At 30.5% G+C, this 57,173-nt stretch carries 57 protein-coding genes; 56 read left to right on the top strand and 1 reads right to left on the bottom strand.

The annotated features are described in order from the left end of the window. The 43 genes from ACYU7A_RS03095 to ACYU7A_RS02885 form a co-directional block, all read left to right on the top strand. Positions 1-2,005: T9SS sorting signal type C domain-containing protein (locus ACYU7A_RS03095; RefSeq protein ID WP_460574149.1), on the top strand; the 2,005-nt coding region annotated here is incomplete at its 5' end. Positions 2,006-2,205: 200 nt separating this feature from the next. Next, on the top strand, positions 2,206-2,724 hold the full coding sequence (locus ACYU7A_RS03090; RefSeq protein ID WP_460574148.1) for an ArsR family transcriptional regulator: 519 nt from the start codon (positions 2,206-2,208) through the stop codon (positions 2,722-2,724). Between the two features lie 98 nt (positions 2,725-2,822). Then, positions 2,823-3,572, top strand: coding sequence for an ABC transporter permease (locus ACYU7A_RS03085; RefSeq protein WP_460574147.1), 750 nt, complete (start codon positions 2,823-2,825; stop codon positions 3,570-3,572). Positions 3,573-3,574: 2 nt separating this feature from the next. Then, positions 3,575-4,759 (top strand): ABC transporter ATP-binding protein, encoded by a 1,185-nt coding sequence (locus ACYU7A_RS03080; RefSeq protein WP_460574146.1) that lies wholly within the window; start codon positions 3,575-3,577, stop codon positions 4,757-4,759. A gap of 9 nt (positions 4,760-4,768) precedes the next feature. After that, on the top strand, positions 4,769-5,848 hold the full coding sequence (locus tag ACYU7A_RS03075; protein WP_460574145.1) for a DegT/DnrJ/EryC1/StrS family aminotransferase: 1,080 nt from the start codon (positions 4,769-4,771) through the stop codon (positions 5,846-5,848). 2 nt (positions 5,849-5,850) lie between these two features. Beyond that, the gene (locus ACYU7A_RS03070; protein WP_460574144.1) at positions 5,851-6,795 is read left to right on the top strand and encodes a DapH/DapD/GlmU-related protein; all 945 of its coding nucleotides are present in this window, start codon (positions 5,851-5,853) and stop codon (positions 6,793-6,795) included. 24 nt (positions 6,796-6,819) lie between these two features. Then, positions 6,820-7,314 carry a DapH/DapD/GlmU-related protein gene (locus tag ACYU7A_RS03065; protein WP_460574143.1) on the top strand — a complete coding sequence of 165 codons (495 nt, stop codon included), beginning with the start codon at positions 6,820-6,822 and terminating at the stop codon, positions 7,312-7,314. A 10-nt stretch (positions 7,315-7,324) separates the two neighbouring features. Further along, positions 7,325-8,440 (top strand): hypothetical protein, encoded by a 1,116-nt coding sequence (locus tag ACYU7A_RS03060; RefSeq protein WP_460574142.1) that lies wholly within the window; start codon positions 7,325-7,327, stop codon positions 8,438-8,440. Continuing rightward, positions 8,437-9,192 (top strand): class I SAM-dependent methyltransferase, encoded by a 756-nt coding sequence (locus ACYU7A_RS03055; protein ID WP_460574141.1) that lies wholly within the window; start codon positions 8,437-8,439, stop codon positions 9,190-9,192. The genes ACYU7A_RS03060 and ACYU7A_RS03055 overlap by 4 nt, the downstream gene beginning before the upstream one ends. Next, on the top strand, positions 9,192-10,106 hold the full coding sequence (locus tag ACYU7A_RS03050; protein ID WP_460574140.1) for a glycosyltransferase family 2 protein: 915 nt from the start codon (positions 9,192-9,194) through the stop codon (positions 10,104-10,106). Before ACYU7A_RS03055 ends, ACYU7A_RS03050 begins: the two co-directional genes overlap by 1 nt. A gap of 25 nt (positions 10,107-10,131) precedes the next feature. Beyond that, positions 10,132-11,148, top strand: coding sequence for a glycosyltransferase family 2 protein (locus ACYU7A_RS03045; RefSeq protein ID WP_460574139.1), 1,017 nt, complete (start codon positions 10,132-10,134; stop codon positions 11,146-11,148). Continuing rightward, positions 11,138-12,067, top strand: coding sequence for a glycosyltransferase family 2 protein (locus tag ACYU7A_RS03040; RefSeq protein ID WP_460574138.1), 930 nt, complete (start codon positions 11,138-11,140; stop codon positions 12,065-12,067). The genes ACYU7A_RS03045 and ACYU7A_RS03040 overlap by 11 nt, the downstream gene beginning before the upstream one ends. Beyond that, positions 12,067-12,948, top strand: a complete 882-nt coding sequence (locus ACYU7A_RS03035) for a glycosyltransferase family 2 protein (RefSeq protein WP_460574137.1) — start codon at positions 12,067-12,069, stop codon at positions 12,946-12,948. Before ACYU7A_RS03040 ends, ACYU7A_RS03035 begins: the two co-directional genes overlap by 1 nt. 15 nt (positions 12,949-12,963) lie before the next feature. After that, positions 12,964-13,581: an acyltransferase gene (locus ACYU7A_RS03030; RefSeq protein WP_460574136.1), complete on the top strand. Its 618-nt coding sequence runs from the start codon at positions 12,964-12,966 to the stop codon at positions 13,579-13,581. Between the two features lie 18 nt (positions 13,582-13,599). Continuing rightward, positions 13,600-14,748 carry a glycosyltransferase WbsX family protein gene (locus ACYU7A_RS03025; protein ID WP_460574135.1) on the top strand — a complete coding sequence of 383 codons (1,149 nt, stop codon included), beginning with the start codon at positions 13,600-13,602 and terminating at the stop codon, positions 14,746-14,748. A gap of 21 nt (positions 14,749-14,769) precedes the next feature. Beyond that, positions 14,770-15,699, top strand: a complete 930-nt coding sequence (locus ACYU7A_RS03020) for a glycosyltransferase (protein ID WP_460574134.1) — start codon at positions 14,770-14,772, stop codon at positions 15,697-15,699. 9 nt (positions 15,700-15,708) lie between these two features. After that, positions 15,709-16,305 carry an acyltransferase family protein gene (locus ACYU7A_RS03015; protein WP_460574133.1) on the top strand — a complete coding sequence of 199 codons (597 nt, stop codon included), beginning with the start codon at positions 15,709-15,711 and terminating at the stop codon, positions 16,303-16,305. Continuing rightward, positions 16,284-16,769 carry an acyltransferase family protein gene (locus ACYU7A_RS03010; RefSeq protein WP_460574132.1) on the top strand — a complete coding sequence of 162 codons (486 nt, stop codon included), beginning with the start codon at positions 16,284-16,286 and terminating at the stop codon, positions 16,767-16,769. Before ACYU7A_RS03015 ends, ACYU7A_RS03010 begins: the two co-directional genes overlap by 22 nt. Continuing rightward, the gene (locus tag ACYU7A_RS03005) at positions 16,766-17,680 is read left to right on the top strand and encodes a GT-D fold domain-containing glycosyltransferase (protein WP_460574131.1); all 915 of its coding nucleotides are present in this window, start codon (positions 16,766-16,768) and stop codon (positions 17,678-17,680) included. Before ACYU7A_RS03010 ends, ACYU7A_RS03005 begins: the two co-directional genes overlap by 4 nt. 7 nt (positions 17,681-17,687) lie before the next feature. After that, entirely contained in the window at positions 17,688-18,668 is a 981-nt protein-coding gene (locus ACYU7A_RS03000; protein ID WP_460574130.1) for a glycosyltransferase family 2 protein, read from the top strand. Between the two features lie 2 nt (positions 18,669-18,670). Beyond that, positions 18,671-19,663, top strand: coding sequence for a glycosyltransferase (locus ACYU7A_RS02995; RefSeq protein WP_460574129.1), 993 nt, complete (start codon positions 18,671-18,673; stop codon positions 19,661-19,663). A 5-nt stretch (positions 19,664-19,668) separates the two neighbouring features. Then, positions 19,669-20,697, top strand: a complete 1,029-nt coding sequence (locus tag ACYU7A_RS02990) for a glycosyltransferase family 2 protein (protein WP_460574128.1) — start codon at positions 19,669-19,671, stop codon at positions 20,695-20,697. 3 nt (positions 20,698-20,700) lie between these two features. Beyond that, entirely contained in the window at positions 20,701-21,858 is a 1,158-nt protein-coding gene (locus tag ACYU7A_RS02985) for a polysaccharide pyruvyl transferase family protein (RefSeq protein WP_460574127.1), read from the top strand. Then, on the top strand, positions 21,858-23,042 hold the full coding sequence (locus ACYU7A_RS02980) for a glycosyltransferase (protein ID WP_460574126.1): 1,185 nt from the start codon (positions 21,858-21,860) through the stop codon (positions 23,040-23,042). Before ACYU7A_RS02985 ends, ACYU7A_RS02980 begins: the two co-directional genes overlap by 1 nt. Then, positions 23,035-24,237, top strand: coding sequence for a glycosyltransferase (locus ACYU7A_RS02975; RefSeq protein WP_460574125.1), 1,203 nt, complete (start codon positions 23,035-23,037; stop codon positions 24,235-24,237). Before ACYU7A_RS02980 ends, ACYU7A_RS02975 begins: the two co-directional genes overlap by 8 nt. Further along, a complete protein-coding gene (locus tag ACYU7A_RS02970; RefSeq protein ID WP_460574124.1) occupies positions 24,230-25,135 on the top strand; it encodes a glycosyltransferase family 2 protein in 906 nt (301 codons plus the stop codon). The genes ACYU7A_RS02975 and ACYU7A_RS02970 overlap by 8 nt, the downstream gene beginning before the upstream one ends. Position 25,136: 1 nt before the next feature. After that, entirely contained in the window at positions 25,137-25,697 is a 561-nt protein-coding gene (locus ACYU7A_RS02965) for an acyltransferase (RefSeq protein WP_460574123.1), read from the top strand. A 5-nt stretch (positions 25,698-25,702) separates the two neighbouring features. After that, on the top strand, positions 25,703-26,866 hold the full coding sequence (locus ACYU7A_RS02960; protein WP_460574122.1) for a glycoside hydrolase family 88 protein: 1,164 nt from the start codon (positions 25,703-25,705) through the stop codon (positions 26,864-26,866). A gap of 3 nt (positions 26,867-26,869) precedes the next feature. Then, the gene (locus ACYU7A_RS02955; RefSeq protein WP_460574121.1) at positions 26,870-27,964 is read left to right on the top strand and encodes a glycosyltransferase family 4 protein; all 1,095 of its coding nucleotides are present in this window, start codon (positions 26,870-26,872) and stop codon (positions 27,962-27,964) included. Next, a complete protein-coding gene (locus tag ACYU7A_RS02950; protein WP_460574120.1) occupies positions 27,961-29,067 on the top strand; it encodes a glycosyltransferase in 1,107 nt (368 codons plus the stop codon). The genes ACYU7A_RS02955 and ACYU7A_RS02950 overlap by 4 nt, the downstream gene beginning before the upstream one ends. After that, positions 29,064-29,627, top strand: a complete 564-nt coding sequence (locus tag ACYU7A_RS02945; RefSeq protein WP_460574119.1) for a serine O-acetyltransferase — start codon at positions 29,064-29,066, stop codon at positions 29,625-29,627. Before ACYU7A_RS02950 ends, ACYU7A_RS02945 begins: the two co-directional genes overlap by 4 nt. 3 nt (positions 29,628-29,630) lie before the next feature. Continuing rightward, on the top strand, positions 29,631-30,728 hold the full coding sequence (locus ACYU7A_RS02940; RefSeq protein ID WP_460574118.1) for an EpsG family protein: 1,098 nt from the start codon (positions 29,631-29,633) through the stop codon (positions 30,726-30,728). Between the two features lie 7 nt (positions 30,729-30,735). After that, positions 30,736-31,767, top strand: a complete 1,032-nt coding sequence (locus ACYU7A_RS02935) for a glycosyltransferase (protein WP_460574117.1) — start codon at positions 30,736-30,738, stop codon at positions 31,765-31,767. A 7-nt stretch (positions 31,768-31,774) separates the two neighbouring features. After that, on the top strand, positions 31,775-32,890 hold the full coding sequence (locus tag ACYU7A_RS02930) for a glycosyltransferase family 1 protein (RefSeq protein ID WP_460574116.1): 1,116 nt from the start codon (positions 31,775-31,777) through the stop codon (positions 32,888-32,890). Continuing rightward, positions 32,887-33,759 (top strand): glycosyltransferase family 2 protein, encoded by an 873-nt coding sequence (locus ACYU7A_RS02925; protein ID WP_460574115.1) that lies wholly within the window; start codon positions 32,887-32,889, stop codon positions 33,757-33,759. The genes ACYU7A_RS02930 and ACYU7A_RS02925 overlap by 4 nt, the downstream gene beginning before the upstream one ends. 5 nt (positions 33,760-33,764) lie before the next feature. Continuing rightward, positions 33,765-34,919: a glycosyltransferase family 4 protein gene (locus ACYU7A_RS02920; RefSeq protein ID WP_460574114.1), complete on the top strand. Its 1,155-nt coding sequence runs from the start codon at positions 33,765-33,767 to the stop codon at positions 34,917-34,919. Positions 34,920-34,945: 26 nt separating this feature from the next. Further along, positions 34,946-36,004, top strand: coding sequence for an acyltransferase family protein (locus tag ACYU7A_RS02915; RefSeq protein ID WP_460574113.1), 1,059 nt, complete (start codon positions 34,946-34,948; stop codon positions 36,002-36,004). 236 nt (positions 36,005-36,240) lie between these two features. Further along, positions 36,241-36,843: a sugar transferase gene (locus ACYU7A_RS02910; protein WP_460574112.1), complete on the top strand. Its 603-nt coding sequence runs from the start codon at positions 36,241-36,243 to the stop codon at positions 36,841-36,843. Positions 36,844-36,861: 18 nt separating this feature from the next. Next, positions 36,862-37,512: an acetyltransferase gene (locus ACYU7A_RS02905; RefSeq protein ID WP_460574111.1), complete on the top strand. Its 651-nt coding sequence runs from the start codon at positions 36,862-36,864 to the stop codon at positions 37,510-37,512. Next, entirely contained in the window at positions 37,505-38,638 is a 1,134-nt protein-coding gene (locus ACYU7A_RS02900) for a DegT/DnrJ/EryC1/StrS family aminotransferase (RefSeq protein ID WP_460574110.1), read from the top strand. The genes ACYU7A_RS02905 and ACYU7A_RS02900 overlap by 8 nt, the downstream gene beginning before the upstream one ends. Positions 38,639-38,694: 56 nt before the next feature. After that, positions 38,695-40,692: a polysaccharide biosynthesis protein gene (locus tag ACYU7A_RS02895; protein ID WP_460574109.1), complete on the top strand. Its 1,998-nt coding sequence runs from the start codon at positions 38,695-38,697 to the stop codon at positions 40,690-40,692. A gap of 57 nt (positions 40,693-40,749) precedes the next feature. After that, entirely contained in the window at positions 40,750-41,457 is a 708-nt protein-coding gene (locus ACYU7A_RS02890) for a polysaccharide biosynthesis/export family protein (RefSeq protein ID WP_460574108.1), read from the top strand. Between the two features lie 5 nt (positions 41,458-41,462). Next, positions 41,463-43,859, top strand: a complete 2,397-nt coding sequence (locus tag ACYU7A_RS02885; protein ID WP_460574107.1) for a GumC family protein — start codon at positions 41,463-41,465, stop codon at positions 43,857-43,859. A 6-nt stretch (positions 43,860-43,865) separates the two neighbouring features. On the opposite strand, the gene ACYU7A_RS02880 is transcribed toward ACYU7A_RS02885, so the two are convergent. After that, positions 43,866-44,603 carry a tyrosine-protein phosphatase gene (locus ACYU7A_RS02880; protein ID WP_460574106.1) on the bottom strand — a complete coding sequence of 246 codons (738 nt, stop codon included), beginning with the start codon at positions 44,601-44,603 and terminating at the stop codon, positions 43,866-43,868. Positions 44,604-44,748: 145 nt separating this feature from the next. Between ACYU7A_RS02880 and ACYU7A_RS02875 the strand changes: the two genes are divergently transcribed. From ACYU7A_RS02875 to ACYU7A_RS02815, 13 genes are all read left to right on the top strand, one after another. Beyond that, positions 44,749-45,618, top strand: coding sequence for an ABC transporter permease (locus tag ACYU7A_RS02875; RefSeq protein WP_460574105.1), 870 nt, complete (start codon positions 44,749-44,751; stop codon positions 45,616-45,618). After that, positions 45,618-46,880: an ABC transporter ATP-binding protein gene (locus ACYU7A_RS02870; RefSeq protein ID WP_460574104.1), complete on the top strand. Its 1,263-nt coding sequence runs from the start codon at positions 45,618-45,620 to the stop codon at positions 46,878-46,880. Before ACYU7A_RS02875 ends, ACYU7A_RS02870 begins: the two co-directional genes overlap by 1 nt. Before the next feature lie 2 nt (positions 46,881-46,882). Next, on the top strand, positions 46,883-47,770 hold the full coding sequence (locus ACYU7A_RS02865) for an FkbM family methyltransferase (RefSeq protein ID WP_460574103.1): 888 nt from the start codon (positions 46,883-46,885) through the stop codon (positions 47,768-47,770). A gap of 1 nt (position 47,771) precedes the next feature. Further along, positions 47,772-48,713, top strand: coding sequence for a glycosyltransferase family 2 protein (locus ACYU7A_RS02860; protein WP_460574102.1), 942 nt, complete (start codon positions 47,772-47,774; stop codon positions 48,711-48,713). Positions 48,714-48,716: 3 nt separating this feature from the next. Continuing rightward, the gene (locus ACYU7A_RS02855) at positions 48,717-49,847 is read left to right on the top strand and encodes a glycosyltransferase (RefSeq protein ID WP_460574101.1); all 1,131 of its coding nucleotides are present in this window, start codon (positions 48,717-48,719) and stop codon (positions 49,845-49,847) included. Positions 49,848-49,876: 29 nt separating this feature from the next. After that, on the top strand, positions 49,877-50,647 hold the full coding sequence (locus ACYU7A_RS02850) for a class I SAM-dependent methyltransferase (RefSeq protein ID WP_460574100.1): 771 nt from the start codon (positions 49,877-49,879) through the stop codon (positions 50,645-50,647). A 10-nt stretch (positions 50,648-50,657) separates the two neighbouring features. Next, complete coding sequence (locus ACYU7A_RS02845; protein WP_460574099.1) at positions 50,658-51,725, top strand: acyltransferase family protein; 1,068 nt, start codon at positions 50,658-50,660, stop codon at positions 51,723-51,725. Between the two features lie 3 nt (positions 51,726-51,728). Next, positions 51,729-52,682 carry a glycosyltransferase family 2 protein gene (locus tag ACYU7A_RS02840; protein ID WP_460574098.1) on the top strand — a complete coding sequence of 318 codons (954 nt, stop codon included), beginning with the start codon at positions 51,729-51,731 and terminating at the stop codon, positions 52,680-52,682. 4 nt (positions 52,683-52,686) lie between these two features. Continuing rightward, complete coding sequence (locus ACYU7A_RS02835; protein WP_460574097.1) at positions 52,687-53,529, top strand: glycosyltransferase family 2 protein; 843 nt, start codon at positions 52,687-52,689, stop codon at positions 53,527-53,529. A 2-nt stretch (positions 53,530-53,531) separates the two neighbouring features. Beyond that, the gene (locus tag ACYU7A_RS02830) at positions 53,532-54,554 is read left to right on the top strand and encodes a glycosyltransferase family 2 protein (RefSeq protein ID WP_460574096.1); all 1,023 of its coding nucleotides are present in this window, start codon (positions 53,532-53,534) and stop codon (positions 54,552-54,554) included. Position 54,555: 1 nt separating this feature from the next. After that, positions 54,556-55,209 (top strand): acylneuraminate cytidylyltransferase family protein, encoded by a 654-nt coding sequence (locus ACYU7A_RS02825; RefSeq protein WP_460574095.1) that lies wholly within the window; start codon positions 54,556-54,558, stop codon positions 55,207-55,209. Then, positions 55,209-56,252 carry an N-acetylneuraminate synthase gene (gene neuB / locus ACYU7A_RS02820; protein ID WP_460574094.1) on the top strand — a complete coding sequence of 348 codons (1,044 nt, stop codon included), beginning with the start codon at positions 55,209-55,211 and terminating at the stop codon, positions 56,250-56,252. The genes ACYU7A_RS02825 and neuB overlap by 1 nt, the downstream gene beginning before the upstream one ends. Before the next feature lie 165 nt (positions 56,253-56,417). Continuing rightward, the coding region (locus tag ACYU7A_RS02815) for an FkbM family methyltransferase (RefSeq protein ID WP_460574093.1) at positions 56,418-57,173 on the top strand (756 nt) is incomplete at its 3' end.

The raw sequence follows: 57,173 nt of genomic DNA, 5'->3' as shown, positions 1-57,173 counted from the left end.
AACAGTTACAATTACAGGAGCTATTTCTAATCAAACCTTGAATTTGGTTTCTATAAACAATCCATCTACTTCATGTAATCAATCATTATCTGGTTCATCTACAGTAACAGTTAACCCATTACCAACTGCAAGTATTTCGGGCAATAATGGTCCGGCAGTTTGTTCAGGAAGTGATATTACTTTTAATTTAACAGGTACATCTGGAGCTGTAGTTACTTATAACTTAAATGGTGGTTCTAATACAACAGTTACTTTAACAGGTGGTTCGGCTACGGTTACAGTTACTGCAGCTACGGCAACTCAAACATTGAATTTAGTTTCTGTAACAGATGGAACTTGTCCAGCTACTTTATCTGGTTCTTCTACTGTAGTTATTGAATCTACAACTTGGGACGGAACTTCATGGAGTAATGGAACTCCAACAAGTACAAAAGCGGTAAGCTTTACAGGAAATTATACAATAGGAGCTGACTTTGATGCTTGTAGTATTTCAGTATCTAACAATGCAGTTGTAAGTGTTACATCAGGATTTAATGTGAATTTAAGCAACACAATTACAGTTGCTTCTGGAAGTTCATTTACATTAAATAACAATGCTAATTTATTCCAATCTAACGCAGCTGCTGTTAATATAGGAAACATTATAGTGAAACGTCAAACCAATCCTTTAATTCGTTTAGATTATACTTTATGGTCTTCACCAGTTACAGGACAAGGATTGTATGCTTTTTCACCTTTTACGTTTGATAATCGTTTTTATGTTTATAATACAACATCAAATTTATACAACAACAGTTCAATAGGATTCACTATTACAGGATTGAATGGAGCCGGAGTAAACGGAACGGATACTGCTAACGTATCATTTGCAACAGGAAAAGGATATTTAATTCGTTTACCTTACAATCACCCAACAGCACCAGTTGTTTTTAATGGTAGCTTTACAGGAGTTCCAAACAATGGAACCAAAACTATTACTTTGGCTAATGTAAGTGCTTCTCAACAGTTCAATGCTGTTGGAAATCCTTATCCATCACCAATTGATATTGATCAGTTTGCAACCGATAATGCTTCTAATATAGAATCAACATTATACTTCTGGAGAAAGACTAACAATACTTTAAGTCCATCATATTGTACATGGAATACAGCATCAGCAACATTTGGAGATAATGGAGAAGCTTACACCAATTCACCAAATGGAGTTATTCAAACAGGTCAAGGTTTCTTGGTTGAAGCAAAAGATGGTGCAACGTCATTAGAATTTAATAATGGTCAACGTATTGCTGATAATGCTAATCAATTCTTTAGAGCCAATACAGCAGCTACGCCAACCAATGAAGCACACCGTGTTTGGTTGAACTTAACAGGAACTGGAGGAGCTTATTCTCAAGCAGTAGTTGGATATTTCACTAATGCTACATCAGGAGCCGATGCTTATGATAGTAAATATTTTAATGATGGAGCTATTGCTTTAAATATGGTAATTGGTTCAACAGAATATGTTATTCAAGGTCGTCCAACACCATTTCAAGCAACTGATGTAGTTCCATTGAACTATAAAGTGATTACAGCAGGAACTTATACTTTTGCAATAGATCACGTTGACGGATTATTCACAGGTGGAGCACAAGCTATTTATATTAAAGACAATCAAGATGGTTCTTACCATAACTTAAGCGCGCCTTACACCTTTACAACGGCAGCTGGAACATTTGCAAATCGTTTTGAATTAGTTTACCAAACCGCTTTAGCAGTAGATAATAATGATTTCACTGCTAACAGCATCAATGTTATCAAACAACAAAATGATGTAGTGGTAAGAACTTCTGGTACAACTATGAAAGAAGTTACGATTTACGATATTAGAGGTAGAGTATTGGTTACAAAAACCAACATCAATGCTTCAGAAACTAAAATCAATGTGGGAACAACGAATCAAGTTTTATTGGTTCAAGTAACTACTGTTGATGGAATAAAAGCTACTAAGAAAGTGGTTAATTAGTGTTCAGTTGTCAGTGCTCAGTGTTCAGTTATTAAGCTAACTTGTCCTTTGGACTCGAAATATATAGAGAAAGCCCTTTCGGAAACGGAAGGGCTTTTTTATGGTAGTATTTTATATAGAAAAATGCCTGTTTACAATTAATTAATTTGGTGGTTTCAAATAAATGAGTACTTTTGTTACTCGTTATTGCATAACTAATTATGTTAGAAACACTTATTACTTCTAAAACACGTATTCGTATCTTGGTAAAGTTTTTTATCAATGCGGCTAATAATGGTCATTTACGTGGCTTGGCAGAAGAGATGAATGAATCTACCAATGCCGTAAGGAAGGAATTAAACAACCTTTCTGAAGCTGGATATCTAGAGAAGAAAGCAGCTCAGAATAGGGTTTCATACAAAGCCAATATCAAACATCCTTTATTTAAAACATTGCAACAAATAGTGTACAAGCATTTGGGTTTGGATGCCATTATTGATATGATTTTGGCTCGAATGGGAAAAGTGTACCAAATTGTAGTATTAGGCGATTATGCTAATGGTATCGATTCTGGTGTTATTGAGGTTTTGATTGTTGGTAAGCAATTGAATGCTGATTATATTGACCAATTGGCTTTGAAAATAGAAGGCGAAATCAAACGTAAAGTACTATTTACTTTGCAAGATTTTCCTTCAGAAAGTGGCTTGATTATATATGAGAATTTTGAAAATAATAACTAAAAAATATTTTGGAAACTAGAGTCTATTCAAATAGTAATAAATATAGTATCAAAGACATACTGTGGTCAAGTATTAAGGGCTACAAGAGTTCTTTTTATTTGGCAAAACAATTAGCTAAAAGAGATGTTAAGGCGCAATACAGACAGTCTGTATTAGGTGTTTTTTGGGCTTTAGTGCCTGTTTTGATGAGTGCCTTTGTTTGGATTTTACTACAAATGTCAGGTGCTATTCAGCTTAGTTCTACCACAATTCCATATCCTTTGTTTGTTCTTGTTGGAACTACGGTTTGGTCTATTTTTGGTGAATGTTTAACGATGTCTATCTCAACAGTTAATGCCAATATAGGCATTATTACCAAGATAAATTTTGAGAAAGAAGCATTAATCACTTTAGGTTTTCTTAAACTTATGTTCAATTTGTTAATCAAGTTTGCCTTGATTATTGTCTTCATGTTGTACTTCCAAGTAGTTCCTACAACTTCTTTATTGTTTTTTATACCGTTACTTTTTATAACTATGTTGTTCTTTATTAGTATCGGAATATTAATAACACCTTTAGGCGTATTGTATGGTGATATCAGCAGATTGATTCCTGTGGGATTACAGCTTTTAATGTATGTAACGCCTGTCTTATATATGATGCCAAAAGATGGTTTTCTAAAAACTATTATGAGTTTAAATCCTTTAACTTATTTTATCATAGATTTAAGAAATAGCTTGACTGGAATGCCAATTGAACATTGGACCTTTTGGTTAGGTACTTTATGTGTCACTTTGCTTTTAAGTATTTTAGCTATGATAGTTTATCGTGTTTCGATGCCAATAATAACAGAAAGAATGAGTTCGTAATTATGGGAGAAGTTTTAATAAAAGCGGAAGGTGTATCTAAGAAATTTGCTAAAGACTTAAAAAAGAGTCTTTACTATGGTGTATTAGATTTAATAAGCGGAATCACAGGAAGAGAACAAGTTCGAGATTTGCGAAATGATGAATTTTGGGCAGTTCGCGATTTGAATTTTGAAGTAAGAAGAGGCGAATGTCTGGGACTAATAGGACATAATGGAGCTGGAAAAAGTACCTTGTTGAAAATGTTAAACGGACTAATTTCACCAGACGAAGGCACCATTACTATGAAAGGGAAAATTGGAGCTTTAATCGAACTTGGTGCTGGTTTTAACCCAATATTAAGTGGTAGAGAAAACATCTATAACAACGCTGCAGTAATTGGTTTTAGTAAAGAAGAAATTGATGCTAATCTAGAAAATATTATTATTTTTTCTGAATTAGAAGAATTTATAGACATGCCAGTTAAGAATTATAGTTCAGGAATGAAAGTACGTTTGGGGTTTGCCATTGCAGCCCAAATGCAACCCGATATTCTATTGATTGATGAGGTTTTGGCTGTTGGTGATTTAGGCTTTGTTTTGAAATGTTTTAAAAAAATTGACCAATTACTTCCTAATACAGCACTAATATTTGTTTCTCATACCATGCCAATGGTAGCCAGAATTTGCAATCAAATAGTCTTGATGGATCATGGTAAAGTAGAGTATCAAGGATTTGATGTTCCTAAAGGTATTGGTTTTTATTACAATAAATTCTCAAACAATGATAACAGTATTTTGTTTGATGACGGTAGTTTAGAATTGACTTTGTATCAATTAAATTTAGATGATAAAAATACTATTAAACGCGGTGAAGATTTGCAAATCGAGTTGCAGTTTAAAGTCAAAAAACCTATAGCATTTACACCAAGAGTCTATTTAGAATTCAGAGATAAAGAACAAAGGTCAATCGCAGGTGCTATTGCAGCTGATGGTGTTGAAAGAGCACTAACTTCTGATACATTGACTTATTACATTACTATTAAAAATATTTTGTTTTCGTTAGGTCTTTATTCTATTGACTTGACGGTTACCGATTTTGAAACGAAAACACCTGTTCTTAGAATCAATAATTTTGTAGCTTTTCAAGTAGAAAGTAAAACACAAATGTGGGTTCCAATTGAACTAGATACAGAATATAAAGTTGAATAATACAAAACCATGATAAACGTAACTAAAACTTTCTTTCCACCTATAGCTGAATATCAACAGCAAGTACAACGCATTTGGGATAACCAATGGCTTACTAATCGTGGTGCGTTGGTTAAAGAATTAGAAGAAAAATTAAAAGAGTATCTTTCTGTTTCTAATATCTTGGTAATGAATAACGGAACTATTCCGATACAAATTGCCTTAAAAATATTAGGCAATGAAGGAGAAATTATAACGACACCTTTTAGTTATGTAGCAACAACTGCGGCAATTGTTTGGGAACATTGTACTCCGGTTTTTGTTGATATTCACCCTGAATATTTAACCATAGATGAAACCAAAATTGAAGCAGCAATAACACCTAAAACAACTTGTATTTTAGCCACTCATGTTTTCGGAAATCCATGCAACCTTGAGGCTATTGAAGCTATTGCAACGAAACACAATCTAAAAGTAATTTACGATGCAGCGCATGCTTTTGGTGTAACATATAATAACAAATCAATTTTTGACTATGGTGATGTAAGTACTTGCAGTTTTCACGCCACCAAATTATTTCACACTGGTGAAGGTGGCGCTTTGTTCTGCGAAGACGAATCGCTACGTCACAAAATGTTTTATAGTCATAATTTTGGTCATAATGGGCCATTAGATTTTCATGGATTAGGTATTAATGGTAAAATATCTGAGTTAAGCGGAGCTATGGGTTTAGCCGTTTTGCCCCATATGGAATCTATATTGAGTGACAGAAAAGAAGTGGTTGGTTATTATCAAGCCCATCTTGATTTTTCGAGATTAAAAACTATAAAGATTAGAGAAAATACGCAATGGAATTATAGCTATTATCCAGTGATATTTGAAACAGAGGCGCAATTGCTAAAAGTACAAGCCGTTTTAAATGAGCACGAAATAGTTCCTAGAAGGTATTTCTATCCTTCGTTGAATACCATTCCTTATGCTAATGGTGATGCAATGCTCATTTCTGAAAGTATAGCAAGTAGAATTTTATGTTTGCCGTTAGCAGCTGCTATGGATTTATCAGCTATTGCTACCATAGTATCATTAATTAACTCAAGTCTAAAATCATAATCATGAGTAAAAACATTACTATTGAACTACTCTTACAACAATTAAAGTCGAATACTATTGACTTTGAGGTCATTCAAAATAGTGAATGGTCAGATGCTTACCAGTTTGCCAGTATTAAAAATGTGGTTTCAGAAGGTATTTATTTCTTCGAAAATGTGTCAATCGTTAAAAATTACCCTATTGAGAATAGTATTATAATTGCTGCTGAACCTTTTGAAACTCATAATAATTTATTTATAGTATCAAATCCTCAACTTGTTCATTATCTTATTAATGCTTCTATTAATACTGTGAAATTGATTGGAATCAGTGATTCTTCTAAAATTGATGCTGATGCTAAAATAGGCGATGGGGTTTATATTGGTGAAAATAGTGTTATTGGAAAATGTATCATTGAGGATAATGTAGTTATCAAGCACAATGTTGTTATTGAAGATAACGTAACCATTAAGAAAAACACTTTTATAGATAGTAATAGTGTTATTGGTGCAGGAGGTTTAGCATGGATTTGGGATCCAAATGGAAAAAGAATTATGCAACCTCAATTAGGAGGAGTTGTTATTGGGGAGGATTGTATTCTTGCAACCGATGTAACTATTGTGAGGGGTTCATTATCTGAAAATACCTCTATAGGCAACGGAACTGTTATTGCTCATGGAACTAAAATAGGTCATGGTGTTATTGTAAAAGAGCACGTTCACATGGCTAATAATGTTAGTCTTGCAGGAAATGCTGTAATAGGAGAACGTACTTTTTTGGGAAGTGCTTGTGTAGTTTCGTCTAATATTAGAGTAGCCGACAATTGTATTATTGGTGCTGGCGCAGTAGTTAATAAAAACGTTGATGAAAGCTTTGTTACCTTAGCAGGAGTTCCTGCCAAAATTATAAAAAGAGCCAATTATGAAGGTAAACCTAATGGTGCTCCCAAACCATTTAAACAAAAATAAACAACCACAAAACAACTATAAATTATGAACACAAGTGTAATCTCAGAAAAAGCTATTATTGGAAAAAATGTTGAAATTGGACATTTTTGTATTATTGAAGACGGTGCTGTTATTGGTGATAATGTTTCTATAGGTAATTATTGCATAATTAAAAAAGGAGCTATTATTGGTAATAATTGCAAGTTTACAGCTTATTGTGAAATAAGAGATAACGTAAAAATTGGAGATGGAACTACTTTTGGTAGTAGATGTACTATTTCTGCTAACGCAGTTATTGGAACAAATGTAACTATTAAATACGGATTTGTATTAACGGATACTCCAGTATTAGAAAATAACAATGAAAAAGTTGTTGGTCTAGTAGGTGATAATACACTTATTGGTGCTAATGTTACTTTAATGCCTGGATTCAATATTGGTAAAAATGCTACCATTGGAGCTAGTTCTCAAGTAAGAGCTAATGTTGGTGATGGCGAGGTTTGGTTTGGAAGTCCTGCAAAATTGTTCAAAACTAAATAATTAAAGAATAGTGAAACCTGTAGTTATCTTTTCCGGAGCTAATGATAGAGCGGTCATCGCTTTTTGTAGATATGCAGAAAGTGTTGGCATAGCTTATGTTATCGTGGCAAACGGCGCTGATGATTTGGTTTTTCTAACAAAATATAAAGATAAAGTAATTTCTACAAGAGAGAAAAACGTGCTCGATTGGGAAACTTTTATTAATAATATTGCCTTAGCAAAAGAAAAATTAGGTACGACGAATTTGTTTGTACTACCTTTAACAGAGTTCATTAATCGGTTTTTATTAGATAATAGAGAGCGTATTGAAAAGGAGCAAGTTTCTTTCGGATTGTGCGATGCTATTTTGTATGCTACGATTTCTGATAAATATGCTTTTGGAATTTTGTGTGAACGCTATGGAATTACAGTTCCTAAGGAATATGACTCAAAGCCTACCACTTATCCTTATGTTATTAAGCCTAAAGCTTATTTTAATGCTACGCATGATGTGAATTTGAAACCAGCACTTTTATACAACCCAGACCATGAGCAACAGTTTATGGCAACGGTTAATGAAGAAGAGGTTTATTATCAAGAATACATAGGTGGAAAAAGTATTTATTTATTATTTTATTTTTTTAAAGACAAAACGTATTCCGTTTATTCGCAAGAAAATTTTGTACAACAACACAATGGAGGTTCGATGTTGTTTTGTAAATCGGCTACTTATCATTTAGACCAAAATTTGGTTTCAAACTATGTTCGTTTGTTTACTGAAAATAATTTTCATGGTTTGGTTATGGTTGAGGTAAAATATTACAATGGAATGTATTATATGATTGAAGCAAATCCAAGACTTTGGGGTCCATCACAATTGATTCTTGATGCCAAAATGTCTTTGTTTGATGATTTTTCATTGGAGAATGAATTGATTTTAAAACGTTCCAAGCAATCGGATGACTATTTGCCTTCTTCAGTTTATTTTTGGTCTGGTGGATTGGTGGCAAGTCAAAAAAAGGGTTGTGAGGTAATGTTGTATGATTATAAAAAAGAAGATTTTATTGGGGATTATCCTTTTCTTGTATCCAATGAAGTTTATTTAAGAGAAGATACCACATTATTATATTTAAAAGAAAACTCATGAATATAGAAAAATTAAAAAACTTGTATCAAAATACAAGTAAACATTCAAATTATCAAATACTTCCTAATTGCTTAAAACCATTTATTGATACTAATGATTTGGTTATTAATTCTCGTTTTGAATCTGAACGACTTGATTTTTTAAAATCTCAAATTGATTTCACAGGAAAAAAAGTAGTTGATATTGGGGGTAATACTGGTTATTTTACCTTTCAGTTTATTGAAGAAGGAGCAAAAGAAGTTGATTATATTGAAGGAAATAAAGAGCATTCGGAGTTTGTAAAATTTGCTGCTGAGGATTTGAATTTAAATATTAATGTTTACAATAATTATTTGAATTTTGATAATCATTCTGAGTTTTCAACAGATACAGATATTGTTTTATTATTCAATGTGATTCATCATTTAGGAGATGATTTTGGTGACCAATCGATATCTATGGAACAAGCAAAAGTTCTTATGGCAAATAGTATCAATTATTTTCATGGAAAAACAGATACTTTAATTTTACAAATGGGTTTCTGTTGGAAAGGTAATAGAAATTTATTGCTTTTTGAAAATGGGACTAAAGAAGAAATGATAGATTTCGTAAAAAAAGCTACCAATGGAAAATGGAATATTCAAGCTATTGGAGTTGCAGAAGTTCAAGATGGAGCAACATTTTTTAATTTACTGAATGACGAAAATGTAAAGCGTAGCGATACACTTGGAGAGTTTAGAAATCGACCAATATTTATATTAAAATCTATATAATGAACGATTTACCTTTAGTTTCTATATCTTGTATTACATTCAATCATGCTCGTTATTTGCGAGAATGTTTTGATGGATTCTTAATGCAACAAACTAATTTTGCTTTTGAAGTTGTAATTCATGACGACGCTTCGACAGACGAAACTAAAGCTATTATTGAAGAATATACTCAAAAGCATCCAACAATTTTCTATCCGATGTATCAGACAGAAAATCAATATTCTAAGGGTGTTAGAGGTATTATGGCAAAGTTCAATTTTCCGAGATGCAGAGGTAAGTATATTACACTTTGCGAAGGCGATGACTATTGGACAGATCCAAACAAGTTACAGAAACAAGTAGATTTTTTAGAGGCTAATGAGGATTATGCCATTTGTTGGACTAAGTATTTGATAAAAAATGAATCAAATGTACCTTCAACATTAAGTGAACCGGAATGGATTGATTATGTTGAGAATGACAAAGATTTGAGTTTTGATTTGAATAATATTTTTAAACCTTATTGCACGTATACTTTAACAACTATGTTCAGAGTTGAAAATTTTGATTTTGATTTGTTTCAAAAACTAAAACATTCAAAAGACAATACACTATATGCTATGTGTTTATCAAAAGGAAAAGGAATTTTACTCAATTTTAACTCGGCGGTTTATAGAGTTCATGATGCTGGTATTTATTCGTTGCAAAAGTCATATATTAACGCAATCAGTAACTATTTGAATTTTGTAGAAATAATTATCACATTCAAAGAAGCAAGAAACAATCATTTTTTGGAATTAATGAAATATTTTAAGTATGATCTTAGATCTAGCCTGAAGCAACACAATAAGGAAGTTTCTTATTACTATTATGTACTAAAAGGATTTAAGATGCTTGTCGCTAATAAATGCTTGAGTTTGTTTAAATATATTTAGTTTTAAATTTAATTTTACTAATCTTATGAATATTTCAATCCTCATTTGTACTTATAACGGTTCTAAGAAATTAAAAGAAACACTAAGCTATATCTCAAATTTAACCATTCCTGATAAAGTAATGTCTGTTGAATTAGTAATTGTAGATAATAATTCAACAGACAATACATCTGCATTTGCAAAAGAAACATGGGAAGGCCTGACTTCTAAAATAAGTATTAGAGTTATTAATGAAAGTAAAGGAGGAAAAGCAAATGCATTAACTACAGGATATAACGCATCTAATGGTGATTTAATAGTGTTGTGTGATGATGATAATTGGCTTGAAAAAAATTACTTAGTGAATGTAATATCGTTATTCGAGACCAATCCTGAAATTGGGATGGCAGGCGGATATGGTAGTTCAGCTATCTTTGAAGAAAACAAGCCTGAATGGTTTGATAAATTTCAATTTTATTTTGTTGTTGGAAAACACCATCCTAACTCTGGTTTTTTAAAAAACAATGACTATTCCATTAATGGAGCAGGATCAGTAATAAGAAAAAAAGTTTGGAACAAAATATACAATGCAGGATTTCGATTCGTAAATAGTACCACTGCAGGTAAAGCTATTACTGAAGATATAGAACTATCAATGGCTGTTTGTTTGGCTGGGTATAAATTATATTTTGACGAACGCCTCACCTATATTCACGATTTGCGCTGGGGACGAATAGATATAGATAGCCTTTTTTTACAAGAAGAAATGAACGGTAAAGGAAATGTAATTTTATATACGTATAGTACAATTTATAATTTACACCAAAACAATAAATTAACACTACTGCGCTTCTCCATTCATTATGCGAAAATGATAGTTATTTTTTCAAATGAGTTAAGAAAAATGAATGCAAATAATAATGAACACGACAACCTTGAATTCAGACTCGCTTTCACAAAGAAAAAAAGTTTTTTAAAACACTTTGTTTTGCATTTTACATCGATACTACTAAAATTCCAAAAAATTAGTGGTTGGATAAAAACAGTTTCGGATGGAAAATAAACTTGTATCTATAATAATGCCAGCCTACAATGTTGAAAAATACATTGGAGCCAGTATTACTAGTGTTATAAATCAAACTTATTCCAATTGGGAACTAATCGTTATTGATGATGGTTCTACTGATGGTACGGCAGCCATTGTTCAATCTTTTATCGAAAAAGACGATAGAATCAAGTATTTACATCAAGAAAACGCACGTCAAGCAAGAGCAAGAAATAATGGAATTTCACATGCAAAAGGAAGTCTTTTAGCTTTTCTTGATTCGGATGATATGTGGTTGCCACAAAAACTCGAAAAATCATTAGCTTCTTTTGATTTAGAACAATACGATTTGATTTTTACTAATACTTATACGACTGATGAGGAAATAATTGATGTTTCTAATACTTCTTATCAAGTAATGAATGTTGTGGCAAGAGAGTATCATGGTAAAGAAGCGCTTCAATCCTTCATGGAATATAATAGAGTTCCCACTTTGACGGTTTTAGTTAAGAAATCTGTTGTAGAGAAGGTGGGTTTATTTGATGAATATTGCGTTCCAGCAGAAGATTTTGATTTATGGATGAGACTTTTAAAGGATGGAGCTAAATTCAAATCAATTGATTTACCATTATCAATATATAGAGTTCAAGAAAGTTCTTCAACAGCATTAGATAGATTTGCAACAGCTTCTGTAGTTAAATCAATAGCTAAAAATTTCTCCTCACAGGAATTAAAGGAGTTGCAAGTTGACCAACATTTAAGAAGATGGATACTAAGATGGATAGAATTTTCTTTAAATAAAACTACTATTTCAAAGTTTAAAGAATATGTTTTCCAATTCAATTTTAGAAACAAACTAATAACATCGTTATTTTTATTTCATAAATTTATTGGTTTTACTCGTTTCAAAAAATTAATAACAAAAGCATTACAATAATGAGTTTCTTAGTTTCCATAATCGTTCCATGCTATAATCAGGCGCAATACTTGCCAGAAACATTGCAGTCGGTGTTGCATCAAACCTACACTAATTGGGAATGTATTATAGTAAATGATGGTTCGCCAGATGATACTGAAGTCGTTGCACAAAAGTGGTGTAAAAAGGATGGCCGCTTCGTTTATTTAAAGAAGGAAAATGGAGGATTAAGTTCGGCAAGAAATGCTGGGTTAAAGATTGCTAAAGGAGATTATATTCAGTTTTTAGATTCGGATGATTATTTACATTCAGAAAAATTAGAACAATCTGTAGCAGTAATCACAACCAATACTGATTTGAAACTTGTAGTAACCGATTTTAAACTATTTTCAGATTCAGTAAATTATACCAAAGAGCCTTATTGTATTTTAAATCAAGAAAGGTTAACTTATGAGAGTATTTTATATGGTTGGGGTGGCGATTTTACCATACCAATTCATTGTGGTTTGTTTCATAAAGATATCCTTTTGTCGTTTGGTTTTGACGAAAGTTATAAAGCTATTGAAGATTGGATTATGTGGTTGAATTTTTTTAAGAACACCAAGAGTGCAGCATACCTTAATCAACCCTTAGCTTATTATAGATTTCATGAACAAGGTATGACCAAAAATAATGTTCTCATGCAAGATTCCTTATTGAAAGCTTATCAAGAGATTAATAATTCTCTTCCTGAAGCCTATTCAAAGGAGTTTTCAAATCTAATTTTCAGTAGGTTAACCGCCAAAATTAAAAGCCAGCAATTTAAAATTATAGATTTGGAAAATCAAAACTCCAAATTTTTAAAATTAATGCTATATAAGAATTTGAAAAGGATTCCTATATTAAAACATATAATTAAATAAGTAAATTCAGATAATTTGAAAAAAGGAATACGCAACATACTAGACTTTTTTTTACTTTTCGTTTTTAAAAGGTTTAAGGTTTATCAGGAAACGATAGAGTTTACCAACAAACAAGCACTATTAAGGAGTTTCAAAAAAATAGGAGCCAATAGTACATTTGGAAAGGATAACATTATAAAAAATCCGCAGTATATTGAAATAGGAGCTAATTTTTCTGCATTAGATCGATTTAGAATAGAAGCTTGGGATAGTTATTTTGGACAAAAATTTGAACCGAAAATAATAATTGGTGCTAATGTCAATTTCAATACTGACATTCATATTGGATGTATAAATTCAATTACTATTGGTGATAATTGTTTGTTTGGAAGTAGAATATACATTACCGACCACAATCATGGCGATACCAGTGATGGGATGATTTCAAGAACGCCATTAGAAAGACCTTTAATTTCAAAAGGTTCAGTTGTTATTGAAAATAATGTATGGGTAGGTGAGGGAGTTGTCATAATGCCAGGTGTCACAATTGGAGCGAATAGCATCATTGGAGCGAATTCGGTTGTTACAAAAGATGTTCCTAAAAATACAGTTGTAGCTGGTGTTCCGGCTAAAATATTAAAACAGTTAGTTTAAAAAATATAAAATTGAAGCATGTCAAAGAATATTAAATTTCTAGCTTATTATTTACCACAGTACCATCCCATTCCAGAGAATGACCAATGGTGGGGAAAAGGATTTACAGAATGGACCAATGTGGTTAAAGCAAAACCTTTGTTTGAAGGTCATTACCAACCACGTCTTGCTGCCGATTTGGGTTATTATGATTTGCGTGTTCCTGAAGTAAGAGAACATCAAGCACAATTAGCAAAAGACTATGGTGTTGATGGATTTTGTTATTATCACTATTGGTTTGGAAATGGCAAAAAAGTTCTAGAACGACCTTTAGAAGAGGTAATCAAATTTAAAACACCCGATTTTCCTTTTTGTGTATGTTGGGCTAACGAAACTTGGAAAGGAATTTGGTTTGGAGGTGATTCAAAGCAAACGCTTTTAGAACAACTCTATCCAGGAAAACAAGATTATATTGATCACTTTAATTATCTTCTACCTGCTTTTAAAGATGAACGTTACATAAAAATAGATGGTAAGTGTTTGTTTAATGTATATGCGCCTTACTTAATTGATGACTTAGATTTGTTTGTAACCACTTTTAGAGCATGTGCGAAAGAAGCAGGAATTGGCGATTTATATCTTATGGCTACAAGATGTCCAGAAAATTGGAATCCAATAGACTATGGTTTTGATGGTGGCGTTGGAGTTTCACAATTTACTAGTTTACGCTATGTAACTGGTCCGTTGTATCAAACTTTTACAAGAATGGAGTTGTTGAAAAAGCGCGTTAAAAAGTTCTTTTTTGGAGAAGAGAAGTTAGATCTAGATTTTGAAAACAGAAAAAAACCTCTACTTGTAGAATACAAAGAAGCTATCAAATATTTGTTACCGCCAGAACAGTATGATTATGATTTTTTTCCTTGTGCAGTAAATGATTGGGATAACACAGCAAGAGCAGGTCACAAAGGCGTGGTATTGAATAACTCAACACCAGAACTTTGGGAACAACACTTAACAGAAGCTTGTAACTATGTTGCCAATAATGATTCAGAACACCAATTGGTTTTCTTAAAGTCTTGGAACGAATGGGCAGAAGGAAATTATTTAGAACCTGATGCAAAATGGGGTCACCAATACCTTGAGGTTATAAAAAGAGTAAAAGAAAAATTTAACGGAGTAAAGCAATAATAGTTGCCTTAGTATAAAGTTATGGCTGAAAAAAAGATTTCTGTAATGATTCCCACCTACAATTGTGCTCATTTGTTGCAAAAAACAATTGAGTCGGTTTTAGACCAAGATTTGGGTGAAGAACTTATGCAGATAGAAGTTATCGACGATTGCTCAACTGATAATCCAGAACAAATAGTTAAGGATTATGGTAGAGGTAGAGTTCGTTTTTTTAGACAAGAAAAGAACGTTAGGCATGTGAAAAATTTTCAAACAGCTATACAACGTGCAGAAGGTGAAATTATTCATTTGTTGCATGGCGATGATTATGTTTTGCCAGGTTTTTATGCAGCAATGTTAAAAATGTATGCCGATCATCCAGAAATTAAAGCATGTTTTAGTCGAAATTATAGTGTAAATGGTGCTGGCGATATTATTCATTCTTCGTCTTTGATGCAAGAAACGAATGGTGTTTTAAAAGATTTTTTCAGTTTAGAAGTCACCGACCAATTTATACAAACGCCCTCAATCACTGTTAAAAAAGAGGTTTATGAAGCCATAGGAACTTTTAATCCAACCTTGTCATGGACAGAAGATTGGGAAATGTGGGCTCGTATTGCAAAACATTATCCAATGGGTTATATTGCAACTCCTCTTGCTTGTTACCGAGTACATGATACTTCTAGTACTTCACAGAAAAAGATCACTGGAGAAAATGTTTTGGATTTGATTCGGTTAAAAAAGATTTTGATGAATCATTGCGATACCAATGAGTTAAGAGAAAAATGCAAGAACTCATTAAACAGAATTATTTTTGAATTTGCTATAAAAAATTATGTTGCCGCTTCTAAAGTAGATAAAGCACTAACAAGAAAGCATTTGGTTATGCTTATAAAATATGCACCTAACTTTAAATCGAAGGTGTATCATGTACTTATTTATATTAGAATGTTTTTATTTTATAAATCATAATGTCACTCTATGCGTATAGAACAACTTACTTTTACTCGATTTGTTGCAGCGTTTGCAATTATTATTTATCATTTTGGTAGTAATGTAATGCCATTTAATATTAGTTTTATTAGTCCATTGGTGTCGCAGTTTAGCGCATCTGTGAGTTACTTTTTTATGTTGTCGGGCTTTATCATGATTGTTTCTTATTGGAATAAAGGAACAATAAATTGGGCTGACTACATGAAAAACCGAATGGCAAGGATTTATCCAGTGTATTTTTTAGCACTATTTATAGCGCTATTCACAGCCATTCTAAAATTAGATGTTAATTTATTTGATGTTTTGTATAATTTATTAATGATTCAAACTTGGATTCCAGAAAGAGCACTTACTGGTAATCCTCCTGGTTGGTCTATTAGTGTTGAGTTTTTCTTTTATTTTATTTTCCCTTTTCTTCTTAATTATATTTATAAACCAAATGTTGCAAAACATTATTTAAAAATAATTTTAGGTATAGTATTTTTAAATGTTGCAACCCAAATTGTTTTTTATATTTATTTAATTCTCCTTATTATACAGGGTTTCCGTCTAAAAGCCACGATATGTTATTCTTTTTACCTTTGATGCACTTAAATTCATTTTTGATAGGGAATTTGGGAGGTATGTATTTTGTGAAATACGGAGCTGGTTTAGTGAAAAATTATGATGTTCCTCTTGTTTTAATGGTACTTATATTGATTACAATTCTTTCTTTTCCTATAGCTGGACTTAACTATTTTAATGGATTTTTATCATTTATAATGATTCCAATCATTTTATTGATGTCTTTAAATAATGGTAAGATTACTTCACTACTCAATAGAAAACCTTTTGTTTTTTTGGGAGAAATTAGTTTTAGCATGTATTTGTTACAGTTTCCGCTTTTTGTTTATTCACGTGATATAGTTATTGTCAATACTTCAATTTCGTTTTTTATTAAGTTTATCATTTTAATAATCGTTTCTTCTTTAGCTTATTTGTATGTTGAGAAACCATTACGTGTACATATTAAAAACTTTAGTTTTTCAAAATTAACTTCCAGACTATGATAGCTTCTTTGTTAAAAAAATTATTGCTTAAAAATAAAAAACTAGAGTTTTACTTTTGGTATTGCAGAACTTTAGACAAAAGAATTTTTCTTCCTAGAATCAAAGTGATGAGTCTAGAGGCTACCATTATAGATTTGGTTACTACCAATAAAAGTATTGCACGTTATGGAGACGCCGAGTTTAATGTGGTAATGAAGAAAGCCAACCCCAATTATCAAGCTCATGACGAATTATTGTCTCAAAGGTTGTTGGAAGTACTTCAATCTGATTTAGATAATTTTATGGTTGCTATTCCTGGACCATTTTATTCAATGAAAGGTGAACGAATGCCAATAAAATATTTTTGGTATACCTATATCAATAAAAATGGCAAAGAATTGTTTGCTTATTTTAATAAAAAGAAAGTTTACGGAAACGCAGGAATTACAAGGTTTTATTTAGGTCAAAGTGACAAAAGGGTTTCTTATAAAATTGCAAAATTATTGAAGCAACTTTGGGATAAGAAAGATTTACTTCTAATTGAAGGTGAATTATCAAGAATGGGTGTTGGAAATGATTTGTTTGATAATGCAAACAGTATCAAGCGATTATTGTGTCCGTCAAAAAATGCATTTAATTCGTATGATGCCATTTTAGAAGCGTCAATTGCTCATGGTAAAGATAAAGTTATCTTGATAGCATTGGGTCCAACGGCTTCTGTATTGAGTTATGATTTGGCCAAATTAGGCTATAAAGCCCTAGACGTAGGACATATTGATGTAGAATATATGTGGATGTTGATGAAAGCAGAACGAGTAATGCCAATTAAAGGAAGATATGTTAGTGAAACCAGAGATGAAGAAGATTATGAAATTCCAGAACCTTACAACACAATTTATCAAGAGAGTATAGTAGGTAAAGTAGGTATATAAAACAAGTATGAAGATTTCTATTATTATTCCGGTTTATAATGTTGCCCAATATTTGAGGCAATGTCTGGATAGTGTATTAAGTCAAAGTTATAATAATATAGAAATCATTTTAGTTAATGATGGTTCTACTGATGATTCGCTTTCTATTTGTGAAGAATATTTACAAAAAGACGAGCGAATTTTATTGCTCAATAAAGCTAATGGTGGATTGAGTGATGCAAGAAATTTTGGATTACCAAAAGCTACTGGAGATTATATTTGGTTTGTAGATAGTGATGACTGGATTGTTTCCAATGCTATAGAAATTCTTGTTGCCAATTTATCAAAATTAGAATGCGAGGTACTTGGCTTTTCATTTATAAATTATTTTGAAGACACCAATAAATTTTCTGAAATAGCTTATTCACAATCAATTGCACTCACAACAGGGAATGACTATATATTAAAGTCAACTTTTTTCTTTCCTAGTGCTTGGTCTCATATTTATAGCAGGGCTTTTTTAGAAAAGCATCAACTTACTTTCAAAGTAAATCAACTGCATGAAGATGATTATTTTAATTTCGGCTGTTTTGGGCGTATAACATCTATTGCTAAAATTAAAGATGGATTATACTATTACAGACGTCGTGAAAATAGTATTACCACCTTAGCTTCAAAAGAAAATTTAATAAAAAGAATGAATTCCTATGTTGCATTGTTGCAACTTTTTGAAACTTTAAAGGATATTGATCAATCCTTTTTATTAAAAAAAGGAAATGCCTACAAGCGTAATTTATATGAATTGTTGAATCAATATGTTTTATTAAAAACAACCACATTTACCGAAAAATATTCACAAGTAAGAGCACTTAAACCTTGGTTAAAAGATTTTCAATCTGAAGGTACGCAGTTTAATCATTCTAAAAAGAATTGGTTAATTAAAAGTTCTTTGCAACTTAATTCTTTTTTATTTTTAATAACTTTATCACTACTAAAACCAAACAAATAATTATGAAACTTAGTATCGTTTTACCTATTTATAACACTGAAAGTTATCTAGTAAGATGTTTGGACAGTGTGTTTCATCAAGATTTATCCGAAGATGATTATGAGTTGATTGCTATCAATGATGGCTCAACTGATTCTTGTTTGTCAATTCTAAGAGATTACGAAAAAAGTCACAAGAATTTAGTGGTAATTGACCAAAAAAATGCTGGAGATTCAGAAGCAAGAAATAGAGGTTTGGAATGCGCTCGTGGAACTTATTTAACGTTTTTAGATTCAGACGATGCCATAGAACACTTTAGTTTGGGAGCTATCATGAAAAAGGCAGAAAGCGAAAACCTAGACATTCTTTACCTAAGAATGACACAATATGATGAAAACGGAAATTTTATAGAAGAATTACCTGCAGTAGGTGAAGACGCTGTCATTTTACCTGGTTTTGAGCATCCAAGAAGAACTTTTCCGGCAACTTTGTACAGAAGATCATTAACTCAAGGATTTATTTTTGATAAAGAAATTCTTCTGGGAACAGAGACCGTTTTTAATGCCTTGTCACAATCAAGAGCTTTGCGTTGTTCTTACATTTCAATTCCTTATTATAAATATACTTACAGGTTGAATTCAATAAGTAAGCAAGGACGCAACGAGCGTTGTTATTTTGGATACATAAAAGGTATAAAAAATATTAAAGCTTTTAAAGATGAGGTTTATCCTAATCCAACAGCATTACAGAAAAAGTATTTTGATGCTGTGATTACCATTTTTATGACACGAATAGTAGATTTGAGTATACTTCCAGAAATGAATGAGAAGAGGTTTGTTGAAATTCAATCGGTAATGAAAAGTTTGGATTTGGGTTATATTATCGATTCACTTTCTGAAAATTACAAATTTTTGAATGGTAGTTTCTTTATGTTTTCAAGTTATCAAACTTATTTAGATTACAAACATAAGGTATATGTGATTGCACATAACATTAAAAAGAAATTTAAAAAATAGACCTAATGGTGAAGGTTTCTGTAATTATCCCGGTTTATAATGCTGCCCAATATTTGGAGCGGTGTATAGATTCGTTGCTAACGCAAACCTTAACTTCATGTGAGTTTATTTTTATAAATGACGGCTCTATCGACTCTAGCTTGTCAATTTTAGAATACTATCTAGAAAAAGATGTTCGAGTAAAATTAGTATCTCAAGAAAATAAGGGTGTCAGTGCGGCAAGAAATGCGGGTTTAAAAATTGCAAATGGCGATTATATGGGCTTTGTTGATGCAGATGATTTTATAGAAAAAGATTATTTTGAAAAATTGTATTCTGCTTCCAAAGGAGATTTGGATGTCGTAGTTTGCCATTATAGTTCGATGCAAGACGGTTACAGCATAACGTCTAAACATCCTTTTCAAACGGATGTAGCACTGGATGAAACTTATATAAAGAAAGAAATTATTCCTTTTTTTATAAGTAATGAAAGTATAAATTCTAGCTGTACAAAATTGTATAAAAGAAAAGTCATTGATGAATTTTCTATTCAATTTCCTGTTGGAGTTGCTCTTGGTGAAGATGGTTTATTTAATAGTAATTTTTTTTCAAAATCGAAAAAAGTTTGCTTTATAAATTATATTGGATATCACTATGTTGAGGCACTTAATAGCGCTACAAGAAAATTCGATTTTACTAAATATTTTGAACGAATTATTCAAGAAAGTAAGCACGATTATTCCAATTTGGAAAATGAATTTTTAAACACTCAAACAATTGAATTTTTAAAAGCAGAAAAGTATATTACTAAAATTATCTCTTTGTGTCATCTATGTCATGCAATAGAGTGTAATTTTACAAAAAATCAGGTTGATGATGCGATTATCAGAATTGTAAATGAACCAGTAACAATAAAAATTATAGATAACTATTATACTACTATATTTACTCAGAAATCTAACTATGAAAAAGTAATTTTATTTGGAATAAAATACAAGTTAGTTTTTTTAATTTCGTGGGTTATACGCTATAGTAATTACAGAAATAAAAAATAAATTATGAAGATATTATTGTTTTTTCATGGAGGAAGTTTGAATAGAGGATGTGAAGCGATACTTAGAACAGCAGTTGATTTAATTAAAGCTAAAAATCCGAATGCTATTGTAAATGTAGCTTCATTTGATGCTGAAACCGATAAAGAAATACCGCTTATTGATACTTTGTATGCTACTCCGCAGAATGAAATTTCAAAGTATTCTATTCCTGGATTCATTTCAGCATTAAAGATTAAATTTCAAAATGATGAGACTTATTACCAAAGGTATAAGTTTAAAAAAATCATTGATTTAATTCCAGAACATGATGTTTTTCTTTCCATTGGTGGCGATAACTATTGCTATGGTGAGCAACCTTGGATTTATGAAGTAGATCGATTGATAAAAAAAGCAGGAAAGAAGTTGGTTCTTTGGGGCGCATCTATAGGAGATGAAGATTTATCAGAACCTAAAATAGCCGATTTAAAATCGATGGATTTAGTATTGGCTAGAGAGAGTTTGACTTACACTATTTTAAAAGATAAAGGCGTAGCAAATGTAAAATTGGTTGCCGATGGAGCTTTTACAATGCAGAAAGAAGAGGTCGATTTACCAGAGGGTTGGCAAGAGGGTAATACTATCGGATTCAATTTTAGTCCTTTAGTGTGGCAGCGTAATGAAGCTTCTAAAAAAGCAGCCTACGAATTGATTCAACATATTCTTGATACTACTTCTATGACTATTGCTTTAACACCTCACGTTATGGTTCCCGGAAATGACGACCATGAAGTATTACAGCAATTTTATAAAGATTTTAAAGCTTCAGGACGTGTTTTATTACTGCCAAATAATTTGAATGCTATTCAGTATAAAGGTTTGATAGCCAAAATGCGTTTCTTTATTGGAGCTAGAACTCATGCTACAATTGCAGCTTACTCTTCTTTAATTCCGACTTTAGTTTTGGGATATAGTGTAAAATCGAAAGGAATAGCTAAAGATATTTTTGGTTCAGAAAAATTAGTTTTAAGTATCAATGAAATTTCTGATAGTAAAAAATTAGTAGCAGCCTTTGATGAAATGATGGCAGAAGAGCAAGAGCTGATTTTAACATTAGCAAATAACATACCTACTATAAAAGAGAACGCTAAGAAAGCGGTAACCTATTTATTTGAATTGCGTTAATGAAGCAACAATTACTTTTTGTACTTCCAAGTCTTGAAGCCGGAGGCGGTGAAAAGAGTTTGGTGACTTTATTGAACTGCATCAACTATGAACAGTATGATGTAGATTTGGTATTGTTTGCGCCAAAAGGAATCTTCTTAAAGCAATTGCCCAAAAATGTTAAACTACTATATCTTAATGATGATTATAAAACATTTACTTCTGGATTGTCTTCAGCTATTGTTGGTTTTTTAAAACAAGGAAAATTAGGTTTGGCTTTTTCAAGACTGCTGTATACTTTTAAATCTAATGTTATCAAAAATAAAGGTAAAGCGGAACAATATTCTTGGAAATATTTGAAGAAATCAATTACTTCACTTCCAAAAGAATATGATGCAGCCATTGGTTTTTTAGAAAAATCCTCTATTTACTTTGTAGTTGATTGTGTAAAAGCAAAAAGAAAGATTGGTTTTATTCACAACGATTATGTGAAATTGGATTTGGATGCTTCTTTTGATTTTCCTTATTTTGAAAAGTTGAACACCATTGCCACGGTATCTGAACAATGTGTGACGGTTTTAAAAGAGGTTTTTCCAACCCAAAAAGACAAAGTAGAATTGTTATACAATATAGTTTCTGCCAAATTAATTCATCAAATGGCAGAAGAACCAATAATCATAGATACTTCAAAACCAAGTTTATTATCAATTGGTAGATTGCACCCACAAAAAGGATTTGACATAGCTGTTGAAGCAGCTGCACTATTGAAAAAGCAAGGTTTAAATTTTGTTTGGTATATCATTGGTGAAGGAGCAGAGCGAACAGCTTTAGAACAAGCTATAACTAAGAATGGTTTAGAAAAGCATGTTGTTTTGTTAGGCATTAAAGAGAATCCATATCCTTATATAAAGCAAACCACAATTTTTGTGCAACCTTCAAGATATGAAGGAAAGTCAATTGCACTTGATGAAGCAAAACTTTTGCATAAACCGATTGTGGTTACCAATTTTACCACAGCAAAAGACCAAATTAACCATTTAAAAAATGGAATTATTTGTGAGATGGATGCCATTAGTTTGGCAGATGCTTTAACAAGTTTATTGCAAAATGAGAGTTTACAAAATGAATTATCTTTATACTTATCTAAAGAATCTTTAGGTTCAGAGGATGAAATAGATAAATTTTATACTTTAGTAAATGGCTGAAAATAAAAAAAATCTCCTTTTTATTATCAATAATTTGAACTGTGGCGGTGCTGAGAAATCACTTGTTTCTCTTTTGCAAACCATAGATTATTCAAAGTATGCAGTAGATTTGTTTGTGTTCAAGCACGAAGGTGTTTTTTTTGAGAACCTTCCCACAGAAGTAGTGGTTCTTGATGAGCAAACCATTGTGCCTTATTTGTATTCAAGCACCAAAAGTGCTGTTTTAAAAGCTGTTAAGAGCTTTAATTTTCGTGCTATTTATTTAAGGATTGTTTTGTTTCTATTGTCTAAAAAATATAAAAGTGGTGTTTTGCAAGAACAGTATTTTTGGAAATACTATGATAAAGGGCTTTCTAAACTTGAGAGAGAATATGATGTTGCCATTGGTTTTCAAGAGAAAAATCCTATCTATTTTTGTATTGATAAAGTAAAAGCTAAAAGCAAAATAGGATGGATTCACACCGATTTAGAAAAACTACAATTGGATTTTGATAATGATAAATACTATTTCGAAAAATTAAATCATATCGTTACTGTTTCTGATGGATTGACGGAACGATTGCAAAGTAAACTTCCAAATTTAAATACAAAAATCATTACTATTGAAAATATTATTTCATCAAAGGTTATCACAGAATTAAGTAAAGAACGTATTGATGTAAATTTTGATTCGACTTATTTTAATCTTATCTATGTTGGTCGAATTGCCAAAGAAAAAGGATTATTCATGGGATTGGAAGCTCTTAAAATTTTAATTGAAAAAGGACACAAAGTGCGTTGGTATCTTATTGGAGATGGAGATCAAAAAGAGGCTCTTTTGAATGAAGCAAAAAACTATGGAGTTTCTGAGTATTTGTTCTTTCTTGGATTGAAGAGTAATCCGTATGCTTACATTAGTAAAGCTTCGGCCTTTATTTTGCCTTCCTTTTTTGAAGGAAAATCCATTTCGTTAGAAGAAGCTAAGTTATTGCATAAAGCTATAGTGGTTACCAATTTTAGTTCGGCCAAAGATCAAATAGATAATGGTGTTACAGGTTTGATAGCCGATATGAATGCTATTTCAATTGCCGAAAAAGTTGAGCAACTTATCAGTAATAGTTCGCTTCAAGCGGATTTAACCAATAATTTGAAAAATACTACCTTTGGCACTGAAAATGAAATAACTAAATTTTACAATTTGATTTCTAATGGATAGTGCTAACTTGATTACCATTTTTACGCCTTGTTACAATAGAGCTCACTTGCTTTCACAATTGTATCTAAGTCTTTTAGAGCAAAATGCTACTAATTTTGAATGGCTAATCGTTGACGATGGTAGTACAGATACTACTAAAGAAGTAGTATCTAATTTCATTTCAGAAAATAAAATCTCAATTTCATATTACAACAAACCCAATGGTGGAAAGCACACAGCAATTAACTATGGTGTTCAAAAAGCTAAAGGTGCTTTGTTTTTTATTGTAGATAGTGATGATTTTTTGTCAAAAGATGCAATACAATTGACAACTGATGCATGGATAAAAATTAAAGATAATGACAAAATAGGTGGTATTATAGGTTTGTCAGAATTTACTAATGGTCAGCTTGTTGGTGATGCTTTTTTGGAAGACGAATGGCAATTGTCATTTTCAGATTATTATTTGAAACATCATTTGAACGGAGACAAATCGGTTGCTTTCAAAACTAGTGTGATGAAAGAATATCCATTTCCAGAAGAAGCAGGAATTCGTTTTGTATTTGAAGCAGTTGTATGGCATGAAATGGCAAAAAAATATGATGTTTTAGCCTTAAATAAAGTAATACAATATAAAGAATATTTAGAAGAAGGTTTGTCTGATAGTTCTTATAAATTATGGTATATCAAATCTTTAGCTTTTTCTTATTTTCAATTGATTGCTAATAAAACATATTCTTTTTCAAGATATCCAAAAACTTATATATGGAGTTTTATTCATTTAGCCATTAACTCTTTGCTGAGTGGCACTAGTTATTTTGATAAACTACCCTTATTTAAAGATAAATGTTTATATTTAATTTTATTTCCAAGAGGATATTACTCTTATTTGAAAATGAGAAAACTAATCGTGAAGTAATATGATACAGAGAATTATTCAAAAAATATATTATAAGATAAAGGGAATAACTCCAGAGCAACTAACCTTAGAAGCTAATATAAATGCAGGAATGCAGGTTGGAAAAAATTGTTATGGACTAATAGGTTGTACTATAGATTATGCTCATAGTTGGTTGATTGAAATTGGTGATGATGTTGTTTTTGCGCCTCAAGTATATTTATTGGCTCATGATACTAGTACGAAACGAAGTTTGGACTATACAAGAATTGGAAAAATTAAGATTGGAAACAATTGTTTCATTGGTGCTAGAGCTTTTATTATGCCTGGTGTAACTATTGGTGATAATTCCATAGTTGGAGCAGGAAGTATTGTATCTAAATCTGTTCCTGCAGATGTTGTTGTTGCAGGTAATCCAGCTAGAATTATTTGCACTGTTGCCGAATATGAAACCAAGTTGAAATTAACTTTTGAAACATCACCAAAGTTTGGAGAAGAATATACATTAGATTTTTCTATTACCGATGCTATGAAGCAAGAAATGATAGAAAAGATGGAAAACACAGTAGGATTTGTTAAATAAAAAATATGGTTTACTTACTACTTATAGTATTTTTTACATTTTTATTGGTTCTAATTATTGACTTGTATCCACAGTTGAATACTTGGCAAAGCCGTATTAAAATTGGAAGGTTTTCCAATGATGAAGTGTGGAAAGAAAAAGTAAAAATTATTGCTGTGCGATGGTTAAAGCAAACGCCTACCATAAAAGTAACAGACAATACGCGTTTAATAATAATTGATATTTTAAAAGGAAATTATTCACGAAATGCCATACAAAGTTGGCAAGAAGCAGCCTTACTTCTTGGTTTAAATCAATATAGAAGTACAATTCAAAATAAGAAACTATCCAATTCTATTAATGCATTCGTTGCTTCAAAATTAGATTCAAATGGAAACTGGATTGTACCACCAACCGAAGTTGACTCGGTAATTTTAGGATATGCTTTATTGAAATTAGATGATTTTGATTATGCAAGGTATAGACCAGCCTTTGATTTTTTGTATGAAATGATTTTAAATTTGAAGGGTTCTGATGGCACTATAGCTTACAGAAAACATACTTCAGATTATCGTTATGTGGATACTATTGGTTTCATTTCTCCATTTTTAGTGCGCTACGGTTTGCTTTTTAATCAACCAGAAGCGATTGCTTTAGGAATTAATCAAATACGTGTTTTTAATTCTCACGGAATGTTAGCTAATCATTTTATACCATGTCATACTTACAATATTAAAACAAATTTACCTGTTGGATTATTCGGTTGGGGACGAGGTTTAGGTTGGTATGCTATTGGATTAATTGATGCTTGGAGTGAATTGCCAGATGAACATCCAGAAAAGGAAGAAGTAACTCAAATGGTGGTTTCTTTTGCAAAAATGGCACTCTCTTTTCAAAATGATAACGGAAGTTGGAATTGGTTAATAACGAACAGGCAATCTCAATTTGATTCCTCTGCTACAGCCACTTTAGCGTGGTTTTTTGCCAAAGCCAAATCTATTTCAAGTATTGCTAATGAAAGTGAGCAAGCCAAAGTTAAAGCTCTAAATCACTTAAAACAAGTAACTCGAAGAGATGGTGTTGTAGATTTTTCACAAGGAGACACTAAAACTATCGGAGTGCATTCGCAACAGTTTGATATTTTACCTTTTACACAAGGTTTTTGTTTAAGAACGATTTTCCATGCATAATTCATGAAACTATTATACATCACAAACGGTTTAAATGGCTCAGGTGGATTAGAACGTGTTCTGTCTATTAAGGCAAGTTATTTGGCTGAAAAGATGGGTTATGAAGTTCATATTGTTTGTTTGAATGATTCGCATCTCAATTTGTTTTATGACTTTAGTCCTAAAATAAATTTGCATAGTATTTCAGTTTCTGGAAATCCAGTATCGTATATAAAAAGTTATATTTCTGGGCTAAATAAAGTGGTTTCTCAAATAAACCCAAATGTGATTTTGGTTTGCGACGATGGATTGAAAGCTTTTTTCCTTCCTTTATTGATTAAGTCAAAAGCCAAAATGATTTATGAACGCCATGTTTCCAAAACCATATCGATTGGAAAAAATGCTGGATTTTTAAAAAGAATTACTACAAAGTTTCAATTTTTTTTAATGAATATTTTAGCGAAAAAATACGATAAATTCGTTGTGCTTACTAATGAAAATTGTAAAGAATGGCCTTTGCAAAATTTAGAAGTAATTTCCAATCCGTTGTCTTTTTATCCAGAAGCATCTGCTGCTCTTACTATTAAAAAAGTTATTGCAGTTGGTAAACAAAGTCATCAGAAAGGTTATGATTTATTATTGCAAGCATGGCAAAAAGTAGTTGCTCAACAACCTGATTGGCAATTAGAAATTTATGGAAAAAAAGAACCATTAGAAGGTTTGGAATTACAAGCTAGTTCTTTAGGAATTTCTTCCAATGTTCAATTTTTTGAACCAGTTAAATCTATTGAGAAAAAATATTTAGAATCCTCTATTTATGTAATGTCATCTCGTTATGAAGGTTTTGGAATGGTTTTAATTGAAGCTATGGCATGTGGAGTTCCATGTGTTTCGTTTGATTGTCCGTATGGTCCAAGCGATATTATTGCTGATGGTGAAGATGGTTTTTTAGTTGCTAATGGCGATATAGCATTATTGGCTCAAAAGTTATTATTGCTTATTGAAGATGACGCTTTGAGAACTATGATGGGAAACAATGCTAAAGTTAATGTTAAGCGATTTTTGCCAGAAACAATATGCAATCACTGGGATGCACTTTTTAAATCGTTGCTGTCATGAAAAAAATAGTTATCCTTGTCGATCAGATGCATTCTCATGGCGGAATTGAGAAATTGGTTGCTATAAAAGCCAATTATTGGAGTGCTGTTTTTGGCTATGATGTAACTATTTTAAGCACTGAACAAGCAGGAAAACCAATAATTTACGAATTAAACGATAAAGTTAAATTTCAAGATTTAGCCATAGACTTTGACAGAACAAAAAGCTATTTTAGCAGTGTTAATATTTTGAAATTATTCAAAAATATTTTAAAAATTCAACGGTATATTTTTCAGCAAAAACCCGATTTTATTTTAGTAGCTTCACATATTCCAATTACTTATGTTTTGCCTTTTTTTATTAAAGGAAAGACTAAAACAATTAAGGAATTTCACTACACAAAATTCTACGATTCTAATCTAGGAATCAAAAATAAACTTCTAATTTTTGTAGAATCAAGATATGATTATTTAGTAACATTAAGTAAAGAAGAACAAAGCTTTTATTATTCAAATAATACGGTGGTTATTCCAAATCCAATTGAGGAGGAGGTAAACGAACCTTTAATTACTTTATCTCAAAGACCACTTGTAGCCATAGCTATTGTTAGGTTTGCTCCTGTAAAGCAATTAGAAAGTATGGTTGAAGTATGGGAACAGTTTTACAAAAATCATCCAAAGTGGGAATTGCATTTATATGGTTCTATTGGGAACGAATATTATCAAAAAATTTTTAATTTAGTTCAAGAAAAGCAATTAGAATCAACAATAGTATTCAAAGGACAAACCAATGAAGTTTCAAAGGTTTTACAAAGCGCAAGAGTTTTATTAATGACCTCTATTCAAGAATGTTTTCCTATGGTTATTTTGGAAGCCAATGCTGTTGGTGTTCCAGTAGTGTCATTTGATTGTCCAACAGGACCAAGAAACATTATTCACGAAGCAAAAGATGGTTTTTTAATACCCGTTGGAGACCAAAATGCTTTTGTAAATCGACTAGAGCAACTTTCTAATGATAGTCTACTTTTGGATACTTTAGGAAACAATGCAAAACAAAACGCATCGAATTATATTCTTTCAAAAGTGATGAATCTATGGAATACTATTATATTTGCTAAATCATGATGAGAATACTATTTCTTTTTGTCGGACAACTATTTTTTATTCCTCATGGAGTATTGTTCTTGTTGTCTAATAATAAGGAGGTTATTGTTCGAGATTTGTATGCTAGAACTATTCCAAAACAAGGATTAGTCAATCAATGTTATGATTTGACGAAAGAGTTATTGTTGAGTAAGTATTTTAGAACATTATTTTATTACAGAACACCAGGATTTTTCTCAAAGTTATTAAGGATTTTCTATCCCAAACAAGACTCTTTTACAATTGATATAAATACCAAAATAGGAGCCGGATTGCAATTGGCACATCCTTATGCAACGATTTTAAATGCTACTTCTATTGGTGAAAATGTTTATGTTAATCATCTAGTTACTTTGGGTGAAAAAGATGGAAAAAAACCAATTATTGGAAATAATGTACAGTTGCACGCCGGATGTATTGTAATAGGAGGTGTAACCATTGGTGATAACGCCATAATTGGAGCAGGAGCTGTAGTTGTTAAAGATGTACCAAAACATGGAGTTGCAGTAGGAAATCCTGCAAGAATAATTGAAAAAAAATAGTTAATGAATCTAATACCTGCAGAATATTACACTAACATATATTATCAATTTTTATTGTTAATGACATTGGTTGTATTGGCACAAGGTGTTACAAAATTAGAGTCGTCTCAAAATTTGAGTGCCAAAAAGGTTCTGGGTTTTATCGTTTTTGTTATTATATTATTTTATATTGGTTTGCGTCCACTGAATTATCGATTTGGAGATATGGTAATTTATGATAGACAATTTCAAACTTATGCATCTGGAGCGCCATTAAAGATTGAAAAAGATGCACTTTTCGAATATTTTAAGTTTGGAACAGCTCAAATAGCCAGTTCTTCTGTGTTTTTCTTTCTGTGTGCCATTTTGTATTTAGTTCCTTTGTATTTGGCTTGTAAAAAGTTCTTTAAAGACTACTGGTTTTATGGTTTTTTTATGCTTGTAATTTCTTTTTCCTTTTGGACTTATGGTACCAATGGACTGCGAAATGGTATAGCCACAAGTCTTTTTTTGTACGGATTGTCTAAAGATAAAAAGTTTTTGATTCTAACAATATTGTTTGCTAGTACTTTTGTGCATAAATCGATGTTGTTGCCATTATTTGCTTATATAGCAACTTTAGTTTACAACAATTCAAAAGCTTATTTTTATTTGTGGCTAGCATGTATTCCTCTATCTTTGGCTTTAGGAGGTTTTTTTACAAATTTCTTCATGACTATTGGAATTGTTGAAGAAAAAGCAGTTGAAGGGTATTTGGGACAGTTTGATCAAGCATCAGAAGGAGTAGAATTGAATGTAGGTTTTCGTTGGGATTTCTTAGTCTATAGTGCCTCTGGTGTTTTTGCAGGATGGTATTATATTTTTAAACAAAAGTATCAAGACAAACTTTATCTTCAATTGCTTAATGTTTTTTTGTTTTGTAATGCTTTTTGGGTTCTAGTAATCCGAGCTAATTATTCTAACAGATTGGCTTACTTATCATGGTTTATGTTGGGTATTATCATTATTTATCCTCTCATAAGAAATAAATTTTTTGAAAATCAACATCAAGTTATCGTCAAAGTAATATTAGCATATTTTGCTTTTACCTATATTATGAACGTATTTATTTACAAACTATAAATTACAAATGAATCCATTGATTACAGTTATAATTCCAGTATATAATGTTTCAAAATATTTGAAGCAATGCTTGGATAGTATTGTAAATCAAACCTATAAAAACCTAGAGATTATTCTTGTAAATGATGGTTCAACAGATGATAGTCTAAAAATATGTGAAGTTTACGAACAATTAGATTCTAGAATCGTTCTTATCTCTCAAGCCAATAAAGGTCTAGCCGGAGCAAGGAATACAGGTATTGAAAATGCAAAAGGTACTTATTTAATGTTTGTTGATAGTGATGATTGGATGGAATTGTACGCCATAGAAACTGCATTTTCCAAAATGGATGAAGTAGATTTGGTTTGTTTTTCTTTTTACAAAGAATATCCAAGTTCACAAGTAGCAAGAGTTTTTGGTTTAAATGGAAAATTCGATGCTGCTTTTATGCAAAGAAGAATAACAGGTCCTATTAAAGAAGAACTTTCAGATCCTAGTCATTTAGAAACTTTAGTTACGGCTTGGGGTAAACTATATAAAACAGCTATCATTAAAGAAAACAAAATTCAAGCTAAAAATCTAAGTGAAATTGGAGCTTGGGAAGATGGGTTTTTTACTTGGGAGTATCTTAACCAGTCCAAATCGGTTTACATTTTGGATGTGCCAATGTATAACTATAGAAAGTTTAATTCAGAGTCTATAACTTCAAATTACAAAAATAGTTTATTAGACAAAACCAATCATATGTTCGATTTGCTTTCTGAACAATTAAAAAAACATAATAAAGGAACCGACTATCTAGAAGCTTTCAACAATAGAATATGTCTTAGTGTTATTGGGTTGGGTTTGAACGAATCTTTTAATAAAGCTTCTTTTTTTACTCAATGTAAAAACATGAAAATGGTTCTTAATTCTAGATATCATAAAGTAGCCTTTAGAAGTTTGGAATTGCGCTATTTTCCTATACATTGGAAATTATTTTTCTTCTTTTCTAAATATAAGTTAACAGTTCCTTTACTATTATTGTTATTAGCGATTAAAAAAATTATTAAAAAGTAATTTCAAAATGGAATATCCAATTAGAATCTTACAGCTTTTTACCATACTCAATCGCGGTGGTGCAGAAACCAACGTGATGAACTACTACCGAAAGTTGGATAGAACTAAATTTCAGTTTGACTTTATTGTTCATCGTGAAGAGCCAGGTGCTTATGAAGATGAGATTATTGCATTGGGAGGAAAAATATACAGATTACCTCCTTTTAACCCACTAAAGATTAAAGACTATAAAAAACAGATTGCACTATTTTTTGACCAACATACTTACCCAATAATTCATGGAAATTGTTCAGAATTAGGTATTTATATTTATCAAGAAGCACAAAAAAGAGGTACGCCAGTTATTATAGCTCACGGTCACAATGCTACAGATGGTTGGAATCTGAAATCGCCTTTTAGATATTATTATAAAAAGCGAATGATGCGCTACATAAACACCTATTTTACTTGTGGCTATGATGCCGCTGTATGGCTTTTTGGTAAAAAAAATGCTAGTAAAGCCTTTACAATGACTAATGCTGTTGATACTAAAATGTTTGCTTATGATGAAAGTAAAAGTCTTCAGATAAGAAAACAATTAGAAGCAACCACAATGCAAAATTTTATTCATGTAGGTCGCTTTAACGAACAAAAAAATCATGAGTTTCTTATTGAAGTTTTCGCTGAATTGGTGAAATTGAATTTAAATAGAAAACTTTTTTTGGTTGGCAATGGTGAGTTAATGGAATCTATGCAAAAAAAAGTTGCAGGTTTACAACTTGAAAAAAATGTAATTTTTCTCGGATTAAGAAGTGATGTAAACGAATTGCTTCAAGCAATGGATGCGTTCTTATTTCCATCATTGTTTGAAGGATTGCCAGTTTCTTTGGTTGAAGCTCAAGCTAGTGGCGTAAAATGTTATATTTCTGATGGTGTTCCAAAAGAAGCAATAATTGTAAATGACAATGTAAAAGTTATTTCTCTTAAGGAATCAGCATTAGTATGGGCGCAAACTATTCATTCTCAAAATGATTTTATAAAAAAAGATGTTTCTCAAGTAGTCATTGATAAAGGATATGATATTAATAAAAATGTTATCCTTCTACAAGAAAAATATTTAGAACTATTGCAACAACATTCATGAAGACATTAACCATTTTTACACCTGCCTTTAATAGAGCTCATTTATTACCCAGACTTTATGAAAGTTTGTGTAATCAAACTTGTCAAGATTTTGATTGGTTGGTTGTTGATGATGGTTCCTCTGATAATACAAAAGCACTAGTGGCAAGTTGGATTGCTGAAAATAAAATTCCAATCACCTATATTTATCAAGAAAATCAAGGAATGCATGGTGCCCATAATACAGCTTACAGGAATATAAAAGCTACTTTGAATACTTGTATAGATTCTGACGATTACATGCCTTTGAATGGAGTTGCCTTGATTTTATCAAAATGGGAAACTATCGACCAAAAGAAATATGCTGGAATTATTGGTTTAGATGCTTTAGAATCAGGTGCAATTTTGGGATCCAAATTTACTACCGATTATACTACTTTGGAGGATTTTTATTTAAGTGGTGGAACAGGTGATAAAAAATTAGTTTACAGAACAGATGTTATTACTAGTTATCCTGAATATCCAATTTTTGAAGGTGAACGTTATGTAGGATTGGGAACAAAATATCTTTTTGTTGATAAAGACTATGAAATGGCAACTCTTAATGAAGTTTTAGTCATAGTTGATTATCAGCCAACAGGTTCGAGTAATACCATGTTCTATCAATATATGAAATATCCTAAGGGATTTATATATAATAGGATAACCACAATGCGCTTTTCAAAATCTACAAAAAGAAAATTCATAGAAGCGATTCATTACATATCGAGTTGTATTATTTTAAAACGTAGTAACTTTTTAAAAGACTCACCAGAAAAATTATTAACTTTATTGGCAGTTCCATTCGGAATAGCTTTATATTTATTAATTCGATTTAAAACCAGAAAGTAATTGTTTTGAAAAAAATAATAAGAACAGCCACCGTTTCTATTTCATTAGATATCTTGCTTAAAGGTCAATTGGCTTTTTTGAAAGAGTATTATGAAGTTGTCGCTGTTTCTGGACAAGATGAGCATTTGGATAATGTTGCTAATAGAGAAGGTGTTCGAACGATTCCAGTATCTTTTCAAAGACAAATTTCGCCTTTCAAAGATTTTATTTCATTATTAAAATTGTATAAAGTTTTAAGAAAAGAAAAACCACTAATAGTTCATTCTATAACTCCAAAAGCTGGTTTACTCACAATGATAGCTGGATATTTTGCAGGTGTTCCTATTAGAGTTCATACTTTTACAGGATTGGTTTTTCCTTATAAAAAAGGGTTTTTGCATCATTTATTGTTGTTTTTAGATAAAGTTTTATGTCGTTTTGCAACCCATATAATTCCTGAAGGAGAAGGAGTTAAAAAAGATTTATTAGCTTTCAAGGTTACAAAAAAACCTTTGAAAGTAATAGCTAATGGAAACGTAAATGGAATTGATTTAGATTTTTTTAATCCCAATAAAGTATCTCAAGTTGAACAAGAAAACTTAAAACAACAATTACATATTAGTTCTACAGACTTTGTTTTTGTTTTCGTTGGAAGACTAGTGTCTGATAAAGGAATCAATGAGTTGGTTGCTGCTTTTACTGATTTGTGTAAACAAAATTCAAATTGTAAATTACTTTTGGTTGGTCCTTTCGAAAACGAATTAGATCCTTTAAATCTTGAAACATTAAATTTGATATCATCAAATAAATCGATTATTAGTGTAGGTTTTCAGGAGGATGTAAGGCCTTATTTAGCATTTTCAAATGTTTTTGTTTTTCCAAGTCATAGGGAAGGTTTTCCTAATGTTGTTTTGCAAGCAGGAGCCATGAATTTACCTTGTATTGTAACTGACATTTGTGGTAGTAATGAGATAATTATTTCAAATGAAACTGGGATTATTATACCAGTGAATGATAAAACAGCTATGTTTGATGCACTAAACAAAATGATTTACAATCATGAATTACGAAATCATTGTAAATCTAATGCTCGAAATTTAATTATTTCTCGATATAATCAAACTAAAGTTTGGAATTCATTGTTAGATGAATATAAAAATTTTGAAAAAGATTTTATTTGAGAGTATTAAGTTTATAATACAATAAAATGGAACAAAATAAACAGCGAATTGAAAGTTTAGATGGTTTAAGAGTGGTTGCTATAATGATGGTGATGATGTATCATTTTTACACTTGTTTTACTAATCTTATTTCATATTCTATTAAATTTCCAAAAGTTTTTCACTATGGATATTTGGGAGTTGAATTGTTTTTTATCATATCAGGATTTGTAATAACACTGACTTTGACTAAATGTAATTCAATGTTAGAATTTATCAAAAAGAGATTTCTGAGGTTAATTCCAGGTATGATTGTTTGTTCAACTATAACTTTTGTACTATTTAATTTGTTTGACAATAATAATATTTTAGCACAATCAAAAAGTATTTTAAATCTATTATTTTCTAATACTTTTATCAATCCCTATTTAGTTAATAAAATATTTGGTCTAAATCTGCAATATATTGACAACGTATATTGGTCATTATTTGTTGAGCTTCAGTTTTATTTTTTAGCGGCAACGGTATACTTTTATTCGCCTAAGAAGTTTTTTAAAAATATAGTTGTAATCTGTTTTATTTTATTTTTATTTTATTTTTTAACAACAAATAAAATTTTGTTTACCGGAAAGTTCTTATGGATAAGTATTGTATCATTAGGTTTTTTTGAATTGCCTAGATACATATCATGGTTTTTAATTGGTATAGTTATCAACCAAATATATTTCGATAATAAAGACAAAAGAAAATTAATTTTTCTGCTTTTTTTATTTTTAATACAAATTATTTTATCAGTTGATATTTACATTAAGTTGTTTGTTATCTTTTGCATGGTTATTTTTTTGAGTTTTTTGTATTATCCAAAAATTTTAAAATTATTATCTAATAATCATATAAAGAAAGTGGGCGTTTCTTCCTATTCAATTTATTTAATACACGAAAATATAGGTATTCTAATAATAAACAAATTTTCAATTTTTTTTGGAAGTCTTAATTGGATATTACCAATATTATTAATGTTTCTTTTTTCGATTTTTGGGGTCTTAAGTTATAAGTATTTAGAATATCCAATCGGGGTAAAATTAAAAAAATTATTTAAGTTATAGATTAATTAGATTTTATGTAAACTTGGTATTTTTTAAGTAAACATAATATAGCTTCATAAAAGAATAAAATTATTTAAAGAATAAAATTGCTATTTTTGATGCGATGCAATTACTATATCATGACAAAGATTTGTTTCAAAAATTGAAATCAAAATCAAGAGTTAACATAGTTTCGCGGTTTCAACAAGAACTTGTTTGGAATAACTTACTTCAAGAATACAAAAGATTAGAAAACAATGTATAAAGAACTTTTTAAGCCTTTTTTTGATATCATCTCTGCTTTGATTGGATTGATATTTTTGTTTCCAATTTTTCTTTTAGTTACAGTATTTCTATTTTTCGCAAACGATGGTAAGCCGTTTTTCTTTCAGTTGCGTCCAGGAAAGGGAGGAAAAATTTTCAAAATCATCAAGTTTAAAACAATGAATGATAGGAAAGATGCCGAAGGTAATTTACTTCCAGATTCAGAGCGGTTGACCAAAGTAGGAAGTTTTGTTAGAAAAACATCCTTAGATGAAATCCCACAATTATTAAATGTTGTTATTGGCGATATGAGTATAGTAGGTCCTAGACCATTACTAACTACTTACCTACATTTGTATAGTGATTTTCAAAATAGAAGGCACGAGGTAAAGCCAGGAATTACAGGATGGGCACAAGTTAACGGAAGAAATGCCATTTCGTGGGACAAAAAATTTGAATTAGATGTTTGGTATGTAGATCATATTTCCTTTTTATTAGACCTGAAAATTTTATTTAAAACTGTTCAAAAAGTAATAAAAAGTGATGGAATAAATGCTGCTGATTCGGCAACAATAGAGCCTTTTCAAGGGAGTTGAATAATAAAATAAACTGATATGCAAAATATTGTAATTATTGGAGCAGGAGGTTTTGGACGTGAAGTAAAAACCATAATTGATGCAGTAAATAAGGTTGAGAAAATCTATAATTTTATTGGATATTATGATGATGGCATTGAAAAAGGTACTATGATAAATAATTTTCCTGTTTTAGGAAATCTTCATGATTTGAACTCCAGTTCTGAGCCAATTTCTGTTCTTTTAGGCATTGGAGATCCTACTACTAAAAGTAAGATTATAGCTAAATTATCTAGTGATAAAATAAATTTTCCTACGCTAATTCATCCTTCAGTTCAAATTTCAGAAGATGAGGTTACAATTTCTAAAGGTTGCATTATTTGTGGCGGAACCATAATCACTTGTAATATCGTGATTGGAAGTTTTGTAACATTAAATCTAATGTGTACCATTGGTCATGACACAATTATTGATGATTTTTCATCCTTTATGCCTTCAGTTAATATTTCAGGAGAAGTGCATATTCAAGAGAAAGTTTATGTGGGTACCGGAGCAAAAATTATAAATCAACTAACTATAGGAACAGGTACCATTGTTGGTGCCGGAGCCGTAGTTTCAAAAAGTTTACCAGATTATTGTACAGCAGTTGGAATACCTGCTAAACCTATAAAATTTCATAATCATGACTAAATCCAAAATATGGCTTTCTTCACCTCACATGGGTGGCACAGAACTAAAGTATATACATGAAGCTTTTGATAGTAATTGGGTTGCTCCATTAGGACCTAATGTAACTGGTTTTGAACAAGATTTAGAAAATTACATAGGAAATAATGCCTTTGTTGGTGCACTAAGTTCTGGTACTGCTGCACTACATTTAGGTTTGATTTTACTTGGCGTAAAAGCAGGAGATGAGGTTATTTGTCAGAGTATGACTTTTTCAGCTTCAGCAAATCCGATAGTTTATCAAGGCGCCACACCCATTTTTATTGATAGTGAGCTTGATACTTGGAATTTATGTCCCAACGCCTTGGAAACTGCCATAAAGGATAGAATTTCTAAAGGCAAAAAACCAAAAGCTATCATTGCTGTACATTTGTATGGAATGCCTTATAAGATTGATGAGGTGCGTAGTATAGCTAATAAATATGAAATTCCGATTCTTGAGGACAGTGCAGAGGCTTTAGGAAGTACTTATAATGGACAAAAATGTGGCACTTTTGGCGATATTAGTGTCTTGTCCTTCAATGGAAATAAGATAATTACTACCTCTGGAGGAGGAGCAATAGTTACAAAGAATATTGACTTGAAAAATAAAGCTATTTTTTTAGCTACTCAAGCAAGAGACAATGCACCACATTATCAGCATAGTGAAATTGGGTATAATTATAGGATGAGTAATATTAGCGCAGGAATAGGTAGAGGTCAAATGGAAATTTTAGATGATCACGTTGCTAAACGAAGAGCAATGCACGATTTTTATAAGAATATTTTTAAAGAAAATACTGCAATTACAGTTTTTTCTGAGCCGAATGAAAATTATTTTTCTAATCATTGGTTGTCTGCTATTACCATAAATTCTCCGTTAAATGAAGGTAAATCTAGAGAAGACTTGAGACTTTTGTTAGAAACTGAAAACATTGAAAGTCGTCCTTTATGGAAGCCTATGCATTTACAACCTGTTTTTAAGGATGCACCCTATTATGGAGGAACTATTTCCGAAAATTTGTTTGATACAGGTCTTTGTCTTCCTTCAGGCTCTAATTTGACGGATGATGAAAAAGAAAGAATAAAAAATGTTATAAATATTTTTTAAGATTTTTTTAAGAACTTTTTTTTCTTATTTTTACCATTATTAAAAAGAAGTATCCATTGAGAAACAATACCCAAAGAAATTTTTTTACGGATTTTTTTAAAACATTTTCTGATATCAATTTTGGATTTAGCTTTAAAAATTTGAGTTATTTGCCTCGATGGGTAATTCTATTGATTGATGTTTTTATTGTTTTAATATCAGGTGTTGTTACTTATTTTCTTTTTCAAGGGCTTAAATTAAATTACATTCCCAAAGAGCATCTTGCTATAGGAGCCATTTTATACCTTTTTGTTAATATCTTTTTCTTTTGGATTTACAGAACTTATTCTGGAATTATTAGGCACTCTTCCTACATTGATGCATTAAAATTGTTTTTTTCTCAGTTTTCTACATTTGTAGTGCTGCTTTTATTTAACTTTTTTGTTTTAATATTAGATAAGCCAAAATTGTATTTAACTACTGGTGCTTTTATTAATGCTGTTTTATCTTTTAGTTTTTTGTTTGTTTTTCGAATGATTGTTAAGCAAACTTTTGAACTACTATTCAAAGAAGCCAGTTCAGAAAAAAGAATGGCAGCTATTATTTATGGTTCAGATGCTAATGCCTCTGCAGTAGCTTCTGCATTGAAAGCCGAGACACCTGGAAGGTTTAAACTGGTTGGTTTTATTGATAAAAATAATCAGAATTCGACAAAAAGGATACTAGATCTTCCTATTTTTCAAATAAAGAAAAGTATTCCTGTTTTGATGCGTTCCAAAAAAGTTGAAGCTTTAATTATTGCTGATAAAAGCCTTACCAAAGAAGAACGTTCAACAATAGTAGATGAATGTATAGAATATGGATTTAAAGTATATACCCTTCCTGTAGTTTCTGATTGGGATGATGAAAAAGAAATTTCCAAAAATATTAAGAACTTTGAAATTCAAGACTTATTAGAACGAAAACCAATCGTTTTAAATACCGACAGCATTTCTTCTAAACTTAAAGGAAAATCAATTTTGGTTACTGGAGCAGCAGGTTCTATTGGTAGTGAAATTGTAAGACAAGTACTTCATTTTAATCCGAAGAAAATTATATTGTTGGATCAAGCAGAAACACCACTTCATTCTTTATCATTGGAAATTATAGGGTTAGGTTTGTCAGTTGAGGTGGTTAATGTTATTGCAGATGTTAGGGATTATGCAGTTTTAGAGAGATTGTTTATAACTTATCAACCCGATGTAGTTTATCATGCTGCTGCTTATAAACACGTTCCAATGATGGAAGAGAATCCTTCACAAGCTATTTTTACTAATGTTTTGGGAACAAAGAATGTTGCTGATTTGTCTAATAAATACCATGTGGAGCGTTTTGTGATGATTTCTACTGATAAAGCGGTAAATCCAAGCAGTATTATGGGAGCAAGTAAGCGAATTGCTGAAATGTATGTTCAATCGAAACATTTTAAACATTTAAAAAACAATTCAGAGCGTTATACGAAATTTATTACCACTAGATTCGGAAATGTATTAGGTTCAAATGGTTCAGTAGTTCCATTATTTACAAAACAAATTCAAGAAGGAGGTCCAATTACCATAACACATCCTGAAATCATTCGTTATTTTATGACTATTCCAGAAGCTTGTCAGCTTGTATTGGAAGCATGTTCAATGGGTAATGGAGGCGAAATTTTTATTTTTGATATGGGTAAACCAGTTAAAATTATTGATTTAGCAAAAAAAATGATTCGTTTGGCAGGATACCAACCTGATAAGGAGATTAAAATAAAAATTGTTGGATTGCGGCCAGGTGAAAAACTTTATGAAGAATTATTGAATGATTCTGCTCAAAATTTGACTACTCATCATGAAAAGATAACTATTGCGGTTGAGGTATGCGATGATTTTGAAATTGTTAGTCAACAAGTAGAAGAGTTGATAAGTATTTCTTATGGTGGCAACGCAGACATGATAGCTGCAAAAATGAAAAATATAGTTCCAGAGTATAAAAGTTTGAATTCTGTATTCCAAACTTTAGATATAGAAGTTAAAGACTCTTATGTTTACACCAAATAGAATGTAAATTGAATGGTTTTTAATATATTTGTCACCAATTAATTATATTTTTTTCGAATGAAAAACTATTTCTTTTATATATCAATAATTTTTCTGTTTCTTTTTTCTTCTTGTGTCTCTAAAAAAAAGTTTGTTTATCTTCAGGGTTCACAAGATTTTAGCAATATATCTACTAATTATGATCCAATAATTCAAAATGATGATTTGTTGTCTATTGTAGTTACTACTCAAGAGGTTGAGGCTGCGGCACCTTTTAATTTGCCTAATTATTTGGTTGATAATGAAGGTAAAATTGATTTTCCGGTTATTGGTAACATCCAAGTTTCTGGTTATTCTATAAAAGAGTTAAAAAGTATGCTAAAGCAAAAATTGGCAACTCATCTTATTGATCCTGTTGTAAATATAAAAATATTAAATTTTAAAGTAACTGTTTTAGGAGACGTAAGTCAGCCGGGAATAAAGTCGTTTAATAATCATAGAGTTACTTTATTTGATGCCATAGGTGCTTCAGGGGATTTATCTGTATTTGCAAAAAGATATAATATATTGATTGTAAGAGATATTCAAGGATTAAAAACCTTCAATAGAGTTGACATCACCAAAGCTGATTTTGTGAATTCACCATTTTATTACATGGATCAAAATGATTTAGTCTATGTAGAACAAAGGAAAGCCAAAATTGATACTACAGCATTGCCAAGTTTACCTTTATATGCCTCAATTTTTAGTTTATTGTTAACTGTTACTTTATTAGTAACTAAATAATAATTATGCAAAATTTATTGTCTCAAGAATCGAATTCAGAAGCACAAAATGAAGTTAATATAAAGGAACAAATCTTTAATTATCTTCAGTATTGGAAGTGGTTTGTATTAAGTGTTTTAGTTCTTCTAACTATCACTTTTGTATATTTAAGATATTATGTTGTAGAATATGGTGCTGCTTCTTCCATTTTGATAAAAGACGAAAAAAAAGGTGGTACTAGTGAGTTCTCTGCTTTTAGTGATTTGAATATTTTCTCAGGAAAGAATAATGTTGACAATGAGATTTTTATTTTAAAATCTAGACAATTATCTCAGGATGTTGTTAAAAAAATGGATTTAGATATCTCTTATTTTAGCGAAGGAAGAGTTGTTTTTAAAGAACTTTATACTGATTCACCAATAAAAGTTATTTTCACTGACAAAAAAGAGGATTATAATGAGAATTCGTTAAGCTTCGTTATTAGAGTTATTTCAAATAAACAATTTGAAGTAATGGATGTTGAAAAGAAGAATGCGAAGCGCTATAGTTTTGGTCAAAAAGTGCCTTCAACATTGGGTAGTTTTATAGTTAAATTAAATACTTATCCAATGCCTGAGAGTATTGTAGATATTATCGTTGTTAAATCTACCTTAGAAGGAAGGGCCAATGGGTTTAGAAGTAAGTTATCGGTATTTTCAGTTGAGAAAACCAATGTTATTAATTTAGGTATAACAGATCAAATTCCTCAAAGAAGTGTTGATTTTTTAAATGCATTAGTAGAACAATATAATGAAGATGCTGTTAGGGATAGAAATCAAGTTGCAGAGTTTACCAAAGAATTTATCAACAACCGATTAGACATCATTACGAAAGAATTAGGTGGTGTAGAAGGACAAGCCGAACAGTTTAAAAAAGACAAAGGATTAGTTAGTTTAGAGTCGGATGCTGGATTGAGTATTGGTGGTGCAGTTGATTACAATAAATCAATTCTGGCTATTGAAACAGATTTAAAAGTAAGAGATTTTCTATTAGATGAAATTAGAAAAACAAAAAAAGACGAATTGTTCCCTACAAATGTAGTATCAGCATCAGAAACTTCTTCTAATTATATTACAGAATACAACGCACTTGTTTTAGAAAAGAGAAGGTTATCCAAAAGTGCCACTGAATCCAATCCAAAAGTTAAAAATATTGATTTGAAGATTTCGGAGTTGAGAGACAATATCGTTCAAAGTCTATTAAGTAAAAAGAATGATATAGCTATACAAAAAAGAGATTTATTAAGACAACGTTATCTTTATAATGGAAAAGTTTATCAGGTTCCTACCAATGAACGAAATTATAATGAAATTGCAAGACAGCAAAATATCAAGCAATCTTTGTATTTATACCTTTTACAAAAACGAGAAGAAACAGAAATATCATTAGCGGTTACTTCTGCTAAAGCTAAAGTTATTGACAATGCTTATCTAACAGGACCAATTTCACTCAAGAAATCGATGTTCTATCTTGGAGCTTTCATTTTAGGATTATTGATTCCTTTTGGAGTGTTATTTCTAATTAATTTCTTTGATACTAAAATAAAATATCGTCAAGATATTGAAGGCAAAGTTTCTATTCCTTTCTTAGGTGACTTGCCAAAATCAGAGACTAATGAAGAAATTATTCAATCTAATAGTAGATCTAGTTCTGCAGAAGCGATTAGAATGATTAGAACCAATTTAGAGTTTATGCTCGCGCATGTTCCTGAAAATGCTTGTAAAACTATATTTGTAACATCATCATTACCTAAAGAAGGAAAAACATTTTGTGCCATTAATTTAGCAACTACAATTGCCTTATCAGGAAAAAAAGTCTTAATAATAGGTTTAGATATTAGAAATCCTAAATTAGATCAATATATTGAACTACCAGTAAAAGGAATTACAAATTATTTAACAAAACCAAACGAAGACATTAAGGATTATATTGTTAAAGTAAAAGATATTGATAATTTTTATGCATTACCTTCAGGTGTTATTCCGCCAAATCCTGTAGAGTTATTGATGAATGATAAATTAACGCTTTTATTTGATGAACTTAAAAAACAATATGATTATATAGTAGTTGATACTGCTCCTGTCAGTGTTGTTACAGATACTTTATTAATTGCCAAAAATGCGGATGCTTTTATTTATGTAATGCGTGCAAATTATCTAGACAAGCGAATGCTTAAGTTTGCTGAAACATTATATAAAGAGAATAAGTTGCCAAATATGTCTATAATTCTAAACGATACAGAAGTTAAGAAAACTTACGGTTATGGTTACGGTTATGGTTACGGTTATGGTTATGGTTACGGTTATGGTTACGGCTATGGAGTTGATGAAAAAGAATTAACGTTTATTCAAAAAATAAAAGCATTATTCGCTAAAAAGAAATAAACTTTATCAAGGTTTAAATAAAACATTGTTTTGAAAAGCTTCCTTTAAAGGATCAAGGTTTTTCAAAACAATTTTTTTATGAAATGATTCTACATGTTTCATGTGATGAACATCAGATCCTACAAAATCAATCATGTTATTTTTTAATAAATAGTCGGCTGTTTTGGCTACCATTGGGCCGTAATATCCTACTGATGATAGAAGATTGATTTGAAACAAACAACCTGCATGTTTCAACTTTTTATATTCTTGGAGGTTTTTGTGGTAAAAATTGTATCGTTCCGGATGAGCTAAAACCGGTTTGTAGCCAGCTACTTGCAAATCAAATATAATGTTGTACAACTGTAATGGTGCGTTAATGTATGACATTTCTACTAAGACAAAATTTTCTTTAAGTGTCAATAATTTTTCTTCTTGAAATAACTTTCTAAACTTATCGTCAAGCATATATTCTGCTGCAGCTTTAAACGGATTGTCTATAGTATTGTCTTTTAGGTGACTTAATGTCGTTGTAAGAGTATCTTCAATTTTAGTTTTAGAATTTTCCCAAACGTGTTCCATTACATGAGGAGTTGTAATGAAATTACAGAATCCTAACTTTTTTAATTCGTTTATCAATGTCAAGGTGTCTTCAATATCTTTTGATCCATCATCTATTGAAGGCAACAAATGCGAATGAATATCAGTATAATCATTAAGGATTATATCTTTGAGGTAGGTTGATTTTTTATTGAAGAAAAACAAAGTTTAAGATATTTTTTTACAAAGTAACAAATATTAATTAAAACAACAGAATTGCTCTATATAATTATGTTAAATTACTATATTTGTTTTTTTTTATACAGAGGTTAAATTTACCAATTTCTATAAAAATTTTCTAAAGAACTAAATGAAAGATAATCAGGAATCACAAAATTGGGATTTAATTATTAAAGGGCATTCTTCACTTTTCGATTTGAATTTTAGTGATTTGTGGAGGTACAGAGACTTACTAGCTATGTTTGTAAGAAGAGATTTTGTAAGCTTTTATAAACAAACTATTTTGGGACCATTATGGTTTTTTATTCAACCAATATTTACAACAATTGTATTTTCCTTTGTTTTTGGGAACTTAGCAGGAATTAGTACTGATGGTTTGCCGAAATTTCTATTTTACTTAACTGGAATCACCTCATGGAATTATTTTTCTGATTGTTTAACCAAAACCAGTACTGTATTTAGGGACAATGCTAATATTTTTGGAAAAGTATATTTTCCAAGATTGATAATGCCGATAAGTATTGTTGTAAGTAATTTAGTTCGCTTTGGAGTACAATTACTACTTATGGTATGCATGATGATTTATTTTTACTTTTTCCCAATACCAGGTACAAGCTTTGAAGTGACTTCTGGAATTTTTCTCTTTCCTCTTTTAGTGCTTTTAATGGCTCTTCTTGGATTAGGATTGGGATTGATAATTACTGCAATGACTACAAAATATAGAGATTTAACATTTTTAGTCACTTTTGGTGTTCAGTTGTTAATGTACGCCACAACTGTAATTTATCCACTAAGTTATGCTAGAGAAAAAGGTTACAGTACCTTAGTTGAACTAAATCCTATGACAGGTATAATTGAAGCTTTTCGATATGCATTTTTAGGAAAAGGTGAGTTTACTTTGGGAAGTATAGGATATTCAATTGTGGTTACATTAATCATATTATTCTTTGGAATTATAATTTTTAATAAAACAGAGAAAAATTTCGTTGATACAATATAATGGCTGAAACAATAATAAAAGTTGATGATTTATCTAAAGCCTACCAAATTGGACAGATTGGCTCAAGAACACTTTCTAAAGATATAGATCGTTTTTGGCAAACAAAAATTTTAGGTAAAGAAGACCCGTTTCTTAAAATTGGTGAAACCAATGATAGAAGTGTAAAAGGGACTAGTAATATTGTTTGGTCTTTAAAAGACATCAACTTTGAAGTAAATCAAGGTGATGCTGTTGGAATAATAGGAAAAAATGGAGCCGGAAAAAGCACATTATTAAAACTACTTTCTAGAGTTACAAGTCCTACAACAGGACAAATTAAAGTAAAAGGTAGAATTGCTAGTTTGCTTGAGGTAGGAACAGGTTTTCATCCCGAACTTTCAGGTAGAGAAAACATTTATTTAAATGGTGCAATTCTTGGTATGCGCAAAAAAGAAATCACCAAAAAATTAGACGAAATTATCGATTTTTCAGGAGTTGATAGATATGTAGATACACCAGTTAAACGTTATTCTTCTGGAATGTATGTTCGATTGGCTTTTGCTGTAGCTGCCCATTTAGAAAGTGAAATCCTAATTGTTGATGAAGTTTTAGCTGTTGGAGATGCCGAATTTCAGAAGAAATGTCTGGGTAAAATGGGCGATATTTCTAAAGGTGAAGGTAGAACTGTTTTATTTGTTAGCCACAACATGGCAGCTGTAAAAAGTTTGTGTAATACAGGAATAGTTTTAGAAAACGGTCAAATTGTAACTAGTGGTTCTATTGATAATGTTGTTTCTAGATATATGAATAATACATCTTCAGAAAACAATTTCGAACAAGTTGCAGATAGAAAAGGAAGTGGATTGATTCAATTTAAAAATGCAATAATTTTCGGAAACCATGAAGCAACTAACCCTTTTTCAGGTTCTTCAATGACCATTAAAATAAATTTGAAAAATCCTCATAAAATTAAGCAAAGTAGAATTAGATTTGATATGAGAATTGATGATGATTTTGGTCAAAGATTGTGTTGGATAAGTTCCATTTTGAAAAATATTGAATATCAACAAAATTTTGATGCTATAGAAATACAATTTCCAAGAAATCATTTTAATGCAGGTCGATATTATGGAACAATATATATGACGGTTGATGACGAATGCGTAGATTGGATAGATAATGCTTTCGTATTTGACGTTGAAGAAGGAGATTTCTTTAACAATGGTAAGGTTGTACCTTCTAATCAAAGCAAATTGCTTTTTGATTTTAATTTAAAATATTAAGAATGAAGAAAACAGTATATAAAGCTTTAAAAAGACTTGGTTATACTATAACTAATGATGATAAGAGAAAGCTTGAAATTAGCAATCAAGTTAAAGAGTTCGGAATTCTTTCTGATGTAAATAATATTGTTTTTCGCTCTATGAAATGGATTAAAGAACTAAAAGAGTTCTATCCAGAGTTGAAATTAGAATCAGAAAAAAATGGTGTTATTGTACAATTCAATAATCTAAAGTTTTTTATCGAATCTCCAGAAGAGTTCTACATACTAAGTGAAGTATTTGTAGAAAAAGACTATAATTTTTTATCAAATGATAATTTTGTCGTTTTCGATATCGGAATGAATATTGGTACAAGCTCTTTGTTTTTCTCTAAAATGGAAAATGTTCATAAAGTATATTCTTTCGAACCAGCACTAATAACATACAACCAAGCAAAATATAATTTTGATTTAAATCCAGAATTTTCAAATAAAATCGAAGCCTTTAATTTTGGTTTGGGTGGAAGTACTAGAGTTGAAAAAGTTTTTTTTGATCATCAAGCCAAAGGAAATTGTGGTATCCGATTAGAATTAAGTCCGAGTATAAATCTTAATCGGGCAGTAGAGATCGATATCCCAATAAAAGATGTCCAAACGATTATTCCTAGTTTGATTGAAAAGCATACCGACAAAAAGATTTTTTTCAAAATCGATTGTGAGGGAGCAGAATATGAAATTATTGAAAGATTAAGCGAACAAAAAATATTTAATTTTATTGATTATCTAGTCATAGAATGGCATGATAAAGGTGCCACTTCCATAGAGAAAATCTTACTAGCAAACAATTTTAATGTTATTTCAAGAAATTTAGGTTCTATTTCAGGCATCATTTATGCAATAAAAAAAGTTTAAATTGAATGCTAAAGTTTCCATAATAATTCCCACTTTTAACCGGGCTCATCTTATAGGTGAAACACTCGATAGTATTCTGCAACAAACTTTTCAAAATTGGGAATGTTTAATTGTTGACGATGGTTCTACAGATGAAACAAAGAAATTTATTGAAACTTATTCTAAAAAAGACGCTCGTTTTGTTTATTTATCAAGACCTGAAAATTTAAAAAAAGGAGCCAATTCTTGTAGAAATTATGGCTATTCAAATTCTAATGGTGTTTATATAAAATGGCTCGATAGCGATGATATTTTGCTTCCAAAAGCTCTAGAAAATCAATATAATTTGTTTTCAAATGGTGTTACAGATGTTGTAGTTTCTAAATTGGAATTTATTGATTTTGAAACAAAAAATAGGATTAAAATTAATGCAATTCAATCAGATGATTTGATTTATGATTACTTTATCGGTAAAATCGCGTTCTATGTTTCAGGACCATTGTGGAAAAAGTCATTTTTAGAGAAACAAGCAGTTTTATTTGACGAAAAAATTTCAAATCTAGACGATTGGGATTTTAATCTTAGAATGTTATATAAAAGCCCAAAGATACTATTTGATGACACTCTTGTAGTTCAATATAGAATTCACCATGATTCTCTTACAAGTGAGATTTTGAAGCTGAATCACAAAGAGTTAAAGTCTGAGTTGTTAGCTAGGGACAAACATTTATTACTTATAAAAGAAAATAAGTTAGCCAATTATTCATCATTCCAAGTATATTCTAAAGACCGATCTAAATTTATTCTTCGAGAAGTTTTGTTTCATAAGAAGAAGCATAAAACATATTATCTCAAACATTTATTAATGAGTCAATACCGATCCAACAATTTTTTAGAAATTCCAAAAACAATTTTCGCCTACTTACTTTTTAGACTTTTTAATGTTGGTTTCAAATATCTTTAAGTAATGAAAATCCTATTCATATCAATGCCTTCAGTTCACGTAATTCGTTGGGTTGAGAATTTAAAAGATTCTGAACACGAATTGTTTTGGTTTGATGTTTTAGGAAAAGGTAAACTGCAAACTATAGATTCGGTACAACAATTTACCAATTGGAAAAACAGAAAATTACCATATCTAAAAGGAGAGCATTTTTTTAACAAAAACTTTCCAAATGTTTATGATAAATGGAATTCATGGGTTGAGGTTACGGCTAATCAAGCTCTTGAAAAAATTATTTTGCAGATTAAACCTGATGTTATTCATAGTTTTGAAATGCAAAGTTGTAGCTATCCAATTTTAAAAACAATGAATAAATATCCTTCAATAAAATGGATTTATTCTTGTTGGGGAAGTGATTTATTCTATTATCAAAACGATGATAGTCATATTGGTAAAATAAAAAACGTTCTAAAAAGAGTAAATTTTATTCACACCGATTGCAATAGAGATTATCATTTAGCAGTAAAATTAGGTTTTATTGGAAAACATTTGGGCGTAATTCCTGGTGGAACTGGCTTTAACCTAGAAGAATTGAGTGATTTAAAACTTCCTATTTCCGAAAGGAAAATTATTCTAGTAAAAGGTTACCAACATTTATTTGGAAGAGCTATGCCAGTAGTAAATGCTCTTGAAAGTATTTTATCTACAATAGAAAATTATAAAGTAGTAATTTATGGAGCTCACAATAAGGTTCTTAATTATGTTAATGAGAAAAAATTACCTTTTGAAGTTTTTGATAGAAACGCTTTAAGTCACCAACAAGTTTTAGAACTGATGGGAAAATCAATCATAGCTATAGGGAACAGTATTTCAGACGGCATGTCCAATACGCTTTTGGAAGCTATCGTAATGGGAGCTTTTCCAATTCAGTCTAATCCTGGTGGTGTTTCTGCTGAAATTATTTCGAATAATGAAAACGGATTTTTAATTGAAAATCCTAATGATATCACAGCAATTGCTAATTTAATTCTAAAGGCTTTAAATGATTTTGAATTACTTCAAAACGCTAATGATAAAAATACTATTTTAGCAGAAGAAAGATTAAGTTTCGAATTTAATAAAATGAAAGTTAAAGAATTGTATTCTTCTTTTTAGGAGAGATTGAATTTCAAAATAGTAGCACAATGAGGCATTTATACAAGAAAATAAAGAATCGATATTATTGGGGTGAACGCTTATTAAATGATCCAGTTTTGGTTGATGCCAAAGAAAAAAGCCGTCAAGAAATAGAAAAAAAACCTTCTAGAACCGATATTATCAATCATATAGTTCAATTTTTAGACAATGAAGATTTAAATTATCTTGAAATAGGTGTGAGAAATCCGGAAGATAATTTTAATAAAATCATAGCCAAAAACAAATATAGTGTTGACCCTGGAGTTGAATTCAAAACCAATCCTGTAGATTTTCAGTTAACTAGTGACGCCTTTTTTGAAGCACTAAAACAAGGTGAAATTTTAGATAAAGATAAAAAGTTTGATGTGGTTTTTATTGATGGATTGCATCTTGCTGAACAAGTAGAACGTGATATTCAAAATGCATTGCAATTTCTTGAGCCAAATGGTTTTATAATTCTTCACGATTGCAATCCGCCAACTGAAATTCATGCTCGAGAAAATTATTATTTTAGACTTTCGCCTGCAATGGATTATTGGAACGGAACCACATGGAAAGCCTTTTATAAATTCAGACAATCCGATAAAGTGTACAGCTGTTGCATTGATACCGATTGGGGAATTGGGATTATTTCAAATAAAATAAATATTGGTTCTCCAACTTCTGTCAAAAATCCATTTTTTGAATATAATGTTCTTGATCAAAATAGAAAAGACAGTTTGAACCTAGTATCTTTCGATTTTTTTAAATCAATTTTAGAGCAATCAAAAGCTTACTAAATTGTAATTTATGGGTAAAAACAACTTCGATTTTTTACGTTTGCTTTTTGCAACTTTCGTAATCATTACGCACTCTTATCCTTTGTCAGGAAATATAGAATGTGATTGGCTTTGCGAAATCACAAATAGTAAAATGTTGTTTTCCTATTTGGGCGTAAGAGGTTTTTTTATCATTAGTGGTTACTTGATTTTCCAAAGTTTATTACGAAGTAAAGGATTAGTTGACTATTATTGGAAACGATTTTTAAGACTTTTTCCTGCTTTATTGGTTGTTTTATTATTAACCGTTATTTTAGCACCGCTAGTATACGATTCAAATGTAAGTTATTTAAGTAATCCTTCTATTTACTCGTACGTTTATAAAAACATGTCGCTTTATCGATTGCAATATACCATTCCTGGAGTGTTTGAAAACAATATTTATGGTAGCGCAATTAACGGTTCTTTATGGACTATATGCTATGAGTTTTCAATGTATTTATTATTGTCAGCATTGATACTATTTAGGTCAAATCTAAAAATTTTGCGATTGCTTTTAGTTTTGCTATTAGTTGCTTTCGGAATATTTTTTTTCTTTTTTAAAGCCAATTATGAATTCACATTCTATCAATTATCAAGTGGTTTATTATCCGATTTAGGAATCTATTTTTTAGCTGGCTCATTCTTTGCTTCTATTCATTTTGAAAAATTAAAATCAATTAAGCTATTACTACTGGTGTCATTTATAATTTTAGCTTTAAATGAATTATTTATAGATGATTTCTCTCTTATTAGGTTTGTATTTTTACCTATTTTAGTCATTGGTTTTGGACTGCAATCCACTAAATTTATAAGTAGTATAAATGAAAAAATAGGCGATATTTCTTATGGAATTTATATTTATGGATTTCCTGTGCAACAAACGTTAATGCATTATTATAAGTTTTCTCCAACAATTTTAACATTACTTTCAATTCCAATTACAGTGGTTTTTGCTTTTGCATCATGGCATTTGATTGAAAAAAAAGCGTTGAGTTTTAAAAAAATTAATCCTTTAGAATTGGTTAGTGGACTTTTTCTAAAACCTCAAAAAAAGTAAATGATGCTAGCGATTATAATTCCCTATTATAAATTATCCTTTTTTGAAGAAACACTGAATTCACTTTCTAATCAAACAGATAAACGATTTAAAGTATATTTAGGTGATGACGCTAGCCCTGAGAATCCTACCTATTTATTAGAAAAATTTAATGGAAAATTTGAATATCAATATGTTAAATTTGATACCAATGAAGGTAGAATGTCTTTGGTAAATCAATGGCATAGATGTATTGATTTAGCCAATGAAGATTGGATTATGATTCTAGGCGATGATGATATTCTTTCACATAATTTAGTTGCAGATTTTTATAAGAATTTACCTGAAATTGAATCGTATAAGTCTAATGTTGTGCGTTTTTCAACTAAGATTATTGATGGTTCAGGAAAATTAATTTCAGATACTTACAATCATCCAAAAACAGAAACGGCTATCGAATTTTTGTGTAGAAAATTTTCTAAACAAACCCGAAGTTCTTTGAGTGAACACATTTTTAAAAGAGCTATGGTTGTCGAAAAAAGATTTCGAAATTTTCCATTAGCATGGCATTCCGATGATATGGCAGTTATAGATTTTTCTGAATCTAATAATATTTATTCCATAAATTCTTCATTTGTATCGGTAAGAGTATCTGAAATTAGTTTAACTGGTGATGAACAATTTATGAAAGTTAAGAACGAAGCCACTTTTCAATTTTGTGGTGTTTTATTCAAAGAATATGCCACTAGTTTTTCAAAAATTCAAAAGAAAATTATTCTTAAAAAACTGGAAATGGCCTATTTTAATATCCCATCATTCAACAATTATTTGGTTATTTCTTCTTATTATTGCAATAGAATTGGGCTTGTTGATTGTTTCAAATTTCAATTCCGACTTTTCAAAGTTTTTATAATTTCAGTTTTAGAGAAATTACATCTGCTTGGTTTGGTGCAAAAAGTATTTTTTTTAAAAAAGTAGCCCCATGAAAAATTTCTTTTTAGTGATTCCAACTAGAGACCGACTGACTTATTTGTCGGATTTATTATTGGACCTTAATGATTTTAAAGACTATATTTCACAAGTTATAATAATAGACCAAAGCAGTGTTTCTATAAAAAGTGATGTAGAAAAACTTCAGTTAAATTATTCTTTTGAGTTTGTTGAAAGTGATAGAGCTAATTCGGTGAATCATTCTAGAAATTTAGCTTTGAAATATTATAAAGAGGAAGAATGGTTGTTTTTTTTAGATGACGATTTGAGGATTTCTCCAATAGCTTTTCAAAAAATAATTGAAAATTTAAAACCCAATATTATTGATGTTTTAATTCCCGGAATCCAATTTGAAGGAATGGATAAGGAATTTAGATACCATTCGGTTTTAGATACCATTGCAAAACCTAAAAATTTTTCAAAACCGCGATTTAGATTGCAAGTGTGTTCTGGTTTGAATATAGTAAAATCTATAGTATTTAAAGACGCTGGATTTCTCTTTGATGAAAAATTTACAATTTGGGGAGACGATTGGGATTATGGAATGCGTCTACTTCAAGCTGGAGCAATGATTTATTACCAACCTGATATTTTAGTCGAACATCTCGGCGCACCTTCAGGAGGTCAAAGAGATAAAGGCAAAACATTAAATATTGAATTAGAAAAGCAAAAATTATATTTCTATTTTTATAAAAAACATTTCACCAATCAAGTGTTAAAACAAGAATATTACATTGCCTTGATAAATGGATTGAATTATTTTTTAAAAACTGGAAGTATAAGCAAACTTAAATGTACTTTTAAAAGTTATCGATTGGCAAATGCCATAAAATAAACATGCGAATAGGTTTTAATCCACATAAAGACCAAAAAAGAAAAACCAATGACTTTTTTCATCAGGTAATAATTCCTGTTTATATTCCCAATCAAGAATCTTATTTTAAAGATAGTTTAGAATTACTAAAGTATTGTTTGAACTCCTTAATTCTCACTTCACACTCAAAAACCTATTTTACAATAGTTGCTAATGGATGTTGTGTTGAAGTTCGAGATTATCTTGATAAATTATTTAGCGAAAATAAAATCCATGAAATTATTCATACCACAGCTATAGGAAAGTTGAATGCAGTTTTAAAAGGAATTGTAGGTCATGATTTTCCATTAGTAACAATTTCAGATGCCGACGTTTTATTTTTAAACAGATGGCAATCAGAAACGTATGATGTTTTTAATGCGTTTCCAAAAGCTGGTGCCGTGAGTACAACACCAAATTCCAAAATGGTGAAACATTTTACGTCATCCATTTTTATTGATACACTATTTTCAAAAAAAGTTCAATTTTCTGCAGTAGAAAATCCAATTGCAATGCAATCATTTGCTGAAAGCATTGGAAATTTAACTTTTTTCAAAAAAGTTCATTTAAAAAAGTATGTAACAGTAACTTCTCAAAATAATACAAAAGCAGTTATTGGTGCAGGACATTTCGTTGCCACTTATCGAGGTGAAATTTTTAATAGTATAAAAAATAAATATTCAAATTATAGTTTGGGAGGTGATAGTGAAATTGCTTTTTTAGATAAACCGGTTCAAGAAAATAATTTGTGGCGATTATCTACAATTAATAATTTTACATATCACTTAGGAAATACCAAAGAAGACTGGATGCAAGCTACTTTTGATTCCATTCAAAATGAAACTCATGATGAAGTTAAAGCTCCAACAATTTTTTCTAGTAAATCCAATAAATTTTTATATTGGTTAAAAGTTAATTTTTTAGGTAAAATTTTATTTAAAAAAGAAATTTGGAGATTATTTCTTCAGTACAAAGGATTGTCAAAAAGTGAAGCTAAAGACTATTAATATGAAGACAATAGCTATAATACCAGCAAGAGGCGGTTCTAAAAGATTACCTAACAAAAATATAATGATGTTGAGTGGAATTCCGTTGTTAGCTCATAGTATTTTGTATGCACAAAAACATAGTTTTATAGATGAGGTAATCGTCTCTACAGATAGTTTGCAAATTCAAGAAGTAGCTTTAAATTATGGCGCAAAAGTTATCATTCGTCCCGATAATTTATCTGGAGATTTTGAACCAACAGTGACCGCTTTAAAACACGTTTTAGAACATCATGAAAAAGTAGAGAACGTAATTTTATTACAAGCTACTAATCCATTAAGACCTGAAAATCTATTGGAAGAAGCTTTTACTTTTTTTGAAAAACAAGAATTGGATAGTTTATTTACAGTTAGTAGAAATAGTCATAAATTAGGAAAAATAACCAATAGTAAGTTTATTCCATTCAATTATGAAATTGGTCAAAGAAGTCAAGACCTAGAACCACTTTTTTATGAAAATGGCTTGTTGTACATTAGCAAAGCCAACTTGATTATGGAGCATAAAATTATATCTAATGAAGCCTTTCCTTTTGTAGTAAATCATCCATTTGCTTCTGTAGATATTGATACACAAGATGATTTTGAATATGCAGATTATTTAATAAATAAAAAATAATGAACACGAATTATATAGAAATAGCTGGTAGAAAAGTAGGACCTGATTTTCCGCCTTTAGTAATCGCAGAAATTGGTATTAATCACGAAGGTTCGTTACAAACAGCCAAAGAAATGGTCGATGCGGCGCATAGAGCAGGAGTTGAAGTTGTTAAACATCAAACCCATATCGTAGTTGATGAGATGAGTGGTGCTGCCAAAAAAGTTATTCCCGGAAATGCCGATGTTTCTATTTATGAAATAATGGATCGTTGTTCACTAAATGAAAGCGACGAACTAGAACTCAAAAAGTATGTTGAAAGTAAAGGAATGATTTTCATTTCGACACCATTCTCAAGAGCTGCTGCAGAAAGATTAAGAAAGTTTGATATTCCTGCATACAAGATAGGTTCTGGAGAATGTAATAATTATCCTTTGCTAGAGCACATTTGTACTTTTGGCAAACCTGTAATTTTAAGTACTGGAATGAATACTATTGAAAGTGTTAGAAAAGCGGTTGCCATTTTTGATAAACATAAAATACCTGTTGCTTTATTACATACTACAAATTTATATCCTACACCAATACATTTGGTTCGTTTTGGTGCTATGACGCAACTTCATGAAGCATTTCCAGATAAAGTTTTCGGATTGAGTGATCATACATTAAATAATAATGCTTGTATAGGAGCTGTTGCTTTGGGAGCTAGTATTTTAGAACGACATTTTACAGATCACATGCAACGAACTGGACCAGATATTGTATGTAGTATGGACGAGAAGGCTTGCGCCGAGCTAATAATTTCTTCAAATGAAATATGGCAAATGCGTGGCGGAACTAAAGAACCAGCTAAAGAAGAACAAGTTACAATCGACTTTGCTTTTGCAACAGTTTGCGCTATTGCAGATATTCAAAAAGGTGAAGTTTTTACCAAAGAAAATATTTGGGTTAAACGACCAGGAACAGGTAAGATATTAGCCGAAAATTTCAATGATTTATTAGGAAAAAAAGCCACAAGAGCTATTCAAAATGATGAACAATTAGATTTTACTGATTTTGAATAATTTAAAAAAATTACTTTCCTTACCCGTAACACTTGCCGATTTTGGAAATGTAAATAGCGCAGTATTATTTCGTGATTTCTTAAAAAATGATTATGTATAGTTGTCAATCATCAAAAAAATGGAGATTTATTGTTTAAATAATGAAAATAACAAAAATCAAGACTAATGATGAAACTAAAAAAAACAATAAAGAAAACATTAAGCAAATTAATGCCAAAAGGACATGCGAAAGAAAAGATAAAATTATTTTATTATAATTTTTCAAAACCAAATAAAACGAATTTTTCGATAGAAAAAAAAGAAGATAAAACAATTTTTAAAACAACTTTTGATGGTGTTTCAATTTATACTAATGAAGGGTTATATCCAATAGTTCCAGATTTTGCATACTACCAACATTTTTATAAAACAAAGTCTGGTGATATTGTTATTGATGCTGGTGCAAATGTTGGTCATCTATCAATTTATTTTTCAAAAAAAGTTGAAAAGAATGGTATGATTCATTGTTTTGAACCTGATAAGTTTAATAATGAATTATTTAATCAAAATATTAAATTAAACGTTGATTTAAATGATAATATTAAAATATATGATTTATTACTTTGGGATAAAAATGAAGAAATTGATTTTGAAGAAGCAGGTACAGTAGGTTCTTCGGCAGTATGGTTTTCAGGTAATAATGCAGTTGTAAAAAAACAAGCTGTAACAATAGACAGTTGGGCAAAAGAAAACAATATAAAAAAATTAGACTTTGTTAAAATGGATATTGAAGGTGCAGAAATTGAGGCATTAAATGGAACTATCGAAACAATACAAACCTTAAAACCAAATTTTGCAATTGCAACTTATCATTTTGTTAATGGTGAACCAACATACATTAAAGTAGAAGAGTTTTTTAAAAAATTAAATTATCCATATAAA

It is taken from the genome of Flavobacterium koreense (assembly GCF_054776075.1).
This window is presented reverse-complemented; position numbering and strand designations above follow the sequence as displayed.

Excerpts from the sequence above, each read along its gene's own strand:
- ACYU7A_RS03090 (WP_460574148.1), top strand. The coding sequence starts at position 2,206 with ATGTTAGAAACACTTATTACTTCTAAAACACGTATTCGTATCTTGGTA.
- ACYU7A_RS03080 (WP_460574146.1), top strand. The coding sequence starts at position 3,575 with ATGGGAGAAGTTTTAATAAAAGCGGAAGGTGTATCTAAGAAATTTGCT.
- ACYU7A_RS03075 (WP_460574145.1), top strand. The coding sequence starts at position 4,769 with ATGATAAACGTAACTAAAACTTTCTTTCCACCTATAGCTGAATATCAA.
- ACYU7A_RS03070 (WP_460574144.1), top strand. The coding sequence starts at position 5,851 with ATGAGTAAAAACATTACTATTGAACTACTCTTACAACAATTAAAGTCG.
- ACYU7A_RS03065 (WP_460574143.1), top strand. The coding sequence starts at position 6,820 with ATGAACACAAGTGTAATCTCAGAAAAAGCTATTATTGGAAAAAATGTT.
- ACYU7A_RS03055 (WP_460574141.1), top strand. The coding sequence starts at position 8,437 with ATGAATATAGAAAAATTAAAAAACTTGTATCAAAATACAAGTAAACAT.
- ACYU7A_RS03050 (WP_460574140.1), top strand. The coding sequence starts at position 9,192 with ATGAACGATTTACCTTTAGTTTCTATATCTTGTATTACATTCAATCAT.
- ACYU7A_RS03045 (WP_460574139.1), top strand. The coding sequence starts at position 10,132 with ATGAATATTTCAATCCTCATTTGTACTTATAACGGTTCTAAGAAATTA.
- ACYU7A_RS03040 (WP_460574138.1), top strand. The coding sequence starts at position 11,138 with ATGGAAAATAAACTTGTATCTATAATAATGCCAGCCTACAATGTTGAA.
- ACYU7A_RS03035 (WP_460574137.1), top strand. The coding sequence starts at position 12,067 with ATGAGTTTCTTAGTTTCCATAATCGTTCCATGCTATAATCAGGCGCAA.
- ACYU7A_RS03025 (WP_460574135.1), top strand. The coding sequence starts at position 13,600 with ATGTCAAAGAATATTAAATTTCTAGCTTATTATTTACCACAGTACCAT.
- ACYU7A_RS03020 (WP_460574134.1), top strand. The coding sequence starts at position 14,770 with ATGGCTGAAAAAAAGATTTCTGTAATGATTCCCACCTACAATTGTGCT.
- ACYU7A_RS03015 (WP_460574133.1), top strand. The coding sequence starts at position 15,709 with ATGCGTATAGAACAACTTACTTTTACTCGATTTGTTGCAGCGTTTGCA.
- ACYU7A_RS03010 (WP_460574132.1), top strand. The coding sequence starts at position 16,284 with ATGTTATTCTTTTTACCTTTGATGCACTTAAATTCATTTTTGATAGGG.
- ACYU7A_RS03005 (WP_460574131.1), top strand. The coding sequence starts at position 16,766 with ATGATAGCTTCTTTGTTAAAAAAATTATTGCTTAAAAATAAAAAACTA.
- ACYU7A_RS03000 (WP_460574130.1), top strand. The coding sequence starts at position 17,688 with ATGAAGATTTCTATTATTATTCCGGTTTATAATGTTGCCCAATATTTG.
- ACYU7A_RS02995 (WP_460574129.1), top strand. The coding sequence starts at position 18,671 with ATGAAACTTAGTATCGTTTTACCTATTTATAACACTGAAAGTTATCTA.
- ACYU7A_RS02990 (WP_460574128.1), top strand. The coding sequence starts at position 19,669 with ATGGTGAAGGTTTCTGTAATTATCCCGGTTTATAATGCTGCCCAATAT.
- ACYU7A_RS02985 (WP_460574127.1), top strand. The coding sequence starts at position 20,701 with ATGAAGATATTATTGTTTTTTCATGGAGGAAGTTTGAATAGAGGATGT.
- ACYU7A_RS02980 (WP_460574126.1), top strand. The coding sequence starts at position 21,858 with ATGAAGCAACAATTACTTTTTGTACTTCCAAGTCTTGAAGCCGGAGGC.
- ACYU7A_RS02975 (WP_460574125.1), top strand. The coding sequence starts at position 23,035 with ATGGCTGAAAATAAAAAAAATCTCCTTTTTATTATCAATAATTTGAAC.
- ACYU7A_RS02970 (WP_460574124.1), top strand. The coding sequence starts at position 24,230 with ATGGATAGTGCTAACTTGATTACCATTTTTACGCCTTGTTACAATAGA.
- ACYU7A_RS02965 (WP_460574123.1), top strand. The coding sequence starts at position 25,137 with ATGATACAGAGAATTATTCAAAAAATATATTATAAGATAAAGGGAATA.
- ACYU7A_RS02960 (WP_460574122.1), top strand. The coding sequence starts at position 25,703 with ATGGTTTACTTACTACTTATAGTATTTTTTACATTTTTATTGGTTCTA.
- ACYU7A_RS02955 (WP_460574121.1), top strand. The coding sequence starts at position 26,870 with ATGAAACTATTATACATCACAAACGGTTTAAATGGCTCAGGTGGATTA.
- ACYU7A_RS02950 (WP_460574120.1), top strand. The coding sequence starts at position 27,961 with ATGAAAAAAATAGTTATCCTTGTCGATCAGATGCATTCTCATGGCGGA.
- ACYU7A_RS02945 (WP_460574119.1), top strand. The coding sequence starts at position 29,064 with ATGATGAGAATACTATTTCTTTTTGTCGGACAACTATTTTTTATTCCT.
- ACYU7A_RS02940 (WP_460574118.1), top strand. The coding sequence starts at position 29,631 with ATGAATCTAATACCTGCAGAATATTACACTAACATATATTATCAATTT.
- ACYU7A_RS02935 (WP_460574117.1), top strand. The coding sequence starts at position 30,736 with ATGAATCCATTGATTACAGTTATAATTCCAGTATATAATGTTTCAAAA.
- ACYU7A_RS02930 (WP_460574116.1), top strand. The coding sequence starts at position 31,775 with ATGGAATATCCAATTAGAATCTTACAGCTTTTTACCATACTCAATCGC.
- ACYU7A_RS02925 (WP_460574115.1), top strand. The coding sequence starts at position 32,887 with ATGAAGACATTAACCATTTTTACACCTGCCTTTAATAGAGCTCATTTA.
- ACYU7A_RS02915 (WP_460574113.1), top strand. The coding sequence starts at position 34,946 with ATGGAACAAAATAAACAGCGAATTGAAAGTTTAGATGGTTTAAGAGTG.
- ACYU7A_RS02910 (WP_460574112.1), top strand. The coding sequence starts at position 36,241 with ATGTATAAAGAACTTTTTAAGCCTTTTTTTGATATCATCTCTGCTTTG.
- ACYU7A_RS02905 (WP_460574111.1), top strand. The coding sequence starts at position 36,862 with ATGCAAAATATTGTAATTATTGGAGCAGGAGGTTTTGGACGTGAAGTA.
- ACYU7A_RS02900 (WP_460574110.1), top strand. The coding sequence starts at position 37,505 with ATGACTAAATCCAAAATATGGCTTTCTTCACCTCACATGGGTGGCACA.
- ACYU7A_RS02890 (WP_460574108.1), top strand. The coding sequence starts at position 40,750 with ATGAAAAACTATTTCTTTTATATATCAATAATTTTTCTGTTTCTTTTT.
- ACYU7A_RS02885 (WP_460574107.1), top strand. The coding sequence starts at position 41,463 with ATGCAAAATTTATTGTCTCAAGAATCGAATTCAGAAGCACAAAATGAA.
- ACYU7A_RS02875 (WP_460574105.1), top strand. The coding sequence starts at position 44,749 with ATGAAAGATAATCAGGAATCACAAAATTGGGATTTAATTATTAAAGGG.
- ACYU7A_RS02870 (WP_460574104.1), top strand. The coding sequence starts at position 45,618 with ATGGCTGAAACAATAATAAAAGTTGATGATTTATCTAAAGCCTACCAA.
- ACYU7A_RS02865 (WP_460574103.1), top strand. The coding sequence starts at position 46,883 with ATGAAGAAAACAGTATATAAAGCTTTAAAAAGACTTGGTTATACTATA.
- ACYU7A_RS02855 (WP_460574101.1), top strand. The coding sequence starts at position 48,717 with ATGAAAATCCTATTCATATCAATGCCTTCAGTTCACGTAATTCGTTGG.
- ACYU7A_RS02850 (WP_460574100.1), top strand. The coding sequence starts at position 49,877 with ATGAGGCATTTATACAAGAAAATAAAGAATCGATATTATTGGGGTGAA.
- ACYU7A_RS02845 (WP_460574099.1), top strand. The coding sequence starts at position 50,658 with ATGGGTAAAAACAACTTCGATTTTTTACGTTTGCTTTTTGCAACTTTC.
- ACYU7A_RS02840 (WP_460574098.1), top strand. The coding sequence starts at position 51,729 with ATGCTAGCGATTATAATTCCCTATTATAAATTATCCTTTTTTGAAGAA.
- ACYU7A_RS02835 (WP_460574097.1), top strand. The coding sequence starts at position 52,687 with ATGAAAAATTTCTTTTTAGTGATTCCAACTAGAGACCGACTGACTTAT.
- ACYU7A_RS02830 (WP_460574096.1), top strand. The coding sequence starts at position 53,532 with ATGCGAATAGGTTTTAATCCACATAAAGACCAAAAAAGAAAAACCAAT.
- ACYU7A_RS02825 (WP_460574095.1), top strand. The coding sequence starts at position 54,556 with ATGAAGACAATAGCTATAATACCAGCAAGAGGCGGTTCTAAAAGATTA.
- neuB (WP_460574094.1), top strand. The coding sequence starts at position 55,209 with ATGAACACGAATTATATAGAAATAGCTGGTAGAAAAGTAGGACCTGAT.